Genomic DNA, 55,813 nt, shown 5'->3' on the forward strand with positions numbered 1-55,813 from the left:
TGGTGGTGCTGGCCCAAGCCAGATCCAGCAGGTACCAGTCGCCATCCAGTTTTACGGCGTTCCACTCGTGGTCAATGGGGCCTACCGGGACGCCGGCCTGCTCATCGTTGGAGCGGGCAAAGCCTTTGACGTTGACAACCTCCACGCCGGCTTTGCGGAGGAGTTGTTTGTACAGCAGCGCAAAGCCCGTGCAGACAGTCCGGCGGCTCTGGAGTACGCCTTTAGCGTACAACTCTTCTGAATGGTACCGGCGGCCGGAGTAGGTAGCGTCGTCGTACCGGACATGGCTGAGAACCCAGGCATACACCGAACGGGCCTTGGCCAGGTCACTGCGGGCCGGCGACGTCAGGTACACGCTGAGGGTATTCAGATCCTTCGTAAATTGTTCGGGCGTGTTCCGGGCGTAACTGTCAATCACACTATAATCACTCGCCGGGTCCAGCATCGCCAGGCCGGTACTGGCGGGCATACTCCAGACATCGGCAGGGGGTGGGGTTCCGGAAGGGGGCACAAACGCGGTGCCGCTTATCAATAAAAACAAGGCCAGCAGCGGCCGGATCATGTACTTTCGCATACGCAAATTCAAGCTCACAACCTGATAACATAAATGCGACAAATTTTATTGCTACTCATCTTTACCAATTTTTGGGGTATGATCCATGCACAACCACAGCCTGTTTCCTCCGGCCTGGAGGCTTATTCGTTCCGCCTGAAACCGGGGCAGGACCTGAAGCAGGAACTTGATAATCTGGTGGCTCGTCAGCGTATTGCGGCCGGGGCTATCCTGACCTGCGTCGGCAGCCTCACCGATGTGGTCCTCCGTCTGGCCAATCAGGAAGGGGAAACAACCTATAACGGTCATTTTGAAATTGTCTCGCTGGTGGGTACCCTTTCCACCAACGGCAGCCATATTCACCTTTCCGTATCCGACTCCACCGGCCGTACCGTCGGCGGGCATTTGCTGGAGGGCTGCAAAGTTTACACCACGGCAGAACTGGTCATCGGCGTCTTACCCGATGTGGTTTACAGCCGTGAGCCTGATCCAACCTATGGGTATAAAGAGCTGGTGGTGAAAAAGAAGCAGCGAAAATGAAAAGTTTAAGCCGGATTTTATTATTTTTTCTGATCCTAACAGCCTGGCGCTGCGGAGCCTCCCGTTCCGTGAATCTGCATGAGTTGCCGAATTACCAGACGCAGGCCCCGCAGATTGTTTTTCTGGATCTGAAGGTCAAAAAAGGTGCCGGTGATACAGAAACAGTGACGCTGGATAATGCTATCCTGGGAAAAGGGGAGATCCGGCGGCAACTGACCATGGCAACGTCGGCGGTGCAGATCAGGACGGTGGCGGTGGATAGCGCCGGGCGGACGGTAGAAACCTGGCATGTCGATCATCCGCTGCACCGGGAGGTAGAGGTGGCGTCACCGGGTGGTCAGATGGAGCGCCGGAAACTGGCGGTGGATGAGGGCGTTTTCTCCCTGCGGTTTCAGGCCGATCCTCGCATACAAAAACTGGTGTTCTACCGGGTCGAAGCCGGTAAGAAACCGAAAGTTCTTTATACCCTGCGTCTTAAACCATGAAGAAATATTTACTGCTGATCGGATTGTTTGCCGGACTGGTTCCTTCGCTGCTGGCGCAAAACTATTCATTTCCGGTGGACACTCTGTTAAAAACCGGTCCGCTGAACCGGCGGATCAATGTGGTTCTGCTGCCCGACGGTTATACCGCCGGAGAGTTGACAAAGTTCAGGAAAGATGCTGATGGATTTATTGGGTATCTGCTGGGGAATACGCCGTTTGCCCAATACCGCAATTATTTCAATTTTTTCCTGATACGCGTGCCGTCGGCAGAGAGCGGAGCTACCCACCCCGGAACCGCCAATGATGAAGACCGGACTCAGCCGGTAGAAACAAAAAATACATATTTCGGCACCAGCTTCGATTATGGAGGTATTCACCGGTTACTGGTCATGCGCAACATCCAGAACTTTACCAACGTAATGGCCACCAACTTTCCTGTGTATGACATTTCATTTCTGCTGGTCAACACTACCTACTACGGTGGATCAGGGGGAGTGCCGTCTACGTTCAGCATGCACCCCAGTTCGTCAGAAATCGGGATACACGAGGTTGGTCACACCTTCGGCGGTTTAAGTGATGAGTATTGGGCGGGGCCGCAATATGCCCGTGAGTTGCCCAATATGACCCGCACCAATGATCCCAACAGCATCCGCTGGAAAAACTGGCTCAATTTTCCTCGCATCGGCATATTCGAATATACTAACGGTGGGAATGGCTGGTACAAACCGACGCAGGCATCCTGCAAAATGGAATACCTGGGGCAACATTTTTGCGCTGTTTGCCGCGAAACACTGGTGGACCGGATGCTGTCGCTGGTGAACCCGATTGAGCAGGTACTGCCAGCCGCTAATACAACCATTAAGGTATCAGCGGAGCCGGTTACCTTCCGGGTGAATCTGCTGAAACCGATTCCTAATTCGCTGCAGGTCGATTGGTACCTGGATGATAAGCCCCTGAGTGCCGGAAGCGATTCGGTGCAGGTCGATGCGTCCAAACTGACCGGGACCACCGGCAAGTTAACGGCGGTGGTCTTTGATTCCACCGCCTTCTCACGCAGTGCGTTTCATCGGCAGCAGCATGTGTATTCGACATCGTGGAGTCTGCAGTCCGACGGTACGTCAATCCCGTTCACGATTTCAGCCGACAGAACTGCCCTGTGCCGGGGAGATTCCGTACAACTGCGCGCTACCGGTTGCACCGGCACGGTAACCTGGTCGAGCGGCCGGACCGGTGTATTTACGACCGTACAGCCGGCGTACACAACCAGCTATTCGGCTACCTGTGCTGATAACGGATCGGTTTCCAATGCAATCATCATTACCGTTGAGGTAGCTCCCCTGGCAGCGGCCAGAAACACCGGGCCCTATTACACCGGCCAGACAATTGAACTACAAGGCGGTGGAGGTGATTCTTACCTGTGGCGTGGACCAAACAGTTTTTCGGCAACGGTACAGAATCCGGTTATCCCGAATGCTACCCTGAGCCATGCCGGAACGTACACGGTGACCGTAACCCAGAACGGCTGCCAGGCAATGGCGGTAACTACGGTCGTGGTGAATCCCATTACGGGGCTGGAGCCCGTCCGCTGGCAGGAGAATCAACTCGTTGTATTCCCCAATCCCGGCGATAATCTGTTTACCCTGAAACTGTCGCTGATGCAAGCCGACGACACCCGCATCCAGGTTCTCGATCTGCTTGGACGCAGCTATTGGGAGAAACGCGTGCGGAAACCGGCCGGCGAATCGACCGAGCCCCTGCCACTGGGCAACCTACCCGGTGGGCGGTATTTCGTTCGGGTCGAAACAACCCGTTTTACGCTGGTTTACCCGCTACTGAAGCGTTAATCGGGACGGTATTGTATCCGGACTACGTCAAACGATTCTCCACCAATAACGGGGAGTATGAAGGGAACGGCGTTCATAAAAAATCGCCGGCTGTAGCTACAGCCGGCGATCCGTTAAAATCGAAAAACGGGTAGCTTAGCGCGCCAGACGCAGTACGGTATAACGCTGCTGAAGCAGGAAATAGCCGCCGAACAAAACGGCCGAGTAAAATAAATCGCCCAGCACCGTGTAGCGGAAAAATGGAACAGCCGACAGGTAGCAGGTCATCAGCCCCTGGCTAGTTTGGGGGTAAAACGCACTACCGTACCAGACCCCGAAGTTGGTAATCAGAAAAAACAGCACCGATGATACCAGGGCAGCCGAGCCGATTGTAAGGGCCGTCGGGTTTTTGCGCACCCACAGACCCAGCAGCCAGCTTAGGGCGAAGCTACCGTATACGTAGGGCATGGTGCCGTGGAAGCCGATCAGGGCGTCGCTCAGCAGCATGGCGGCCAGCGGAGCCAGCAGGCCAACGACTCTCCGCTCGAACATGGCCGAGCCAAACAAGGCCAGTGCGGCCACCGGCGTGAAGTTCGGCAGGTGAGGGAGCAGGCGGGTCAGCGCCGTCAGCAGCACAATCGCGGAAAGGGTAATCAGACGAATATGAATCGATTTCATAACAAGTAAGCTGCCGAAGCAAAAATTAGCGGTTGATGTACTGGATCGTATAGGTAGAACCGTTCGTGATTAATTTTGTTACGGAACCGTAATCGAGGTGAATCCGGTACGCGTTCCGCAAAGATAGCTCCAAAAATAAACACAGCAAAGCCCGGATCACACCCCCGTGCGTCACCACGTATACAGGGGCTGTTGAATCCGGCGCGCCGGTAGACAGGGGCAGTATGGTGTCGTGCCAGAATGCCGCCACCCGGTCGAACAATTCCTGAAAGGTTTCGCCATTGGGAACACGCTGGTTGACAAAGTCGGCCATCCAGGGGTCGAGGAATTCCGGCGGTATAGCCGACCACTCCAGCATCTCCCAGTCGCCGAAGTTAAATTCCTTCAGCCGGTTATCGAACTGCACCGTCGGGTGAATCGCTTCGGCCAACTGGCGGCACCGGCTCAGCGGACTGGCGAAAACGGCCGCTGGTTCGCCGGGCAGCAACGCACAGAGTCGTTCGCGTTGTTCGTGGTAGTTGCCGGCCAGTTCCACATCGGCCTGACCGTAGCACACGCGCCGGCCGACGCTTACTTCGGTATGCCGGATCAGATAGATATCCATACGAACGAAACAAAGGAAAGATATAAAACAACCTCCGAAAGCTGTTGAGTGGCCCCTAGGCAATCGCCCGTATAGCCTCCAATCCAGCGCCGGAAGAAGCGGATCAGCCACCAGCGGACCAGCCCCAGCGGCAGCAGAAACAGCAGGTACAGCCAGATACCGGTGTATGACGCCAACGCCAGTAGCGGTAACAGACCGAACAGAGCCGTCAGCAGCAATTGGCCACCGGTAATGCCTTTGGCCACGGGCTTTACTTTGCTGGTGGCGTCTTCGCGGGCGTATGGCAGACCGGCGATGACGGTCACCGCCCACAGCCGGCTCAGGCTGTGAGCTGCCAGTACCTTCAGTACAACCGGCCAGTCGAAGGGTTCGGTGGTGAAGATGGCTTTGAGGGCAAAGAACTTTACGGCCAGCAGCAGGCCCAGGCCTACCATGCCGTAGGTGCCCAGCCGGCTATCTTTCATAATGGTCAGGATCTGGGTTTGGGTCCAGCCCCCGCCGAAACCGTCGCACACATCGGCAAAACCATCTTCATGGAAGGCACCGGTGGTCCAGATCGTGGCCACCATACTGAGCAGTATAGCCAGTTCCGGCGGAAACAGTATCGATCCGACCCAGTAGGTTCCTAGCGCCACGGCACCCACGATCCACCCGATCAGCGGAAAGAAAACCGTTGCCCGGTTCAGCATATCCTCCGAATGGTCGATATTTTTCGGCACCGGAATCCGGGTGTAAAACATGAGGGCTGTATAGAATAGGTTGAGCATATCAATCGCGTTGACTGACGCCGGCCTGATCGAACGATGCCATTTCGCTAAGCATCCGAACGGCGGAACTGACAATAGGGAAAGCCAGCGCGCTACCAGACCCTTCGCCCAGACGCAAACCGAGGTCGAGCAGCGGTTGGGCATTCAGGTAGGTGAGCATATGCCGGTGCCCGGCTTCATCGGACTGGTGGCAGAAGATACAGTAGTCGAGGATCGCCGGCTTCATGGCGTGAGCCACCAGCAGGGCGGCCGTCGTGATGAAGCCATCAATGAGAATGACCATCCCGTTTTCGGCTGCCTGGAGCATACCGCCGGTGAGGGCGGCAATCTCAAATCCACCCATTGCCGACAACAGGTCCAGCGGATCGGTCAGATCCGCATGGCGGGTGGCCACCTCTTGTAACACCGCCAGCTTATGGGCGACGCCCGTCGCATCCAGACCGGCACCCCGGCCAACGCACTGCGCCAGGGGCAGGCCCGTCAGCCGGTGCATCAGCAGGGACGCCGACGACGTGTTGCCGATGCCCATTTCGCCGAAGCCGACCACGTTACAATCCCGGTAGGCAACGCCATTGACCAGCGTCCGGCCGGCATCCAGCGCGGCTTCGCACTCGTCGCGGGTCATGGCGGGTTCGTAGCGCATGTTGCGGGTGCCGGGGCGGATCTTAAATTTGACAAAGGTATCTGTGTTTTCGGCGAAGGTACCGTTGACGCCCACATCACACACCAGCAGTTGCAGGCCGTTTTGTTTACAGAACACGTTGATGGCGGCACCACCGGCAATAAAGTTTTGTACCATCTGGTAGGTAACCTTAGGCGGGTAGGCGCTGACCCCCTCGGCCGCGAGGCCGTGGTCACCGGCGAAAACCAGCATATGCGGGTTGCTGACGGATGGCGTAAGCGTTTGCTGAATTAAGGCAATTTGTAAAGCCAGGTCTTCCAGCCGGCCTAAGGAGCCGGTGGGCTTAGTCTTTTGATCCAATTTGTGCCGGACGGTTGCTTCTAACGAACGATTTACGGGGGGAATGGTCATGAAACAGGTAAAAATGGAGTCACAAAAGTCGGAATAAGTTTTCACATCCCGACACGGAGCCTGTCAGAGTAGATAGTTTCAAACTGCCAGACCGGCATACTGATTGGCGGAGTCGCAGGTGTTGCTATAGCCCGGTATTGCCTACAAAACGAACCTGCCGTCTGCTTTCTTGACTATTTTCCAGGTAGCGTACCTATAGAATGTGGTTATTCCTTTTTGGCTTCTTTAAAGCTGGTTACGTTGACCCGGATTTTTTTGTCCGGCATCTCGGCCAGTTCCATTAGTAGCGTGACCGTTCCCGCTTTACCTTCCGTGGTCAGCGTAGCGTGACGTTTTTCCCTGAAGGTTCATCAAATACGGCTTTGATAACCGTTTTTCCTTCCTGGTAGGCCGTACTCCAATTACAGGTAGTAGACTCAATGGTTCCGACCATTTTACGATCGGCATTCCCCGGCTTGATAATTACCTGTGATTTATTGATTTCAATAGTGCTTTGTTCGTCAACGACCCGCTGAACAACGCCGGCGCCATCCAGATATTCGGTTTTTGAGGAGGTGAGGAGAACATCCTTCTCACATTGCCCAAAGCTGAGAGCAGGACTAAAAACAACCAACAGGGGAAGAATTAAACGTTTCATGGGTGTGTATGTTTAGTAGTACAAACACCTAAATGTAAGTTCCTAAACATTCCTATGCAAAACAAGGTAGCTTGTATACCAATGTTTTTTACAGAAGGTTTTATTCATGGATGAGAGGAATGCAACTTTCTTTAAACATAAAATTCTGACGTATGCTGAAACGAGTCATTCCGTCGAGTGGGGAAATGCTCCCGGTTGTTAGATTGGGTACCTGGCAAACGTTTAATGTGGGGAGCGCTCACCATGGCGAACTGGCCCAGGTCCTGGCTAGTCTCTACCAGGCCGGAGGGCGGCTGATTGATAGTTCGCCCATGTACGGAAAAGCGGAGGAGGTCGTCGGCACGCTGACTGCTCAGTTACGCCGGGAGCCTGACTTTTTTTACGCCACCAAAGTATGGACTACCGGCTTACAGGCCGGCATCACCCAACTCGATGCTTCGTTCCGAAAGATGAAGCGCGACGTGATGGACCTGGTGCAGATTCATAATCTGCTGGACTGGCAAACGCATTTACCGCAGTTGCGGAAAGGGAAGGAGGCCGGAACCATCCGCTACATCGGTCTGACCCACTACCAGGATAGCAGCCACGATGCGTTACTCCGCATCATGGAACGGGAGCCGGTCGATTTTGTGCAGTTCAATTATTCGCTTTTCAACCGCCATGCCGAAGAACGCCTGCTGCCACGGGCTGCCGAACTGGGTGTCGCCACGCTGATCAACCGACCGTTTGGCGAGGGTAGCTTTTTTCGAAAGCTGGCCGGTAAGCCACTCCCGGCTTGGGCTACGGAGCAGGGCATAGCCAGTTGGGCGGAGTTCATCCTGACATACATCATTTCCCACCCGGCGGTAACCTGTGTGATTCCGGCCAATGGTAGTGCGGCTCATGCCGTAGCAAACGCCAAGGCCGGATCGGGCTTTCAGCCCGACGAACCCATCCGCCGGAAGATGGCCGATTTTATCCAAACGCTGTAGGCGGGAGTATATTGATCACTACGATAGGTAAAGACCGCAGCGGAGCCAATTATAAAGAACGGGGCTGCCGAAGATAAACCCGGAGCCGCCGGAGGTAAACCGGCACTTTCGCTGCCATCACTAATAGACTTGTTTTGACCTGTTCAAACACAAAAGCAAAACAAGTTCCATGAAGAAAAAACGTTTCCTCTGCACAGTCCTGTTTGGATTAATGGGTACTACCGCCCCGGCTCAGCCTGTTCAAACGGATTCACTGCATGTAAATTCCCCGTCCTTTTTCCGTCTTTATCCGCTGGAATTGCTGGTCGGTGAACTGCGGGTTGGAACCGAGATCGGCACCGCTCCCAGGCAGTCAGTGGTGATTGATGGTAGTTATTTCTGGAGACAGGCAGTTGAAAATGCTCCCGGTTGGTCCGTAAAAATTGACTACCGAGGCTACAATCGAACGTAAGACAGTAGGACGCGATTCTTTATAGGACCGAATGTGATGGTCAAACGAGCGCAATACACGAGCGGCTATAAAGATTGGGGATACGGGTACACCTATTCGCGAATCCCCATGAAAGATAGGCGAACCATTGTAGCCGTAAATGTGAAAGCTGGATTCGATGTCCGGCTTTCCCGGTCCGGCCGTTCCCGATTCGAAATGTTTACCGGTTTGGGGCTGCGTTACCAATCTGTGGGCATTAACTACAACGTATTCTCAAAAGGAACCTATACCGATAGCCAATTCTCACCCAGTATAGTGGGAGGAGCAGCTTTAAAATTTTGATAGCCTGAGACAAGTAGAGGCTGGATGTTGTGAACCCATGCGCACTATCCCGACCTGTTAACTCTGCATGTACAAGACATCTTTTTATTACCTTTGTTGCATTAAACGCTGCTAATATACCACCCCGCCCGTTCCGACCTTTTCCAACAGGTCTGGATGTCTATTATCCAAAACGTGAGCGGCTGCACTGAATTACCCTACGCAGGTAATCAGTCATAACTCTCTTTAATTTTTTATTCTTATTGCCACAAAAGGGGCCCACCAGTCTGCTTGTTCTGGTCTCTGTTGTGTGCAGTCTCTAAACCGACTGTGGGCGTATAGCCGTTATGGACAGTCAAAAACGTGTTAGCAGCATGATAATCAATACAGATTCAGTAATTGCCATTTTGGGTGGTTCGGGTAAAGCCGGGCGTCCCTTAGTTCAGCGAGCACTAGCAGCGGGTTACCGGGTGCGCCTGCTATTGCGCCATCCGCAGGCGTTCGAGGTAGCGCATGAGCGGCTGGATGTTTTTCAGGGCGATGCCCGCGATCCTGATTCAGTGCGCCGGTTACTTCAGGGAAGTACGGCGTTGATCAGTACACTTGGTCATACCAGGGGGGAGGCTAGCCCCATGATGGCTACTGCCACCAGAAACTATATAGCCGTGATGGAACAGCTTGGCATAAGCCGGTGTGTGGTGGTAACGAGTCTTTTTGAAACGGGTAATGAGCAACTGGATGAAAAGACGCAGCAGGCCGCTGATTACATGCAACAGCATTACCCGTTGTTCATGGACGACCGGCGGCTTGAGTTCAGGTTGCTTTCGGAAAGCAGTCTGGCCTGGACGTATGTCCGGGTGCCGCTCATTGTACAGCAACCGGCAACGGGCGATGTGGTGGTGAACCTGAATCACCTGCCGGAGCAACAGATTACGGCCATTGATCTGGCCCAGTTTCTGATCTGCCAGCTTACCGACCAGCGTTATCTCCGCCACGCTCCGTTTATAGCCAGTAAGCCGGAGTGAACAGGTAATTTCTAATGGAAAGGTGAAAGGCTGGCGCTATGCTGGCCTTTGCCTCTTTGAGGCAATATAGATTCGGTTAGTAGGTAAAACTATCATTTTAACTCAGAAACAGTTTTAGGGTTGAAAAGTAAAAACAGCTAAAGATGGAAGAGAACAACATCTTCAAAAATGTAAAAAGCGACCTGCCTGCCAGTATAGTGGTTTTCTTTGTCGCCGTTCCGTTATGCCTTGGTATTGCGCTTGCCTCCGGCGCACCTTTGTTTGCCGGTATTATTGCGGGTATTGTTGGCGGTATTGTCGTGGGTATAGCCAGTGGTTCACCCCTCGGCGTTAGCGGCCCTGCTGCCGGCCTGGCGGTTATTGTCTTAACGTCCATTGATTCACTGGGATCGTGGCCAACGTTCTTATTAGCTGTTGTTATTGCCGGCGTTTTTCAGCTTCTTATGGGGTTTGCCAGAGCCGGTTTTATTGCCTATTTCTTTCCATCTGCTGTTATCAAGGGCATGCTCACCGGCATCGGTTTGCTGATAATTATCAAGCAGATACCCCATGCCTTAGGCTATGACAAAGACCCGGAAGGCGATTTGGCTTTTGCACCTACCACAGGAGGAGAAAACTCATTTTCGGCCCTAACCAACGCATTTCAGTATGTTACGCCTGGCGCCGTGTTGATTTCGGTGATATCATTAGCGATACTCATTTTATGGGATACGGTGCTTAGCAAGAAGCACAAGATATTTCAACTGATACAAGGGCCTATCGTAGTGGTTATTTTAGGCATTGTGATGAATTACCTGTACCAGTCGGGAGTGCTTAATTTTTCCCTTGAAAAAGACCAACTGGTCCAGCTACCTGTAGCCAGTAATTTAGGCGAGTTTTTCAACCAGTTTACTTTTCCTGATTTTTCGCAGCTGGCAAATCTGGAAATTTACAAGGTGGCAGTTGTCATAGCTATTGTAGCCAGCCTGGAAACCCTGCTTTGCGTAGAGGCAACCGATAAACTCGACCCTTACAAAAGAGTTACGCCCACAAACAGGGAATTGATAGCCCAGGGGCTTGGGAATATGGTTTCTGGTTTGATTGGCGGTTTGCCGGTTACACAGGTGATCGTGCGCAGCTCAGCTAATATCAATTTTGGAGCAAGGACCAAAATGTCAGCCATACTGCACGGCGTATTTCTTCTTATCTCGGCGATAACAATTGCGGGCGTATTGAATATGGTACCCCTGGCCAGTTTAGCGGCTATTTTACTCATGGTAGGCTATAAACTGGCAAAACCCTCCCTCTTCACACAAATGTATAAATTGGGTTGGGAGCAGTTTGTCCCCTTTACGGCTACAGTGATCGGTATATTATTTACAGATTTACTGAGAGGTATCACCATAGGCTTGTTTTTTGGCCTGTTCTATACCCTTAGGCATAGCTATCGCAACTCTCACCATATGAAAGATGTAATAACCATGGAAGGTGGGCGTGAAGTTCATCACCTGGTTTTGGCTGAGGAGGTATCCTTTTTCAATAAAGCCAGTGTTTTTAATATACTAAATACCCTTCCTGAGAATTCTAAAGTGATTATTGATTTTGAAAAGTCAAAGTCGGTTGCCCATGATGTTCTTGAGCTGATAGAGGATTTCAGGGCTAATGCCAAACGGAAGAACATACTGGTTGAAGTAAGAAATTTCAATCAGTCCAACACGCTTCTTCTCCAAAGAAACTAAATGTTGCTGTATATTTATCTATGCGCACCACCTGGACCTTTTACCCACGCGGACAGGAGCCCATTACCCTGACTATCCTCTACATACCGGAACTCGACCAGCATCCGCTGCCGCAGGGTGGCTTCCTACATACCGATACCAATACGGCCTATGTGAACTGGCAAACCTACCGGCTGTTTGATACGCCGGACGTGGAGAGCCGCAGGCAGGCGTTTCAGCGCCTGACCCGGATTGACGACCCGGAGATGAATCTGGAGGCTATTTTGCAAAGGATACACGCCGACTAAACCGCCGGTATAACAGGGCTCCAATCGTTACTTCATTGAACAGATCGGAACAGGTTGATTGCAGGCCGGCAATGGTGGTCTGACTCTGGCAAAGCACAGAGCCCAGGCAAGTGTATAACGTAACCGTTGCGAAATCATGAGCTATATTGTTTTCCACCCGGTATATGGTTTGGTTCTTATACGTGGCTTCATAAACGATAATATTGAAACCGTTGATCCCTGTAGTGTCATCCACTATCATCTTTAACCAGGGAAGTTCTTTTAGCGGCTGAGTAGCGTTGCAGGCCGGTATAAGAATCAACTGGCTGAATGCCTGAAGAGACAGTGCCAGAAAACAGGCAAGTACAAGGGAGAAGCATAAAAGGTGCTTTTTCATAGTACAGCTATTTCTGGAAAGATGATTTTTTAACGGCAACGGTTGGAATCGTTAATCCGGAGTAAACGAGTTCCTCGCCTGGTACTCATCTATCCATAATCTTCGCACAGGTTATCATCTTTACTGACCTGCTCCCAAATACTGGACCAGTCTTAGATTGAGAAACGGACGTTCATTTGTCAATTTTAATCCTTAATAATTTTTTCCTCTGGCGTCAGCCCGCCTAGGGAACTGTGCGGTCGAAAACTATTGTACTCCTGTCGCCAATGCTCAATCTTTTCTTGGGCGTCCTGAAGCGATAAGAACCAATGGGTGTTTAAGCACTCATCTCGAAAACGGCCATTAAAGGATTCAACAAACGGATTATCCGTCGGTTTTCCTGGCCTGGAAAAGTCAAGTATTACTTGGTTATCGTAAGCCCATTTATCTAGTGCCTTCGAAATAAATTCGCTGCCATTGTCTACCTGAATCCGCTTAGGAACAGTCGAATATACCACTTTTAGCCGATCCATTTCTGCTACCACATCTTCCCCTTTCAAGGATTGACCTACGTGAATGGCCAGACAGTGACGGCTATAAATATCCACTACAGTTAAGGCCCGGATTTTCCGCCCATCAAAGAGCTGATCCGCCACAAAATCCATACTCCAGCACTGATGCATACTAGAGAGTTGAGGCCGATCCAGCCGGTGAGCAGCAGCCCGGCTACGTCGAGGCTGCTTACTACGCAAATTCAGCCCTTCTAAACAGTATAATCGATGAACTCGCTTATGGTTGTCCCGCCAGCCTTCGCGCCTTAGTAAGGTGAAGATGCGTCGACAGCCATAGCGTACTCGTGTTTCGGCGATCTCCCGGATACGCTTTCGTAACACTGAATCATCACGAGACCGCGCCTTATAGTGTCTTAGCCCCCTGAAGAGTTGGACAAAATTGTAAAACCAATTAAGTCCCTTTAACTTCAGGAATAATGAGCAAAACCAGACGAACTTTCACCCCCGAGGACCGCTATTCTATAGTTCAGGAGTCCCTGCGCGACGGTCACTCCGAGACTTGCCGCAAGTACAACTTATCGCCTTCCGTTTTGCGAAAATGGCGAAACCGCTATTTGAACAAGGGTAAGGAAGGCTTGCGGGATTCCTATCCCCGAGTCGATCCTCAGCTTCGAGCCTTGGAAGAGGAAAATGAACGTCTAAAACGGATCATCGCCAAACAAGCCCTGGAAATAGAGGTCAAAAGCGAACTGCTAAAAAAAACTCCTATCGGACTCAGGAAAAGCTGATGATGGTGAAACAGTTTGAACTACGGGTGCCTCGGACTCAGCTCTGCCAGTGGCTTGACTTGCCCCGAAGCGTGTCATACTACCAGCCGCGCCCTGGTAAGCCAGGGGCTAAACCTAGCCAAGTGACACTTAAACAGGATGGCACTTGGGTACCTAATGAGCAGGTCGTTACCCGGATTCGGCAATGGCTGGATGAGGAGTTCAATGCCTACGGCTACGAGTATGCTACGCACGAATTGAAGAGTGAGTACATCATTAATAAAAAGAAAGTATACCGCCTTATGAGTGAGGCTAATCTATTGATGGGCAAAGTAATCCGACCAACTGGTAAACGAGAATTTGTCCAATTTCGGCGCATCAAAGCCACCAGGCCGCTGGAATATTTATGTTGGGATATCAAGTACGTCTGGGTGGCTGGCGAACGGCGTAATTACTACTTACTGAGCGTATTAGACGTCTACACCCGTAAAATTCTAGACTGGATTTTTCAGCCTAATATTCGCCAGATGGATTTGATCCATTTACTGCGCCGGGTGAACGGGTCACATGAATTAAAAGGCATCGTCCTACGCAATGATAATGGCAGCCAGTTCATTGCCCATCGGGTCCGCCAGTTTTTGAAAAACTCGGAGGTCAAGCAAGAGTTTACGCATGTGGCAACCCCAGAGGAGAATTCCTACATTGAGGCATTTCACAGCATATTGGAGCAAGTTGTGATGCAACGGCATGAGTTTGACAGCTATTATGAGGCCAAGGAAACGCTGAGACTATTTTTTACCCATTATAATTATGCAAGACGTCACCGGTCCCGAGGTTTCATTACCCCACAGAAGAAGTGGGAACAGGCAATGGTATGCGACTCAACCGCCTTAGAAAATCTGTCCAACTAATCGGGGGCTAAGACAATAGAATAATTACCTTAAGGTCCGTTCGCCAAGTTAACGTTCTTATCTATACAGCACGCTCCACCTGTGGTGGTGTGGCCTTGGACAGTATCCAGCACAACCAAGGTAGCTAAATTGGGGCAGAGTCCCAATAGCAGATCCAGCACACCTATGGCCATGACTTGTCACAACTCATGGCGAGAGCTCGAGTGGATCCATCCTCCAAACACTATGAGAGGTCTCAGAAAGTCAAACAACTTCAGGCTGAAGGCCACGGCATACGGGCCATTGCCCGGCATCTGGGTGTCTCCCGAACCACGGTTAAACGCTATTGGAACCAGACTGAATTTGTCCCACGCTAGGTAGTCAAACGCTCAAACCTGTTTCTCTATGAAGGCTATCTGCGTAAGCGGTGGCTGGAGGGTCAAACTAATGTCAAAGAGCTGCTGGTGGAGATAAAGGACTTTGGCTATAATGGGAGCTATACGATTCTGGCTAACTTTCTGTCAGCCTATCCTCGGTTAGAGGTGGTACCCTCTTTACCACCCGCCCGCAAAACCAACAGCTATAGTAGCCGCCGAATCTGTCGGCTCTTGAATAAGCCGCCCTCTGATTGGTCAGCCGATGAAGAGGCATTTTTGACTCATCTGCTGAGCGAACACGAGTCGATTCGCCAGGCACATGAATTGAGTCAGCAATTTCGGCAATTGATAAAGGAAAAATCAGCAGATGGTCTGGGCAAGTGGTGCGAAGACGCCGAGAACGTGTCTGCCTATATGGGTTTTGTCCGTGGCTTGCGCCAAGACTATGCGGCAGTCGAACAGGCTTTCGTATCGGAATGGAGTAACGGGCAGACCGAGGGCCAGGTGAACCGCTTGAAAATGCTCAAACGTCAGGGGTACGGACGAGCAGGATTTGACCTGTTACGGCGATGGGTATTGTTCCGAAATTGCACTCCTCACCGAGAGTGAATCAGACCTTTACTCCGAAATTCTCACCGGTTGGCGAACCGGTTTATTGGCCACCCTCAGTTGGATGGCTTTGGGACTAGAGTTAATTCTTAATCCGCAGCCGAACAACATACGAGATTTGTACAGGATGCTTCCGTTCACCCTGTCTGCTGTACCTGCACCGCCTGCAACGTTCGTCTGGTTTGTTGACCGAACGAATCGCCTTCCACACGTTGATGTTTAGTATGACCCTGGTGTGGTTCGTGAATGTAGGCCTGCTTATCAACCAGCCGCTCCTGGCTACCTTCAGTTTTCCTGTCGGCCCCATGCTTTGGATAGCCGCATTGATAGCCTATGGTGTAGTAACCCTGAAAGGGCGAGTGCTGCCCAGGTATGTTGGCTGGACATTGATTTTACTGGAACCGGTATCGCTGCTCTGTGGTCTGGCCTTATCCACGGTAGCTCCACTGGCCGACCGGGGCGCTTATAGTGCCGGCGTAGAGAAGGGCCTGGCCTTGCTATTGATAGCCTGGGGGGTACGATCACTCCCCCGACGCATAAACTAGATCTTTTCTGTCCGGTGATGGTCAGCGAGTCGCTGTCATTACTGGGCATCTCAAATACAAAAGACTGGCAACGCCCGGTTTGCCAGATTAAAATATCTGTTCTGGCAATTAAACGGTAGCTTCGTTTTGATCTGACTTTTACAGGTTCAACAAAAATATCTTACCTCACTGTAACATTTTGTGAATAGCAACGACTAATCCGGAAAACCTGGCAAGAGTGACAGACCTGAACACCCAAAAAGAATTTGAACAGCAGATACACCAGTATGGAGCGCTGATCCACAACGTATGCAGGATCTATGCCGCGACTGAAGCTGATCGCCAGGACCTCTACCAGGAGATCGTCATTCAGCTCTGGCACTCATTCGGCAGATTCAAAGGGCAAGCCAAGTTCAGCACCTGGCTCTACCGGGTGGCCATTAACACCGCCATCACTGGTCTGCGCAGGCAAAAAAAAGGATTCATCCGCTCCTATGAACCGGAGGGTCTCCCTACTCAGGTAACTGAGGAGAAAAGCACCGACGAAGAGCAATGGCAACAACTCTATCAAGCCATTAGTCAGCTCAACGAAATTGAAAAAGCCATTGTGATGCTGTACCTGGAAGACCGCAGCTATGAAGAAATGGAAGACATCGTAGGCATTTCACAAGGGAATCTGCGCGTGAAGATGACTCGCATCAAAGACAAATTACGACAGTTGGTAAAACAGACATAACCATGGAGCTGGATGATTTAAAACAAGCGTGGAACCAGGCAAATCAACAACCCCTAAAAACACCCGACATTATGAACCTGATTCACCACAAGAGCAAAGGCCCAATTGCCTCGCTGAAAACCGCGTTCCGTAAACAGATGCTGGCTGTTGGGGCACTGATGGCCGCCGTCATAGCAACGCAAGCCCAAAACGTGAGCAGTGTTTCGTCTCACCTGCTGTTCTGGACTTACATGGGTTTCTGTCTTGGTCTGCTGATTATGCTGTATTTGAACTACAGGCTCACGCACCAGATGGAAAGCATGGATACCAGGGTAAAGGATAACCTGGAGCAACACGTAATCATGCTGGAGCAACGCCTAAAGTGGCAAAACATCGGAGCTAGGCTGGTTATTGTATTTTTTATCCTGCTGTTGGAGGTGATTCCTTACTACCAGTCTATGCGGATGCTGGATACCTGGCATGGCTTATCGCCTGTAGTGAGGTTCTCCTCCTATGCGGCTTACCTGGTGTTTCAATACTTTCTCAGCCGGACAGTAGCCAAGAACAAGTTTGGTAAACACCTTGATCGTTTAAAGCACCTGCTAAACGAATTAAGGTAAACTGAAAAGTTAATGTGTCTTTCCCATAACCAAAGCAGCATGAATTCAGAAACCCAACAAGCGCTTTTTCGAACAATACCCTTTTTCTTGTTGATCATGGGGGTAGCCTTAGGCGTCAGGCTGACTAAATTAAAACCAACTGACCTCTATATCCACCGCCCAACTTCGTTCAAATTACTGCTGGTTTGGTGTTTTGCGTTTCTGGTGTACATCTTCATCACCGAAGTTGTGCTATACAGGCTAGGCTTGTTGGGTAGTAACCCCTGGATGGACTCTTTTTGGCCTTCACTGATCAAACTTGTTGGCATGGTCGTTTTAGCGCCTATCGCAGAAGAACTGTTTTTCCGGGGAGTACTGCTGTCACGACTACGGCATTGGCAGGTAAATAAACACCTGGCTATTCTCATCCAGGCTTCCATTTTTGTGCTGTTTCACTCAGCTGCTTTTTCAATGTCCTGGCAAGCGAGTATAGGGAAAGTGCAAATCTTTACGGATGCCGTACTTTTTGGCTATGCGCTGTACGTCACCCAATCCATTTATACACCCATGGTGATGCATGCCACAGGCAACGCCATAGCAGCTCTTGAACAGTTCATATTGTAGAATGGAATAGCCAATCAACTGGCATATCGACCTAATCCATATAAAAAATAGTTGACTTCCGATAGCGAAAGGTAATCCTGACTTTTAACGCAACCTGAACGTGTTCTCACCAATAGCGCCTGAAGACGATTTGATCTTTTGTCTCAATTAATCGGGACGTTTTCAGTTCCTGAAAAAAGCGTTATTTTTGACCACGTGCCTCCCTACCCTGAAGCCATACCGGTTGATCGGCCAGTCCCCTCCGTGAGCTACAGCAAAGGGCAGTTTGTTATTGTCTTAGCCATACTCGAACCCTTCACCCAACCCTGGGCATGACTCCCGATAACCTGCGCCTGTTGTTCACGGGTTCCGTTTGGGCCTTATTTCTGCTTAATGCCGTGCAATGGGGGCTGTACCGGCAGCGTATCTACGGCCTGTTCACCTTGCACACATTCAGCTGGCTGAGCAACCTCTTCCTGTATGACAGCGTCATAACCTTGCCCGCATCGACGAGTACCTTGCTCATGAATCTGAGTATGGGCTTTTTCAAACTCAATTTCCTCGAATTAGTGCTAGTGTTGTTCACCCAGCCGGGCAGTACCTCCCGGCACTGGACCCGGGTCGCGCAGGCGCTGGTGGCAGCCTACGTGTTCGGGGGATGGATCGTGTGGCAACCCACCGACCCAAACACCGTGTATGAGGTGTTGACGCATCTTTTCCGCATAGTAGCGGTGCTCATCAACCTAGGTGCTATTTGGCTGGCTGCCCATCGCCGAGACCCGGTAGCCCGCCTATTTCTGGTCGGATCTGCCTTCATGACGCTCAGGGGCTTTTTGTCGCTGGCCCTTTTTTCAGGGCCAAAATGGCCCTGGGCCACCCAGGACGTGTACGCGTCGGCGAACCTGGTGATTCAGGGCATGCTGATGGCAGAATTGCTTTGCTTTTCGCTTTGCCTGACCTTCCTACGACGGCTTCAGGAGGTAGCCCAGGCCCGGCAGCAGGCCGTAACGGAGCAGGAACTGGTGGGCGAACGCGAGCAGCGCCGGCGGGAAAGCCTGGAAGCGGAACTGGCGGTACAGCGGCTGGAACAAGAGAAAATGGCCGTGCAACTCCGGGCCCTGCAGGGTCAGGTCAATCCGCACTTTCTGTTCAACTCGCTCAACACCCTGTCTGCCCTGATTGACGAAAGTCCCCGGCAGGCGGGCGAGTTCGTGGATGAACTCAGCAGCGTGTACCGCTATCTGCTGCGGGCCAACGATAACCCCCTGACCACGCTGCGCCATGAACTGGACTTCATTCGCTCCTACTATCACCTGCTACAGACTCGTCATGGCACGGGCATCGACTTGCGCATCGCGGTAGATGACCAGAACCTCGACACGCAATTACCTCCGCTTACCTTGCAGCTGTTAGTCGAGAATGCCGTCAAGCACAACGTGGTGCTGCCTGATCAGCCCCTGGTTATAACGATCACAACGAATCCGAACGGGCAGTTGGTGGTCCAGAATAATCTTCAGCGCAAAGCCTCGCGAGTTCTCAGTAACGGAGTCGGTTTGAGCAACATCCTGACCCAGTACCGAATGCTGGGACAGGGCCTGCCCACAGTACAAGATGGAAGCGGGCAGTTTGTGGTGATCCTGCCGCTGGTCCGTGAACCAGAATCCGCCGGGTAAACGAATTCAATATCGTTACCTATATATATCGAGGCTCACTGCCATGAGCGTAGGGAAAGTCCAGGCAAAGTGATGCGTCGGGTAAATGAGTGGGCGGCTTGCCTGGACATACGTTCCATATTCCTTATCCCGGTAAATACCCGACATGGCTTCCAGCAAATTCCCCGGCCAACTTTGGGCAGACCCTTTATTAGGATTAGGAAACCACTTCCATTCTGAGGGATGCAGGCTATAATAATGTAAATAATCCAACGCTGTTTTTATAGATCGGCCGTCCTGCGAGTAGGTAAAAAGATTTTCTCCTGTCGCATTAAAGATCACCCAGGAAGCGGCCGTTATTGGGGCCAGCGAAAAGTACGTATACCAGATTCCGTTTGCCTTTCGCTTTGTTTCTTCAGGCATGCTGCCATCCGGCGCAATTTTATGGAACAAGTCACTTTTTATCAAACGTGTGTTTTCTGCGATTTCTTGTTCATCATTCAAAAATTGGGCGCACAACGCCGAGCCGAACCGTCCCCAGTCGGCCCAGTTATTGGAACGGTTACGAATTTCGTTGCAGGCTTTGCGGTACACAGTTTCCACCCAGCGATCAAACTGCTTTTTATCGGCTTCTGTCCAGCCCTGGTAACCATACAGCAGCTCTGCGGCCATTAGCATACCAGAACCTGCATACGCCATGACTAGACTACCATCGGCATCCGAATAGAGTGTGTTGGTTGCACCCCAGGCGTTGAGAATTTCCAGCGATTTATCCGCATATTTCAGCTCTCCGCTCAACTGCCAGGCTAATGCGCAGGCATACGCATCAAAAGCGTTCGTATTAAGGCTCTTTGAATTTTTTCGATGCATAACCGCATCGACATAATAACCCGGCACACTGAAATCGGCAAGGGCCTCAATAGGGTGGTACCAGGCCGAGTCGGCATAGACTATTAATTGCCGGTAGGCGTCCCAGTACGGCTGTTTCTTTGCCTTGACCTGCTTTCTTACAAAATCCAGCTGCTGCTGAGGGTGCATACCGCCCGGATGGTCATAGGCGACGCAAGACCCTATTTTGAAAAGAAGTAAGGCTATCAGAACGTATTTTTTAAAAGCCATAGCACCAGGGTTTCGAAGTAAAGACAGAACGGCTAACCTGTACCATTCTTAAATCGTTGAAGAACTGTAAAGTATGCAGTTATAGAAGGGTGGAGAAAAAAAATCTACTTGTGCGGTGCGATTTAATACCTTTACTTATGAACACCAACCAGGGTTGATATGAATGTCAGACCAGTGCTTTACCAAATATGGGTAGTTTTGCAGTTTCGTACGGCGACGGCCGACCGTAAAATCCGTCACTTGAGACCATTTCCCTTGTTTCGTGGCCGAACCAGCGGAAAATTCAGCAACGCTTTCAGGTCAAACTGGACCGGTGGTATCGTTTCGTCCGAAAAGTCATACTCACCAACCAGATTGATGTGATGCCAGGTGTGCGTCGAAGATTTCAGAATCGTCCGCAACAATTCTTCGTGTGTTCCAAAGTCGTTTTACACTGTCGTAGCTTTTCCGACAGATACAGCAGGTTGTAGTAATTAATCACATTCATAATCAATGTCCGACAGCCAGCGGCAATTTGGTGTTCCTGATCGGTGGGCCAGTCAAACGAACTATCATTGCCCATTGTGACGGCACTCCCAAACTTGTTGCCGTGTTCATCCAGAGATGATAATAAAAAACAATCCTATTGTAGATTTTACTGCAAATGTTCTACTTGAAATTAAGAACGATTTTTTCGAGTTATTAATTATTGCTAAATCTCTCGAGAGGTACAATTTCTTACACTTTTTAAATATTGCAATCTTAAATTATAGAAAGTGTACTTTTAATTATTGGCTTTGTTGTGCTAAAGTAGTCTTAATATAAAAGAATTCGAATTTGCTCAAATTTCACACATGAGTATTAAATTATTGAGTATCTATACGGGTTATTGGAACAGCTTTATAACTTCCTTGGTCAAGAAAACTGCTTTAATGAAACTTTACCCAATTTAGGCGTTAGGTAAAGTTTCCATCCTATTTGCAGCCTAACCAGTAAAACAAACAAACCCGCTGAAATTTCAGCGGGTTTGAAACATTCATGCAGAGGGAGAGGGATTCGAACCCCCGGACCTGTTACAGTCAACAGTTTTCAAGACTGCCGCGATCGACCACTCCGCCATCCCTCTATGGTCATTAAATGTGATGCAAAGGTAGTATAGTTTTTGACATTTGTCAACTCACCTCTGCCAACTTTCCGGGCAAAAAACCGTACTTTTGGGGCAGAAACGCCGAAAATCCCTGATTTTCAATAGCGCAGGGGTTTGCCGGATTGCTTTATTTTTTAGCTACAATCCTCTATACATGTCCGTGGAAGTAACCGAACACGCGCCCACTGAGCCGATTCCAACCGTCGAAACCGCCCGCAAGCTTGGCCTGCTACCCGAAGAATACGAGCGCATCTGCGAAATCCTGGGCCGCAAACCCAATTTCACCGAACTGAGCATCTTTGCGGTGATGTGGTCGGAGCACTGCTCCTATAAAAACTCCATTATCTGGCTGAAAACCCTTCCCCGCGACTCCGATCGGATGCTTGCCAAAGCGGGGGAAGAAAACGCCGGTCTGGTCGATATTGGCGATGGTCTGGCGTGCAGCTTTAAAATTGAATCGCATAACCACCCCTCGGCCATTGAACCCTACCAGGGAGCCGCTACGGGGGTAGGCGGTATCAACCGCGATATATTTACGATGGGTGCCCGGCCCATTGCCCAGCTGAACTCGCTCCGCTTCGGCAACCTCGAACTGCCCAAGACGCGTCGCCTGCTGAAAGGCGTTGTCAAAGGCATCGGCGACTACGGCAATGCCTTCGGTATCCCGACTGTCGGCGGAGAGGTGTACTTCGACGACTGCTACAACATCAACCCGCTGGTCAACGCCTTTTCGGCCGGTATCGTCGAGGTGGGTAATGTCGCCAAAGCCATTTCGTACGGGGTGGGCAATCCGGTGTTTATCGTCGGCTCGGCCACGGGTAAAGACGGTATCCACGGCGCTACGTTTGCCTCGGAAGACATCAGCGACAAATCCGCCGAAAAGCTCCCGGCGGTGCAGGTGGGCGACCCCTTCATGGAAAAGCTCCTGCTCGAAGCCACGCTGGAGGTCATTGCCACCGGCTACGTAATCGGTATTCAGGATATGGGCGCGGCTGGTATCATCTGTTCGACCTCCGAGATGAGCGCCAAAGGCGAACACGGCATGGACATCGACCTCGACCGCGTACCCACGCGCCAGCCGAACATGGAGCCGTTTGAGATTCTCTTGTCGGAGTCGCAGGAGCGGATGCTGATCGTGGTCGAGAAAGGCAACGAAGCCGCCGTCAAAGCCATTTTCGATAAATGGGATCTGAACTGCGAGCAGATCGGCACCGTCACGGATACCGGTCGCCTGCATTTCCACCGTTACGGCCAACGGGTCGCCGACGTACCCGCAGATGACCTGGTGCTGGGCGGGGGCGCTCCGCAGTACAAGCGAGAGTACCGCGAACCCGCCTACTATCAGGAGCACCAGAAGTTTCAGGTTTCACAGGTTTCGGACGTTAGTGGGGAGGAGGTCAGCAAGGTAGCGCGTCATCTGCTGACGCACCCGAACATCTGCTCGCGCAAGTGGGTGTATGAGCAGTATGACTCGATGGTCGGTACCGCCAACCGCTCCACCAACGCACCCTCGGATGCCGCCGTGGTGCAGGTAAAGGGTACGGACAAGTCTATTGTAATTACGGTTGACTGCAACAGCCGCTACGTCAACGCCGACCCCGAACAGGGCTGCGCCATTGCCGTGGCCGAAGCCGCCCGCAACATTGTCTGCTCGGGTGGGGAGCCGCTGGCCATTACCAACTGCCTGAACTTTGGTAACCCATATGTGCCGGAAGTCTACTGGCAGTTTGTGGGGGCCATCAAGGGCATGAAGAAATCCTGCGAGAAGTTCAAGACGCCCGTCACCGGCGGTAATGTCAGCTTCTACAACCAGAGCTCCGACGAAGGCCCGGTTTTCCCCACGCCGACCATCGGTATGCTGGGGCTGATGGAATCATCAGACAACCGCATGACGCTGGGCTTCCGGCAGGCGGGTGATGCAATTTACCTGGTGGGCCAGTCGAAAGACGATCTGGCGTCGTCGGAATACCTGTATTCTTACCGCGGCATCAAAGGCTCACCGGCACCGGCGTTCGATCTGGACGAAGAGTACACACTCCAGACAGCGTTGAAGCAACTGATTATTGACAAGCACATAGCCTCAGCCCACGACGTTTCCGATGGTGGTCTGTTTATCGCCCTGGCCGAATCGGCTATGACCGGAAACCTCGGCTTTGACATTACGACTGATGAGGCTCTCCGCACCGATGCCTTCCTGTTTGGCGAGAGCCAGAGCCGGGTAGTGGTCTCGGTATCGGCCGATAAGCAGGCTGGTTTTGAAGCCACCCTGCAGCAGTCGGGTGTCGCCTTCAGCCGCTTAGGTGAGGTAACGGAGCGCGATTTTGTCATCGACGGGCAAACTCTGCTCACCGTCAGCGAAGCGAAGGATTTGTACGATAACGCGCTGGGCAACCTGCTGGAAAAATAACAGCGATTTGGGATTTATGATTTCGGATTGGGGATTTGCTGACGCCGGAGGTAAATCCCCAATCCGAAATCATAAATCCCAAATCATTTACCCCAAGCCGGCACGGGCGTATTTTCGTTGAAGAGTTCATCGAGGTAATACGTCCGGCGGCCTGTGAGGTTGCAGGGTGTATTGCCGATGGGGTAGATGCACGGCGAGTAGACACCTAAATCCTCGCCGTTCATCAGGCTGGCGAAATCGCCATTGGGCAGGAGAGTTTTTTTATGCCCTCGTCCCAGCACGCTATGAGCAAGGTGGTGAAACACCAGACCTTCCTGGGTTTCTTTATAGGCCCTGGTCCAGCAGGGCCACTCCCTGACCAGCGTGATCCGGGGTGTTTTGTTCGATTCTACCTGGGAAACGCCACAAATATCCTGTCCCGAGGTTTCGCCGAACTCCACAATCAGGTCGTCAATCTTGAGCGTCTTGCCCCGCTTAGCGGCTTCGTCCCGGAACGCCTGCACAAACGGTTCAATCTCGGCCGGAACCTCGTATACGGGTGTATGAGGTGGGTCGTCGGGCCGGCAGTCGAGTAGGAGCAGCCCTAACAGACAGAGTGATGTCAGACGCATGGTGTAAGAAGGATTAGGAAACGAAAGCTACAATACGAACGAGATTAATCAAAGGGCTGCGGGTTCACAAGTCAGGTTATGCGCTACTTCATCCAACTATCCTATAAAGGCACGGAATTTAAAGGCTGGCAAAATCAGCCCAACGGCATCAGCATTCAGGAGTCGCTCGAGAAAGCCCTAAGTTCGATTTTACGGAGACCCACTACAATCGTCGGCAGCGGCCGGACCGATTCGGGCGTGCATGCCGAACAGCAGTTTGCCCATTTTGAGGTGGAGGAGCCGCTGACCGTCACCGCCCAGCTCGTGTATGCCCTCAATTGTATCCTGCCCGCCGGCATTGCCGTGCAGGCTATGTTCCCGGTTGAGGCCGATATGCACGCCCGCTATTCGGCCGAGTACCGGTATTACCAGTACCGCATCAGCCGCCACAAAAATCCCTTTTTGCAGAAGCAGATTTACGTATTCCGGCCGGAGCTGGAGGTGTCCCTGATGAACGAAGCCGCGGGGCTGCTGCTGCAATACACCGATTTTCAGAGTTTCAGCAAGGTGCGTACCAGCGTCAACCATTTCCACTGCACCATTACCCGCGCTGAATGGCTCCGGGAAGGCGACCAACTGATATTTCACGTCAAGGCTAACCGGTTTCTGTACGGTATGGTGCGGACGCTGGTCGGAACGTTGCTGGAAGTAGGGCAGGGGCGGATGACAGTTGCCGACTTTGAGCAGATTATTCTGGCCAGAGACCGGACGGTGGCTGGGCGCTCGGTGCCGCCCGATGGGTTATTTCTGGTGGAAGTGGGCTACCCATCCGAAGTCCTGCAGAATCGGTTTATCTTTGATTAAAGCTGGTCCCCTAATCAACTAATTAACCAATGAACCACTCAACCCCACAAATAGGCATCGTCATTTTAGCCGCCGGGGCATCTACCCGCATGGGGTCGCCCAAGCAACTCATCGAGTGGCAGGGGCAGACGCTCGTCCGGCGCATCACCGAAGTTGCCCTGGCGACTGAGTACCGGCCCATTGTGGTCGTGCTAGGTGCCAACAAGACCTCTATCACCGCCGAACTGGAAGGACTGCCGGTTACTCTGATTGAGAACCCTCATTGGGAGCAGGGGTTGTCATCGTCCGTCAAGATGGGGCTGGCCGGCGTGTATATGACTAAAAAAGAGTTTGATGCGGTGCTGTTCCTGCTGGTCGACCAGCCCAAAGTGGATCAGGCGCTGGTGGAGCATATCATTGCCACCTACCAGGAAAACGACAAAGGAATCATCGCTTGCCGATACGGCGGAAAGCCGGGCGTGCCCGCTCTGTTCGACCGCAAGTACGTGGAAGAACTGCTCAGCCTCGACGGCGATAATGGAGCCAAGTGGGTCATGATGCAGCACCGCGACGACTGCCTCGAAATACCCTTTGAAGACGGCGCCATCGACCTCGACACCCGCCAGGATGTCGATAAATTTCTGTCGTAAACGTCCTGTTATTACACCGCCACCGGTGCTTTGATGGCCGGCCAGGGGTTGTAATTTTCCAGCGTGAAGTCTTCGTACACGAAATCAAATACGGATTTTACATCCGGGTTGAGCCGCATAGCCGGCAGGGGGCGGGGCTCGCGGGAAAGCTGTAGTTCGACCTGCTCCAGGTGATTCAGGTACAGGTGCGTATCGCCCCCGGTCCAGATAAATTCGTGGGCTTCATAGCCGCATTCCTGCGCCACCATCATCGTCAGCAAGGCATACGACGCAATATTGAACGGTACCCCCAAGAACACATCGGCGCTCCGCTGGTACAACTGGCACGACAGCTTACCGTCGGCTACGTAGAACTGAAAGAGTGCATGACAGGGGGGGAGCGCCATATTCGGCACATCGGCGGGGTTCCAGGCCGAAACCATCATCCGGCGTGAATCCGGCCGGTTCTTCAATTGATTCAGCACATCCTGCAACTGGTCGATGGTGCGGCCGTCGGGAGCCTGCCAGCTTCGCCACTGTCGGCCGTATACGGGTCCGAGGTCACCGTTGGCGTCGGCCCACTCATCCCAGATACTCACGCCATTGTCCTTCAGGTATTTAATATTGGTATCTCCTTTGATAAACCACAGCAGCTCGTGAATAATCGACTTGGTATGGACCTTTTTGGTGGTTACCAGCGGAAAACCGTCCTGTAGGTTAAAGCGCATCTGGTAGCCGAACACGCTGATGGTGCCGGTGCCGGTGCGGTCGGTTTTGCGGGTGCCGGTATTCAGGATATGGCGGAGCAGGTCGTGGTATTGCTGCATGAATCGAAAGTCAGTAGTCGTTGGTCGATAGGGTGGCCTTCGCAAAAGGCATGGGTAAAAATAAGAAAAGCCCATCTGGCTTTTGCCGATGGGCTGGATAAAATTTCAAGTTGCGTGACTACTCAATTGTAAACGAGTAGTCAATATGCGCGGTGGGGCGAAGCTGGGCGGTGGCGGAGCAGTATTTGTCCATCGACAGGTCGATGGCCCGGCGTACCTTTTCCGGATCGAGGTTGCCCTTCAGAAAATAATGCAGGTGGATCTTACGAAAAGGCGAAGGCGTAGCGTTCTTTTCACGGAGTCCCTCCACCGTAATCCGAAAATCTTCAATGACCTGCCGCTGTTTTTGCAGCACCAGCACCACATCAATGGCGCTGCAGCCGGCCAGGCCCATCAGCAGCATTTCCATGGGACGGGCTCCGGCGTTGTGGCCGCCAATATCGGTAGAGCCGTCAATGTCAAGTTTTACCCCGGCTACTCCGGTGGCTTCAAAGTGGAAGGCATTATCGACGCGAACCAGTTCCACTTTCATGGTGTTCATTAGCGGAGCCGACTCAACTGTTTGGGAATCAAGCATAGTCTGTGTTGTAATTGTAGTTAAATAAAGTTACTTTCACCGTTTCTAACCGGATCTGTATGTCTGAAAAGTTTTCTGACAGCCTGTTCGATATCAAAAATGACCGACGGCTGAGCGTTTATCTGTACCGGACCGGGTTCGGTTTCTGGCTGTTATACATTGTATCCGGTGCCCGGTTTATGCATTCCTTCACGGCCTACCGTACCGATTTTGGTGTCTTCTCCTTTTTCCTGATGGTTATGGGAATGTCGGCATCTATGGTGTACGACTACTATCACCACCCGGCCGAGTTTGAACAGAAAAAGAAGTGGTTAATTGTCAGCTATATGGTGCTGGCCGGGCTGATCTACTTCTTCATCGTCCGTACCCAACCGTTTTCTGTTGAACAACTTTTCGGGGCGAATCCGTTCTGACGAAGCTGGATTTACTTCAGCACCTTTGTAATCTCATTCAGCCGCTCCAGTTTCTCCTGAAAATCGCCTTTGAGCTTGTTGCGGATGGCAGTCAGGTTATCCAGTGTCTCCTGCAGGCTATCGGGCAGAATCTCCTCCAGCACTTCGCGGAAGCGCTTGGCAAAGGTCGGCGACTTACCGTTGGTCGAGATGGCTACTTTCAGGTCGCCTTTCTTAACGACCGAGCTTAAATAGAAGTCGCACAGGTCCGGGGTGTCGGCAACGTTTACCAGTATCCGTCGGGTCTTACAGTCCGCCTGCACCTGCCGGTTCACGGCTTTGTCGTTGGTACCCACAATCACCAGATCTTTTCCGGTCAGGTACTCGGCTTTGTATCGATCCGTAATCAGGGTAACGCCGGGATGTTGTTCCGCCAGTTCGGTTATTTCGATACGAATGTCGGGCGCTACCAGTGTTACGCTGGCCGCTGGTGCATTGCTAAGCAGGGCTGTCAGTTTCTCCAGACCGACGTAGCCGCCACCGACTACGAGCGTTTGGAGGTTCTCTATCTTGACGAAAATCGGAAAAAGTGTATTCATGCCGGGCTAATCTGGATGACAATATTAGGTAAATTGCGAATAAAGACGAAAGGCTGCCCCAGTAGAGGCAGCCTTCGCTGTGTTGATGAAGATTGGTTGTTGTTACGCAGCGCGATTAGAACCGCAGACCTACGTTAAAACCAAACATACGACGCTTGAAGTCGGCACCCCGGTCGAAGATACGAGCCAGACCGTGGTTGTAGAAAGCATCCAGCGTAATGGGACCCAGGTTAACACCAGCACCCAGCAGACCGTTCAGTTGTGTACGGTTTACATCATCAAGTCCCAGATCTACGTTACCTTTGCCACGGCCAATCAGCGCCGACAGCTCGGCACCGGCCTGCAGCCGCAGACCTGCTACACTACCTACCCGAATACCAATCCAGGCCGGAATCGCCAGGAACTGCTGATCCAGATTAGCGCGTACATCACTGGATGAAACCGTACCGGCCCGGAATACCTGAGACGTAGTAGTACGGAATTCAGCACCTAACTGACCAAATACGGTACCACCCGTACGACCGTACACACCAATCTGATAGCCATAGCGGGCTTCGTAAGTCAGGTTGTTGGCCTCACCAATGAAGTTCGAGCGGTTTATACCGGCGTAGATACCAAACCGGCCTGGCTTATCCATAACGCCGTCCTGATAGGTGTCTCGGGTAGCGTACGGATCAGTCGACGACGTCGTTGTTGTAGTCGTCGTGCTGTAGGTACTGTTGTTGGTCGACGGTGTAGTCGAGTTGTTGATCGTGCCAGTACCTGTGGTGTTGTTATACGTACCCGTGTTGGTATTTGTCGGCGTAGTTGAATATGTACCAGTATTAGTATTGGTGTTGGTATTCATATTCGGGTCCGTCGTACCGGTAGTTGTACCCGTGTTGTTATTCATGTTGGTACCAGACTGGTTCGAGTACGTCCCCGTGTTGGCAGGCGTAGTCGGCGAAGTAGAATACGTACCGGTATTGGTGTTTGAATTCGTACCTGTCTGGTTCTGATAGGTACCGGTTGTCGTGTTCGTATTCGTCGTAGTTGTTGAACTGTTTGTTGTCTGCGCATTCGCGAAGCCCGTACCCACCAGGCACAAGGCTAACAATGTACTTTGAACTTTCATTTTCATAACGTTTTGAGTTGGACAATAAATAGTGCGTAATCGAGTTACACTGCAATAACTAGGCTTTTTTTCATTTTGTTTGCGCTTCTTTCATTTGTTTGTAAAAATTGATGAGTCCATTGGTAGAGCTATCGTGACTATTAACTGGCTCACTGGCTTGTAGTTCAGGTAAGATCTGATTGGCTAATTGCTTGCCTAATTCAACGCCCCACTGGTCGAAACTAAATATATTCCAGATGACACCCTGCGTAAAAATCTTGTGTTCGTAGAGGGCGATCAGGCTGCCCAGGGTCCGGGGTGTTACCCGTTTTACCAGGATGGAATTGGTGGGCCGGTTACCCGAAAAAACCTTAAAAGGCGTCAGAAAACGGATTTCTTCGTCGCTTTTACCCACTTTACGCAACTCAGCTTCGGCCTCCCCGTAGGATTTGCCGTTCATGAGCGCTTCGGTTTGGGCAAAAAAGTTCGACATCAGCAACTGGTGGTGATTACCCATGGGGCGCTGGCTGTTGGCGGGGGCAATAAAGTCGCAGGGGATAAGCTTGGTACCCTGGTGAATAAGCTGGTAAAAGGCGTGCTGGCCGTTGGTACCCGGCTCTCCCCAGATGATCGGTCCCGTTTGATAAGTTACCGGTTCGCCGTTACGGTCTACCGACTTGCCGTTGCTTTCCATATCGCCCTGCTGGAAGTAGGCCGCAAACCGGTGTAGGTACTGGTCGTAGGGTAAAATGGCGTGCGATTCGGCCCCGAAGAAGTTGTTGTACCAGATGCCGAGCACGGCCAGAATCACCGGCAGGTTCTGCTCCAGGGGGGTATCCCTGAAATGCTGATCCATGGCGTGACCACCGTCCAGCAGCTCGGTGAAGTTTTCAAATCCAATATAGCAGGCGATCGACAACCCAATGGCCGACCAGAGCGAATAGCGGCCACCCACCCAATCCCAGAAGCCAAACATATTGGCCGGGTCAATACCGAATTTCTCCACCGCCCCCCGGTTTGTCGAGATCGCTACAAAATGCTTCGCTACGGCTGCTTCGTCTCCGGCCTGATCCAGAAACCACTGCCGGGCGGTGTGGGCGTTGGCCATCGTCTCCTGGGTGGTAAAGGTCTTGGAGGCAATCATAAACAGCGTGGTCTCCGGGTTTACCCGCTGCAGTGCTTCGTAGATATGTACCCCGTCGACGTTGGAGACGTAATGGACCCTCAGGTTCGGATTTCCGTAGGGCTTCAGCGCTTCGGTGACCATGACCGGCCCCAGGTCCGACCCGCCGATCCCGATGTTGACCAGATCGGTGATGGGTTTGCCGGTGTAGCCTTGCCAGTCGCCGGAGCCGATGCGGTCGCAGAAGCTCTTCATCTGGTCGAGCACGGCGTTTACCTCCGGCATTACATCTTTACCGTCGACTATCACCGGGGTATTTGACCGGTTGCGGAGGGCTACGTGCAGTACCGCCCGGTCTTCGGTAGCGTTGATACGGCCGCCAGCAAACATGCTGTCGATGGCTTCGCGGAGTTGCGCCTGTTCGGCCAGGCGGCAGAGAAGCGATAGCGTTTCGGCGGTGATGCGGTTCTTGGAGAAGTCGACGAGCAGGTCCTCAAACTGGATGGAGAACCGGTTGAACCGCTCGGAGTCTTCGGTAAAGAGGTCGCGCAGGTGCCGGCCTTTTATGGTTTCGAAATGCTGCCGGAGCTGTTCGTAGGCAGGCAGGTCGGTAAATCGGTGGTTCGGGAACATGATTGGCAGGTGGTTGGTTATAAACAGATTTTCTTCAGTTCGTCGGGATCCGGTACAAACACGTTGAAATCGACAAAGCCCTGGATGCCGTTGACGTAGCCATTTTTGTTATGCTGCCAGAGAACAAGCTTGTCGGTGTCGTAACGCGTCAGTTGGGTGTTGGAGTAATCAGCAATCCAAAGCGGGTAATCGTCGAAATTACCGGCAATATAGCGTTTGTAGAAGTTCGCATTCACGTAAATAATCGGGCGGATATCATAATGGGCTTCTACCTGGGTGAGCCAGATGCGTAGTCCGTCGATGAGTTCTTCGGCGGGAATACCGCGGTCAATTTCAAAATCCAGCACCGGTGCCAGATCGCCCCGCTGGAGTTTTACCTGCCGGATAAAGTTATCGGCCTGCCGTTTGGGGTCGCGACGGGGGTGGTAAAAGTGGTAAGCTCCCCGCAGCAGGCCGGCGGCTTTGGCCTCGCGCCAGTTGCGGGCAAACTGCCGGTCGATGTGGGTAGCGCCTTCCGTAGCCTTGATAAAGGCAAACTGTAGCCGAATGCCCCCCGCCTGCATCTGACTGACCCGTTTCCAGTCGATCCGGCGGTTGTGGTGCGATACATCGATGCCGTGAACATCGTATTTCAGCGGCATCCGGATGCCAAAGGGTTTAATGTGCTGCCATTGCTTATCTGCCCGGCACCCGCGCCAGACCAGACCAACCAGAAGCAGACCGAGCCCCAGCCAGACCCACAGTTTATAACGTATATAGAGCGTGCGAAGTGATACGGATTGACTCATGCAGACAGTCCGGTTGAATTCGGGTGCGGAATTCGGCGTACCGGCGGCTCAAAAATAGTAAAGCAAAAGAAAACCCTCGTTTGGGGCGAGGGTTTTCCGGGTAATTAATACGAAAACGGAATACGGCCTAGTCGCTGCCTTCCAGTTTCACCAGTTTGTTATACAGACCCAGGATCAGCAGGGGAGCGGCCCATTGGCCAACCAGCAGACCCTCGGTGCGCTTGCCCTGGGTAAACAGGGTAGCGGCTGTTGCCAGTGTACCCAGTGCTGACCACAGGAAAATGTCAGACGGAAATTTCGCGGTGATATGCTCAATTGCTTCCGCAACTTTACCCTCGTCATGCGTAGGGTTCATGTTTTTAACTGCCATAACGTCGATGTTTTGGTTTTGCATGACTTAACCAGCAAAGCGTAAAACTTGTTTCAGGTTCCACATTGCAAGTTTCAAGTTCCAGGTTTCACGTTCCATGTTTCAGGTTGTTAACAGATTGGTCAACTGCCTTGAGTTGCTGTTTAAACTTGAAACTTGCAATCTGGAACTTGAAACAAGTAAACCTACTTATTCGGCTGCGGGGTGGTGCGCAGGTACGGTTTGATCACGTTGACACCTTTCGGGAACTTCTGCATGGCGTCTTCGGTGCTCACGGCCGGTACCACAATGCAGTCTTCACCTTCCTGCCAGTCGGCGGGGGTGGCTACCTGGTAGTTGGCAGTTAGTTGCAGTGAGTCGATCACGCGCAGAATCTCGTAGAAATTGCGGCCCGTCGAGGCCGGGTAGGTAAGCGTCAGCTTGATCTTTTTGTCCGGCCCGATGATAAATACTGAGCGAACGGTCGCTTTTTCGCTGGCGTTCGGGTGAATCATATCGTATAACTGCGCTACTTTCCGGTCCTCGTCGGCAATGAGCGGGAAGTTAACCGTCGTTTTCTGCGTCTCGTTAATGTCTTTAATCCACTCGGTATGTGAATCGAGCGGGTCAACACTCACGGCAATGACCTTAACGCCCCGCTTTTCAAATTCATCCTTCAGTTGCGCGGTGCGGCCCAGTTCGGTCGTACAAACCGGAGTGAAATCGGCCGGGTGCGAGAAGATCATTCCCCAGGAGTTGCCCAGCCACTCGTGAAAATTAATGGTGCCCTCAGTGGTTTCGGCCGTAAAATCCGGCGCAATATCGCCTAATCGTAATGACATGGCTTTCTTTGTTTAAATGGTTAAATCAATTTTTCTTCGACGGCCATGCGCACGAGTTCGGCCGCGTTGCGCACCTGAAGCCGGCGCATCATATTGGCCCGGTGGTTATCAACCGTCCGGACGCTGAGTTGCAGACGCTCCGCAATTTCGCGGCTGCTCATGCCATCCACCAGGTATTGCAGAATCTCTTTTTCTTTCTTCGAGAGCTTCGACCGGCGGTTGCGGTCGGTGCGGTCGCCTTTTTTCAACTGCTGCATATAGCCGTTGAGGATGATATTGGCTACCGGTGAACTGAAGTACTTTTCGCCGGAGGCTATAGTCCGGATCGCCTTCACCATCTCATCGCTCGACGAGTCCTTCAGGATATAGCCGAAGGCACCGGCCTCTACCGACCGCAGGATATAGTCCTCGTTGTTGTGCATGGACAGAATCAGTACCCGGCTATTTTTGTGCAGACGGGAGATGACCTGCGTGGTCTGAATGCCCGACATACCGGGCAGCGATATATCCATCAGCACCAGGTCTGGCTTAATGGTTTTAAGCTTTTCGAGGGCTTCTTCGCCGTCGTTGGCTTCGTCGATTATTTCCAGACCTTCTATTTGTCCCAATAACAGGCGGATACCATCCCGGACAATGGAGTGGTCATCCACGAGCATCAATTTGATCGTATTCATGGTGTGCTTGGAGTGATTGATAGGGGAGACTTACCTGAACTCTAGTGCCTTTGCCCGGAACGGATGTGATTTTAAATTTGCCATCCAGCAATTTAACCCGCTCATTCATATTATGAATGCCCTGGCCCATTGGCTGACGGAGCCGCTGGGGTTTAAAGCCTTTCCCGTTGTCGCTGACAACCAGGTGCAGGTAATTGTCTTTTTCAAATAATTCAATGGTAATTCGTTTAGCCTGTGCGTGCCGAACGGCATTACTGATGGCCTCCTGCGTGACGCGGTACAGCATGATTTCCACGCTTTTATCGAGTCGCGTCGTGGGTAAATTGGTACAGAACGCCACTTCAATAGCAGGATTAGTGTCGTTCGTTTCGGCCAGCATTTTAAGGGCGGGTATAATGCCGAAATCACTAAGGACACTGGGCATCAGGTTATTTGAGATGAGCCGGGCTTCCTGGATTGTCTGCGTAATCAGGTTTTTCAGGGTACTGATATTATTAATCTGAACGGCCTGCCCCTGAAGACTGGTTTCAAGGCCTTCTACCTGAAGTTTAATGGCGGTCAGCATTTGCCCGAGGCCATCGTGCAGGTCGCGCGACAATCGTTTCCGCTCTTCTTCCTGGCCGGCAATTAGGTACGAGGTCCGGCTTTTCTGCTCATCAATCTGCTGCTGGTATTGTTGCTTGGTGGCTTCAAACAGCCGCTGGCGTGTGTCTTTGAGGGACTTATTCAGCGTCAGCAGTTTTTTATTGGCCGCTGCCGTGTGTTTCTCTACTTCTATAAGTTGCTGCAGGGTTTGGTACAGCTGATGAACCGCCGGTCGGAAGATAAATACGCCGATACCCGCCAGCACCATCAGCGTAAACATAAAGATGTAGAATTCGAAATGCTGCAGGGTTTCGAGCTTATTTCGAAGCTCCAGCGTGTACTGGCGAACAATAGCGTCCATTTGTTTCAGGAACGGCTTCTCATTGTTCAGCAGGGTTTCTACATATTGCTGGGCTATGGGTGATAACGCCAGGCCGGCATCATTCTGCTTCAGCAGCTCGCGGGTACTGGTCTGGAACGCTTCAAAATTAGGGCGAATCAATTCGTACAGCCGCTGAACGCTGTCGCTGTTGGGTACGTAAATATTGCGGTCCTGAATACGACCTTCCCGGCCTTCCTGGTGAACACGCTCAAATTCAACGAATATGCTGCGTAACTCAGAAAGATTATTTTTGTATTCGTCTTTTTTTGCGGGGTCGGTGAGCTGGAGGGCTTTGTTGACAATTTGTTGACTCTGGTGGCGCTGGAGGGAAGAGTACCGGATAATCCATAACTCATCCTGGGCGGCCGTGATCCGCCATTGCGTCAAAACCTGACCGATCGTCAGCAGAATAGCCAGCATCACCAACGTAGAAATATACAGGCGTTGGAAACGAAATGGAATGTCCTGACTATTTTTTTTGTTGTCGTTTAGGTTGTCTGTCACGATGTTTGGACACAGCTAAGAACGTTACCGTTCAGTAAAATTAACAAATTTTGTAGATTTACGTACTTTTTACCCAAAGCGAACGAAACAACCATGAAGCGCTTACTCATTATAGCCGTTTTGTCAGGATTCATTACAACGGGCTTCCGCCCGGTCACTCCGGCCTCTGTTGTGGCCGCCGACCCGGTAAAGTTATCGTGGGAGATGCTGCGCGACGTTACCTTCAAAAAAAAGTGGTATCCGGAGGAGTCTGTGTATATGCTGTACCCGACGTTTGGTCCGGGTGTGCAGAAACTGAACGGCAAGCCGGTTGAACTGACGGGGTATGTGCTGCCGGTTGATCTGGAGTCTAATCTGTATGTGTTGTCGGCGTTTCCCTACAGCGCCTGTTTCTTCTGCGGAGGGGCTGGTCCCGAATCGGTGGTAGCGCTGAAGTTTAAGAAGAGCGGCCGGAAGTTTAAGACCGACGAGCGGCATACGTTCCGGGGAACCCTGAAATTGAACGCCGATAATATCTACGAACTGAATTATATCCTGGCTGACGCTGAGGTTGTTGAGTAAGGGGACACCTGATATTTAAAAGTTTTTTGGGCCTCAGCTTGTCAGAAATCAACATTTTTACAATCTTTGCACCCGGTTTTGGTTCATTCGTTAAATGGTTAACCGGTTCGCTAATTAACTAGTCAACCAATTAACTGATCAACCAATCAAGGGGGTATAGCTCAGTTGGCTAGAGCGCTACAATGGCATTGTAGAGGCCGTCGGTTCGAATCCGACTATCTCCACTCCGAAATTAAAAGCCGCCACCAGGCGGCTTTTTTTTATGCCTGTTGTCCATATTTTCTACAATATTTCGGCCAATCGGTACTATATTGGTCAACTCTTAGACATTTAGTTAGTACCCCGAATGCATACCGTTTATATCATTTATAGCCCGTCTACCGACCAGTACTATATTGGTCAGGCTCGTGACATGAAAATTGCCATCTGGCAACATAACGCCAAAGCCAATAAAGTAACTGCCGAGGGAAAGCCCTGGGAGGTCCGGTTCACCAAATCCTTTGATACCCGCAACGAAGCACTGAGTCTGGAAATGCGGTTGAAAGCCAAAAAACGGGAGCAACTGGAAGAAATAATCAACGCTGGCTAAGCCAAACGATAGCCGCCTATAGGGCGGCTTTTTTGTTTATACGCTATGATGGAACAACCACTGGAGGTGTTTGATGCCAAGAATCAGCCGCTGGGATATACCAAGCCCAAAGCACAAATCGAGCAGGAGGGCGACTGGCACCGGACGGCCCAGGTTTTTGTATTTAACCAGCGCAACGAGTTACTACTGAGCCTGCGTCACCCGGCCAAGAAGGTGCTGCCCAACTGCTGGGATGTCTGCGTAGGTGGCCACACCGACCCCGGCGAATCCTACGAAGACGCAGCCCTGCGCGAAACAGAAGAGGAACTGGGTATCCGGCCCGGTGCCGGCGAACTCCGTTTTGTAGGACATTTTCGGGTAGAGGTAATTGATGCCCAAATGCCCCTCCGCGACCTCGAACATGCTGCCGTCTATATTTGGAAAACGCATCTGGGCCTGAATGACTTCACCATGCAGGCCGACGAACTGGCCGAACTCCGGTATATGCCGCTGGATACGGTGAAACGGGACCTGTTGCGGGAAGAGCCTACGCTGGCGTATACACCACCCCGGCAAACCTATTACCAGATGCTTTGTGAGGCAGAACTTGTCTTGGCCAGCATCTCTGCTGGTTAAACGCAGGTAAGCTGAGCAAAGCCCGCACCCCTGCTGGCTGGAACATCAGAATGGCCGAACTGCTTTAACGAACCGACCTTTAAAGTAATTGGTAAACAAATTGTCTTCGCGGACACCCCGTGAGGAAGAGGCATGGATAAAGCGGATATCCTGTCTCCCTTTTATCTCTGTAACAATACCCGCATGGGACACATAGCCGGATTTGCTGTGCTCGGGAACAAAGAAGAGCAGATCACCCGGCCGGATCTGATTCACTTCCACCTCATAGCCCACCTCCGACTGTTGCCACGAGATTCGGGGCATTTCCAATCCTATCGAATTAAATACGCTGCAAAGTAAGCCGGAGCAGTCTATTCCGTCTTTGGTATTACCCCCGCTGCGGTAGGGGGTGCCGGTATAGGTACGGGCCAGTCTGATAACCTCACTGGCATACTGCCGCTGGTAGGTTTGGGTGTCTACCGTTTTGTATTTGGAGCGGGCAACGGTGGCCGGCCGCCGGGCGGGTGCAGAGGTAGTTGTAGCGGGGCGGAAGATTTCGCAGGAGGTAAGGGTAAAGCTGAGCAGGATAGCCAGCAGGGTAACCCGTCGATGGCATTTTGCAACAAACGGTACGGTCATACGGTGTTGAGTTTTTGTTACGGTTTGGCAACCTATCAAATTTTCATGGTTAAGGCAATGCGTTTACGCTGCAAATCGACCTCTACCACCTTTACTTTTACTTTCTGGTGTACGCTGACCACCTGACGCGGGTCCGATACATACTGGTGCGACAATTGCGACACATGCACCAGCCCATCCTGTTTCACGCCAATGTCCACAAACGCACCAAAGGCGGTAATATTGGTTACTACGCCCGGCAGCAGCATACCCTCCCGCAGGTCTTCGATGGACCGGACGCGCTCGTCGTACTCGAACACTGATAGCTGCTCACGCGGGTCACGACCCGGTTTTTCCAGTTCGGCCAGGATATCGCGCAGCGTCGGTAACCCTACCGTATCAGAAACGTACGTTTCGGGCTTGATCTGCTTGCGGAGGTCTGGTTTTTTTATCAAATCAACGACGGTACTGCCGGCGTCTTTCGCCATTTTCTCGACAATACCATAGCTTTCGGGATGAACGGCGCTGTTGTCGAGCGGATTTTTGGCTCCGTCGATGCGCAGGAACCCGGCTGATTGTTCAAAGGCTTTCGGGCCCAGCCGAGGCACTTTTTTCAATTGATCCCTCGACGCAAACGCGCCATTGGCCGCCCGGTACTCCACAATATTTTTGGCCAGTTGAGGGCCCAGGCCCGATACATATTGCAGCAGGTGGGCGCTGGCCGTGTTGAGCGATACGCCGACCTGGTTTACGCAGCTTTCCACCACCCCATCCAGGCTATTTTTCAGGGCAGTCTGGTCCACATCATGCTGGTATTGCCCCACCCCAATGGATTTTGGATCAATCTTGACCAGTTCGGCGAGCGGGTCCATCAGCCGGCGACCAATGGAAACGGCACCCCGCACGGTTACGTCATGCTTCGGAAATTCCTGCCGGGCCACTTCGGATGCCGAGTAGACGGAGGCCCCCTGCTCACTGACCATGAATACCGGAATGCTACTGCCCAGATTAAGGCCCTTGATAAAGTCTTCGGTCTCCCGCCCGGCCGTACCGTTGCCAATAGCAATGGCTTCAATCCGGTGCTGCTGGACCAGTTTCTTCACCGTCTCAACCGCCTGCTGTTTCTGGCCTTCGGACATAAAGAGTTGAATGACCGTATCGGTCAACAGATTTCCCTGGGCATCCAGACAAACCACTTTGCAGCCGGTGCGGTAGCCGGGATCGATGGCGAGTACGCGCTTTTGTCCCATGGGGGGCGACAGCAGCAACTGCCGTAGGTTATCGGCAAAAATTCTGATCGCTTCCTGATCCGCTTTCTCCTTCGACAGATTTTCGAACTCCGTCTCAAGAGAAGGTTTCATCAGCCGCTTGTAGCTGTCACGAATCGCCAGCGCCATCTGTTCTTTACTGCCGGGGGCGCCCCGCAGGAATTGCCGTTCCAGTCGCTCAACAGCGGCCTCTTCATCCGGGCTGATGCTGACCGACAGAAAGCCTTCGGCCTCACCGCGCCGGATCGCCAGCAGCCGGTGGGAGGGTACCCGGCGCAGCGGCTCGGCAAAGTCGTAGTAGTCTTTGAATTTGATACCATCGGTTTCCTTACCCTTCTTCACCACCGACCGGATGATGGCCTCCCGCTCGAACAGCAGCCGGATCCGCTGGCGTGCATCGACGTCTTCGTTGATGCGTTCGGCAATGATGTCGCGGGCACCCTGCAGGGCATCGGCTACTGTCGGCACCTGGTCGGTCAGGTAGCGTTTCGCGACTTGTTCGGGATTGGCTTCCCGCTGCATGAAAATGAGATTGGCCAGTGGCTCCAGCCCGCGTTCGATGGCGATGGTCGCGCGGGTTTTGCGTTTGGGTTTATAAGGCAGGTACAGGTCTTCAAGTTCGGTCATTGACCCGGCCGTTTCTACTTTCTGCCGCAGTTCCGGACTCAGTTTGCCCTGCTCGGCGATTGATTTAAGAATAGCCTCCCGACGCTTATCAAGTTCCTGAAGTTTCTGGTAGGTCTCTTTAATGGCGGCAATCTGAACTTCGTCTAATGGGCCGCGGTCCGCCGATGCGGTTGCCTCTTTACGATAGCGGGCGATAAAAGGGACGGTAGCCCCGCCGTCGAGCAGGGTAATGGTGTTGGCGACCTGCCGGCTGTTGAGGCCGAGCGCAGCCGATATGCGTTGGTCAAGCGGTTGAATCATGTACCCGGATTACGAATTGATACCGCAAAAGAACGCAGGTAAGGTGTACGGGGCAAGTTTACCCGAGATTAAGGCGTAAATAATAGAGGCAGATCCGGAGACGCGGGCTACGTTAGGGGGTGATAGTGAGTTCGTCCGGAGCGGTAGGTTGATCGGCTGTTTGGTAAAGAAAATTGATTAAGTCGATAGCGGGTCCGGTCATAATCGTAGTGGCCAGCGCCATAATGACCATCATGGTAAATAAAGCGGGTGAAATGATGCCCAGATCATACCCGATATTGAGAACGACCAGTTCCATCAGTCCACGGGTATTCATGAGTACACCTAACTTGAGTGAATCGGCCCACCCGCTTCCGGTTAAACGGGCTGCTATGGCACAGCCACCTAGTTTGCCGAGTACCGCCAGCAGAATGATCAATCCGGTGTCGAGCCACAAAGCCGGACTGTCGAGCAAACCTATTTTGGTGCGAAGTCCGGTCAGTACAAAGAACAGGGGGAGCAGCAGGAAGAGGCTGACGTCTTCTATTTTATTTTTCAGGATGCGTCGAATGGCCGGGTTGCGGGGCATGGTAACCCCGGTCAGAAAGGCACCAAACAAAGCGTGGACGCCGATGGCTTCGGTGACATAGCACGACAGCAGCAGAATGATAAACGTTGATGCCAGCGTAGGGCGGGTAAAACTGGCTTCGCAGGTATGATTCCTGTAAATCCATCGCAGCAGAGGGCGAGTCAGGTACCGCATGGCAAGCAGGTACCCGGCCAACAGCAGCAGCGAGAAAACAAGGCTGGTAATAGCCGTCGATTTGGCAATGGTCACCACGGCGGCCAGGATACACCAGGCCGTCACATCATCGACGGCCGCGCAGGTGATGGCCATATTGCCCAGCGGGGTAGTGGTGAGATTCCGTTCCTGGAGAATTTTGGCAAGCACCGGAAAAGCCGTTATGCTCATGGCGATGCCCATAAATAAGGCAAAGGACAGGAATGAATGACCGGCAGGTGCGTACGTATTATAAAAATAATAGGCCAGCGCCATGCCCAGCAGGAAGGGAAAGACAATGCTGGTGTGGCTGATCATAACCGCAGAATAGGCTCGCTGCCTAATCTTTTTTACATCCAGGTCCATGCCGACAACAAACATAAACAGGATGAGGCCTATCTGGCTGAGGAACTGGAGCGGGGGAAGCGATGAAGCCGGAAACAGCCATTCTTTGGCTGAAGGCAGCAGATACCCCAAAAGCGACGGTCCCAGAAAGATGCCTGCTAAAACTTCACCGATAACGTACGGTTGGCGGATTTTTCGGAGTACAAAGCCAAATAGCTGCGATAATACGATGATAACGGCTATTTGCAGAAAAAGTCGGGCTATTGGCTGGCTAAGATGAGACAGGAAATCCCGGAGCGCCATCTCAAGATAAACCGGAGCCGTAAATGCGAATACCATTTCAGATGCCTGGCGAATACAAATAGTAGTCGTCAAGTTCGGTCCGTTATCACTAAAGCGCAAATTAAATGTAGTCCGGTGTGTAATCGGCAGCGTGTTTAGCCTACAATTGCGCTAAACACGTTGCCGATGTCGGCCAGGATTGCCTTAGTGCCAGGTTCCAAACTTGCCCATCTGATAATCGCGGTACGCTTCCCGGATTTCGGCTTCGGTATTCATCACAAACGGCCCCTGCGCCACCACCGGTTCGTTGAACGGCCGGGCGTGACCCAGCAGCAACACACTATCAGTTGGCGATTCGATGAACAGCGCTTCGCCGTCGTTGTTAAACTCGACCAGTTGCCGGGCTTTGGCCGACTCGCCATTGACGGTCAGTTCGCCCCGGATGACGTAAAAGAAAACATTATGGTCCTCCGGCGGCTGTACCGTCAGCGTACTTTCCGGGGTGAAGTCGATTGTGCTGAGAAATACCTCCGTTTGGGTGTCAAACGCGCCTTTCCGGCTATTCCACTCGCCGGAGACGAGGTTAATGGTTACCCGGCCTTCATCTTCGGGGATGCTGGGTATCTCTTCCCTCTGTAAACCCAGATAATAGGGATCGGTCATTTTGAGACGGGCGGGCAGGTTCAGCCAAAGCTGAAGGATTTCCAGCGGTCCGCCGTTCTTCTTAAATTTCGAGGAAGATACTTCCGCGTGAATGAGGCCCCGGCCGGCGGTCATATACTGAGCGCCCCCGGCGTTGATCACGCTCTCGTGGCCACCGGAGTCTTTGTGCATGATGTCGCCTTCCAGAATAAAGGTCATCGTCTCCATGCCCCGGTGCGGGTGCGGACCAAACGGCAGACCATTGTTGTTGGGCTTATAGGTTTGTGGTCCGTGGTGGTTCAGAAACAGGAACGGGTCGATCTGGCGCAGTGAACGGGAGGGCAGGGGAGAATAGGTAATCAGGTCGGCAATGGGGGCATATTCCGCATCATGAATGCGTTTGATGGTTCTCATGCGTGTAGTTCTGTTAGGTGTTTCTATCCACCCAACTGAGTACTGCCGTTCATTGTTGCAACTCAACCACAAACCGCCCAAAAATCGTTTTCCCAGACTTCGATTTTGGACTCATCAGGTTCACACAGAGAAATCCCCCAGTTTTTTGAAGAAAGCTTCCGCATAGGTATCACTGATGGGAATACGCTGATCTCCAATCATGATCCTGTTTTTTTCGATGTGATCAATTTTGTCCAAGGCCACCACAAAAGAGCGGTGAACCCGTGAAAACTTTTGCTCGGGAAGTAATTCCGCCAGTTTAGCAAAGCTTAACAAAGTCATAATTTTTTCTTTGGTCGTCTGGATTCGAATGTAATCTTTCATCCCTTCCACAAACAGAATTTCCTGGATCAGAACCTTCTGTATCTTAAAACCCACTTTCACAAAAATATAGTCGGGATCATTTTTCGGCGGAGGTTGCACTTCCTTTTGCTCCGGTTGAGGTTGTGGTTTTGATTCCTGGTATAGCCGCCAAACGGCTTTGTAGAATCGTTCGAACGAGATGGGCTTCAGCAGGTAGTCTCTCACTTCCAGATCGAAGGCTTTCAGTGCATATTTATCATAGGCCGTAGTGAGCACGATCATGGGTTTTGGATTAAGCATGGGGATGAAACTGAGTCCATTGAGGTCTGGCATATTAATGTCAAGAAAGAGCAGATCCGGTTTGTGCGTGTCCATATGGGCAGCGGCTTCCAGGGCGCTGGAGAAACTCCCTCTCAGTTCGAGAAACGAAATTTTTTCTATGTACTTTTCCAGGATTTGCTGAGCCAGGTGCTCATCATCAATGATATAACAGCTGAGCTTTTGAGTCATGCTCTTTTTGTTCAGGATTGATCGTTAATTGTACCTTATAAACAGCATCGGTCAGGCTGATGTCCAGGTGGTGTTTGTCCGGGTAAAGCAACTGTAACCGTTTCTGAACATTAGCCAATCCAATACCGCCGGGTTCTTCCAAACCGGGTTCATCCAAACCGGGTTTGTCTGGTGCATGGTCTTTTTTAAAGGCCACCGGATTCCAGGCACTGAATACCACTTCTTTTTCTCTGACCGCAACCCTGACCTTTATAGTACAGGTTTCCAGTTTTGCCGGACTGTGTTTATACGTATTTTCCAACAGGTGAATAAACAACAAGGGCGCAATCTTGCAGTTTTCAATGTCTCCTTCTACCTGGAAATCCACAACATCCGGCGCTGCATACCTGAGCTGCTGCAGGCCAATAAAGTCCTGAAGGTATTCGATTTCGATGGAGAGGGGTACCGTAGCCGCGTTGGATTCATAGATCATATACCGCATGAGTGACGACAGTCGCATGACGGCATCCGGAGCGGAGGGGGCCTGCGTATAAACCAGGGTATGGATGTTATTGAGGGTGTTGAACAAAAAATGAGGATTGATCTGGGATTTCAGGTAAATGAGCTCAGAACTGATTGCCTGCTTTTTAAACTGCTCCTGCTGTAAGGTATTGATGATGAGATTCTGAGCCATTCTGACCAGAAAGCTGAGTATCAGAAATCCGGCCATGGTCCCAAGCACCATGCTAATCCACTCCCGCTGGTAGAGTGGATCGTCCCTGTCGATGAATAGCAGGAAAGGAATGGGAGCGGTCAACAGGATGGAGATCAGCCTTACAAAGTAGCCCTTATATTTTCTTTTGTTCAGGTAGTTGGTGAGGATAAAAAAGTGGGCATAAAATACGAACAGGCCTGTCAGCAGAACGGCTACGTAGATATTGGGCACAACCGTGTTACCACAATATAAAATATCCCAGAGAATAGCGCCGGCGTAGACTGTCCATGGGAAGACGTGAACAACCGTGAATAGTCTGTTGATTTTTTTCATAAGACGAAGATATGAATTCCTGCATTTGGCATTTCGGCCAATCTACCAGAGACGCCATCCAATCTACCAGTCGACCCATCCAATCTGCCAGAGGCTTGGCGGATTGGAAAGGCAATTTAGTCGATTGGTCTTCCGCGATTGTATATCACTTTTTTCTTTCTAAAAAGCTACCTGTTCCTTTGATTTAACCCAAACAGTTAGGTAGCTCAATTGAAGTTGCCGCACAGAAGGCGGGTAAGTTGATCGAACGTGTGAACTTGACATCCTAACATGCAGCCCTAACCAGTTACAGCCTGTACCATGCAAGACGAAACTATTCTATACATTCAAAATGTCTCAAAATCCTACCCAAACGGAGTAAAGGCACTGCAAAACATTTCCCTGACGATTCCTGCGGGCATGTATGGGCTCCTCGGGCCTAATGGTGCCGGCAAATCCTCTCTGATGCGCACCCTGGCTACCTTGCAGGACCCGGATGAAGGGTCCATATTTTTCGGTAAAATCGATGTCCTGAAAGATAAGGAAGAGGTGCAGAAAACACTTGGCTACCTGCCCCAGGATTTTGGTCTGCATCCGAATGCCCGGGCCGAAGAACTGCTGAATTATTTTGCCGTCATGAAGGGTATTCGGGAAAAACAGGCAAGGCGGGAAGTGGTAGAAGCACTTTTAAAGCAAACCAATTTGTGGGATGTACGCAAACAAAAACTGGGTGGTTTTTCCGGAGGGATGCGGCAACGGTTTGGCGTAGCCATTGCCATGCTGGGAAATCCGAAGCTGATCATTGTGGATGAACCAACTGCGGGCCTCGATCCGGCGGAACGAGTCAGATTTCTGAACCTGCTCAGTGAAATGGGAGAGAACAGCGTGGTCATTCTCTCCACTCACATTGTGGAGGATGTTTCGGAGTTGTGTACCCGGATGGCCGTCATCAACAAAGGGCAGATCCTGATGGAGACGGAGCCGCTGAAAGCCATTAAGAACCTGAAAGGCAGAATATGGCGTAAGGTGGTTGAGAAAAACCAATTACCTCAGTTGGAGCAGGAGCATATCGTTCTTTCCACCAAACTTTTGGGTGGCCGCACGGTGGCACACATATACAGCGAAGGGTTTCCTGGAAATGATTTTGAGGAGGTGGTACCTGACCTGGAAGATGTGTATTTCAACGTGATTGCCCAGCACAGCCGGAACAATGTATCACCATCAATGCAGGAGGTAGCGAAATGAAACTCTGGGAAACTTTCCGGTACGAACTGGCATATCAGTCACGCAATGTATCGACGTGGTTTTATTCTTTACTGCTCATGGTGCTCAGCTACTTCATGGCGGCTGCCATTTTCATCGACGAGCCTTTGGCGGGCGGTTATTTTCTGAATGCCCCCTTTGTTGTAGCTAAGGTATGCCTGATTACCTTCTTTTTCATGGGGCTGCTTGTCCTGGCTCAGTTTGCCGGTAATGCCGCTACCAGAGACTTTGAAACCAGGATGCATCCCTTACTTTATACCACTGCCTTACCCAAATCTGTTTACCTGGGAGGCCGGTTTATGGCAGCCTTCGCGCTCGGTTCGATGGTTATGCTGGCCATTCCGGTCGGCGTGTTTGCGGCTACCCTGTTTCCGCTGGAACATCCGGAACTGGTAGGGCCGCTTCGTGTAGCTGCCTATCTAAGTGCCTATTTTCTGCTGATTTTGCCCAATGTATTTTTTGCGCTCACGTTCATGTTTGCCATGGCGGTTCTGAGCAAAAAAGGAATTCTGACCTATCTCATTGCCATTATTTTTTGGGTGATCGCGATTTCAAGCTGGCAGGTTATTGGCGTTCAGGAGGGCAATTGGACACTGGCCAATCTGACCGATCCAATAGGGATAAGCAAAATAACGGAACTCAAAAAGGTCTGGACCGCCAATGAAAAGAATACGGTATTGCCTGGAACCCAAACCGCTGTATTTGATAACAGGCTCATCTGGTTGGCGCTTTCAATGGGAATCCTGCTGGTCACCTATGTACGCTTTACGACGGGCACAATTTCAGAAAGAAAATCAAAGAAAAAGCATTTATCAATACCTGCTAATCCGATCAGTTTTCAGCTGACAGAAACCGTCCCCATTCCACAAGTACAACAGCGTTTTGATTTTTCCACCCGGCTGTTACAACTACTAACGGTGGGGTGGGAGTCATTCAGAATCATTGCATTGGGCTGGGGATGGATGGCCATGGCCTGCCTGTTTGCTTTTGTTTTATTTACCGGCCCCATGTGGTTTTCCGATTATCATAATATCCCAGAGTTGCCGGTGACAGGAAATCTGCTTGGTACTTTAGAAAACAGTAAGGACCACGGTATATGGTTAGTGATTCCCTTGCTGATCATTTTTTATGCCGGAGAGTTTGTCTGGCGGGACAGAGATTCAAGGCAGCATGAGATAATGGGGGTTGCACCGGTGCCTGTGTGGGTTTCTTTTCTAGGGAAATTCGGAGGAATGGTCCTTGCGTTAGTGATCATGCAATTGCTTCTGATGGTTGCCGGGATGCTGGTTCAGGTCAGCTTAGGATATTATGATTTCCAAATACCTGTCTATCTTAAAGTTCTCCTGGGGATTCGGCTGGCTGATTATGTTTTGTGGGCAGTACTGGCTTTTGCGGTGCATGTGGTACTAAACCAGAAGTACCTGGCTCATCTGGTCGCTGTCATGATCTACCTGTTTGCACTTTTTGGTCCTGAGTTTGGGATTGAAACCAGATTGCTGCTTTATGGATCAGATCCGGGATGGTCCTACTCAGATCTGAGAGGCCTGGATCCTTTTATGGAACCGTGGTTGTATTTTAAATTTTACTGGGGAGCATGGGCCTTATTTCTGGCGATCCTGACGGTGCTGCTATGGCCACGGGGTACAGAATACAGCCTGCAAAATAGATTTCAGCAGGGAATACGGAAAAATGGATACCTGATCAAAGCAATGGCAGGAATTTCCGTGCTGCTCATCGTAATTTCAGGAGGAATTATTTTTTACAACACGCATATCCTCTATCCTAAAACAGGCGTTTTCGAAACCCTGGAATGGAAAGCGGAGTACGAAACGAACTATGGAAAATACCGGGATACCCAGCAACCCTCCGTCCTCAAAACAAAACTCTTGGTTGAGATTTATCCGGATCAAAAAGCCGTGGATTTCGAGGGGACATACACCTTAGTAAACAAAACGGGTTCTAAAATCGACACGATCTTTTTGTCGACTGCCCCGGGTGTTAGCAATCATCTGCTACGTTTCAATAAGCCTGTAAAGGCCCAAATGGTGGACGAAGCCTTAGCGTTTCGGATGTATATTCTGCAAAAGCCTCTTTTCCCTGGCGATTCCCTGAAAATGGAGTTTCGTGTAAGCTATGAGCCGCAAGGCTTCCCCAACAGTGGAATCAATACGTATGTGGTAAAAAATGGCACGTATTTCGGAGATGGCTGGCTCCCAACCATCGGATATAAAAAAGCGAGGGAGATCTATATGCCTCAGGAAAGGAAGGATCTGGGCCTGGAACCGAAACCAATACTGGATCCCGACATGGAAACCTTTGAACAGGAATGGATCCATTTTGAAGCAGTGATGGGCACCGACAAAGGGCAGACTGCGGTGGCTCCGGGCAAACTGATCACCAGCTGGACAGAAAACGGCAGAAACTATTTTCGCTATGCGGCTGAGCAACCGATCAAAAATAAACTGGGTTTCTTTTCATCCAGGTATCAGGTTCACCAGGCACAATGGAAACCTGATTCTGCCCCGGTGGTTGACATCAAAATCCTTCACCATCCAACGCATACGTTGAACAATCAGCGGATGGCGAAAAGTGTACAGGCTTCATTAGCCTTTATGACACAGGCATTTGGAAAATACCCACACCCTGAACTCCGATTGACAGAGGTACCTGGGTATAACAAAGGTTTGTATGCCTATCCGACAACCATCTTTTTCCGGGAAGGATTTGCCCAGTTGAAGCCTGATGAGAATCCCGGAGGTGTAGACATAGTCTTTGCCACTGTTGCCCACGAAGTTTGTCATCAATGGTGGGGGGCTCAGGTCTCTCCCGCCCCTGTCAAGGGGGCTGCCTTGATCACCGAATCGCTGGCCTGGTTTTCAGCTATGGAGATTATTGAAGAAGCCAGAGGCCAAAAAGAATTTTACGGCTTCATTGAAATGGCCCGCGACGATTATTTCAGTCCCCAGGAAAGAGAGGCTGATCCATTGCTGGAAGCCAGTCAGCACAGTATTATCTACCGAAAAGGCCCATTAGCTTTGTATGCCTTGCGGGAATATATCGGAAAAGAACGGTTGAGACTTGGGTTGCAGAATTTTTTCAATAGATACAGCAACGGAACTTCGTTGCCCTTTCCCAAAGATCTTTACAGGGAATTACAAACGGTAACTCCCGACTCTATGCATTATCTGCTGCATGATCTATTAGCGAGCAATACCTTTTGGGAATTGAAAACGGAAAATGCCGTTGCCTCCCAAACTCCATCAGGAAAATGGAAGGTAACGATGGATGTCCATGCCAGAAAATATACGGTTGATAAAACAGGAACGCAAACCGATGTAGCCATGAATGACTGGATCCCGATCGGGGTTTATGGCCTGCCTGGGAAACCGAAAGCGGATGAGCCTCTATACATGCAGCAACACAGAATCCGCTCCGGGGGGCAGCGTATAGAAGTTGAAGTAACCGGTAAACCAGGTTTAGCCGGTATTGATCCTACTCGTTTGCTGATGGATGTAGAACGATACGATAATGTAACAAAGGTGCAGGGGCGGCAGAAAAGATGACCAATATTGCCTTTAAAAATCTAATTCTGAATTGAAAAGTCTGGGAGACCTTTGAAGGTAATTACCCATCTTATTGGCTTTTCATTATATTTTTTCACGTATGAGAGGGTATAAGATTCAGCGGTAAAGGTAATTAAAACGTGAATAGGCGGGCCCAGCGTCAAATTGATGCTGGGCCTACTGATTTTTAGCAATTTCCATCAGGGCCGCAGAAGGCACCGTCAGCAGCAGCATCGGCAGACGCCAGCACCGTTGGCTTCTCCCGCTTCCACTCACTCCAGGATTGTTGTAGCGCCCCCAGGAAGACGTCACTGGGCTGGGCACCCGAAACGGCATAGCGGTCGTTGAAGACAAAGAACGGTACACCCCGGACACCAACCTGCCGGGCCTGGTACTGGTCGTGCTTCACCTCCTCAGCATATGCATCGCTTTGTAGCATCTGGCGCACTTCATCGGCATCGAGTCCAATCTCGGTGCCCAGCTGGGCCAACACCTCGTGATCGTTGATGTCTTTGGCCTCGGTGAAGTAGGCGGTAAACAGGCGCTCCTCGGCTTTATCCTGCAGGCCGTGTTTAGCGGCCAGGTGCGTTAGCCGGTGGGCGTTGAGCGTATTGGCAACCACGGCTTTGTCTAAGTGGTACGTTAAGCCCACTTCGGCAGCCACGGTTGTGACATGATCGCTCATCTGTTTGGCCTGCTGTTGGCTGATACCTTTGGTTTCGGCCAGCATGGCGTACGTATTTTGGCCGGGCTTCGGCTGAATGTCGGGCATCAACTGGAAGCTGCGCCAGACAATGTCGATGTCTTCTTTATCCCCAAACTGCTGCAGGGCCTGCTCAAATTTCCGTTTGCCGATGTAGCAGAACGGACAAACTATATCGGACCAGATTTCTACTTTCATTGTATCTACACGTTTTTTATAATAACCGTATTTTGAGCGAAGGAGTTGCATTTGCGGCAACACCGCCGTTTGGAGACTCTTGCATTTTATGCTAACTTTCTCCCTTCGAGTAGCCGAATTCACAACCTGTCTGATGAGATTACTTCTTTTTTTGCTTGGTCTCTCCTGCGCTCTTACTGCTGCCGCACAACCCTTTCGTGGGGATGAAATAGCCCGCTGGCGGGAGCAGGTAAGCCGCATTACCATTACCCGCGACACCTGGGGAGTGCCGCACATTTACGGTAAAACCGATGCGGACGCCGTTTTCGGGGTGCTTTACACCCAGTGCGAAGATGACTTCGACCGGGTCGAGATGAACTACATCGACGCCATTGGTCGCCTGGCGGAGGTAGAGGGCGAAGCGGCTCTGTACCATGATTTGCGGGCCCGGATGTTTCTCGATAGCGCCCAGGCCGTTGCGCTGTATCAGAAGAGTCCGTCCTGGATGAGGAAACTGCTGGATGCCTTCGCCGACGGTGCCAACTACTACCTGTATACCCATCCGGTTGTAAAACCCAAACTGATCAAACGATTCAAGCCGTGGATGCCGCTGATGTTCAGCGAAGGTAGTATTGGGGGCAACATCAGTTCGGTGTCGGTGGAGCGGATTAAAGCATTTTATACGAATCAGAAATTTACGTCACAGGTCGAAGAACGTAATAAATGGGAGCGGGAGCCGATGGGGTCTAATGGCTTTGCCATCGCGCCGGCCAAAAGTGCAACCAAAAATGCCTTGCTGCTGATCAATCCGCATACGTCGTTCTATTTCCGCTCCGAGGTGCAGATGGTGAGCAAAGCTGGGCTGAATGCCTACGGAGCCGTCACGTGGGGCCAGTTTTTTATCTACCAGGGCTTCAACGAAAACTGCGGCTGGATGCATACCTCCAGTTACGCCGATGTGATGGACGAGTACCTGGAGACCATTGAGAAGAAAGATAACGCCCTCTATTATCAGCACGGCGGTACGCTTCGTCCGGTGCAGGTATCCACTGTCTCACTGCCGTACCGGCAGGGTAATAAAATGCTGCGTAAGAGCTTTACTATTTACAAGACGCATCACGGTCCCATTGTTGGCGAACAGGACGGAAAATGGATTGCGCTCAGCATGATGAATGACCCCATCAACGCCCTGGCGCAGTCGTACCTGCGTACCAAGGCCAAAGGGTATGCCAGCTATAAAAAGGTGATGAAGCTCAACGGAAACGCATCAAACAACACCGTCTTTGCCGACCGGAAAGGAAACATTGCCTACTGGCACGGCAACTTCATGCCCCGGCGGAACACCGCCTTCGACTGGAGTAAGCCCGTGGACGGTAGTAACCCCGAAACCGACTGGAAGGGGCTGCACGGCATCGACGACATTGTGCAGGTGCTGAATCCGGCAACCGGCTGGATTCAGAATTGTAATGCAACGCCCTTTACGGTGGCCGGAAAAAACAGTCCGGCGAAAAGCGCCTATCCCGTCTATATGGCACCCGATGCCGAAAACTACCGGGGCATCAATGCCGTTCGGGTACTGAGCCGGCGGTCTGTCTTTACGCTGGATACCCTGATTGCCGCTGCCTTTGATCCGTACCTGGCGGGTTTTGAAGAACTGATACCGGCATTGCTGAAGGCCTCGGAAACAGCAGTTGACAACCCCGAAGATCAGCCACGCGAGTTGCCGGAAGCCATTGAAACGCTACGGGCCTGGAATAAGGCTTACGGCAGGAATTCAGTGGCCACTACCCTGGCCGTATTATGGGGTGAAAAAATACAACGGCTGGCCCGGACGCGGGTGCCCGCCAATGAACGACCGGACCCATTCCTGGGTTTTACCGCGTTTACCATCAGTAACACCAGTCCGCAGGAAAAGGTAAATGCCCTGGCCGAAGTGCTGGGTGAACTGACCCGTGATTTTGGCACCTGGAAAGTAGCCTGGGGGGAAATGAACCGGTTTCAGCGGCTGACCGGCAGGATTCAGGAGACCTACGACGACAGCAAACCCAGCATCCCGGTTGGATTTACCTCCTCGGCCTGGGGTTCGCTGGCTGCTTTTGGCGCCCGTACCTATCCTGGCACCGTGAAGCGCTACGGAAGTGTGGGCAATAGTTTTGTCGCTGTAGTAGAATTTGGAGACCGGGTGAAAGCCCGTTCTGTGGTCACTGGTGGTTCCAGCAGCAACCCTAAATCTTCGCACTTCAACGACCAGTCGCCTTTATATTGTAACGGGCAGTTTAAAGATGTCTGGTTTTATCCCGAAGACGTCCGGAAGCACGTTGAGCGTACGTACCGGCCAGGACAGAAGTAGTTGATTGGTTCATTGGTTGAGTGGCTAACTGATGAACCGGTTAACCACTCAACTAATGAACTAATTAACAAAACTCAACTCATCTGCACTTGGGCCGTAGCTGCCGGGGATTGGTATATTGAGCAGGCGCAGGTACACGCCGAGCTGGGCCCGGTGGTGAACAATCTGGCTGTAGGTCATGCGCAACATGTCGCCTTTGGTGGTGGTCATGTACACCTCTTCGCCGTTGCGCATGGTCCAGGGCTTTGTTAGTTGCTCATCGACGGCCTGAGTCAGGTGCGCCTTGCCATTATCAAGTGCCCGTTCAAAGTAGTTGAGCAGTTCGGTAGTATTGTTTACTGTCTCCGGTTTGTATTCGTTTTTGGCGAAGTCGAGTTCGTCGGTAGTCAGGGCAATAGTAATCCACTCGGGCAACTCAGCCACGTGGGTGGCGAGCCGTTGCAGCGTCATGCTTTTCTCATGGGGCTGCCAGCTATACTTGTCATCCGGAATGCGGGACAGCATTTTGCGGGTAGTCTGTGCTTCCTGTTCCAGTTCTTTCATTAGCATTTGAATCATTGACATGGCGATGTGTTTTTGGTTGCTCTCACAAAGAAACAAGCCACCTGTGACAACCCTATGTCAGTAAGGTTTGGGAAAAGTGATACCTGATGGCTGGACCCCGGCCATCCGGCAAATCCCGATAGGGATGATTGATGTTGTAGCGGTAACGATGTGCTTCAGCCTCGGAGGAGACTATCAGATGTAGTAATCCTACAAGCCTTTATAAAAAAAAGCCGGTACGCCTTTCACCCCTGGTTTTACTGCAAAAAGTCCCCCGCTGAACGGAAACTCGGCCAGCTGGTCAGCGCTAAGTCCTTCGCGGGCAGTGGTGATGTATAGCGTGTCGAGGGCTGCACCGCCGAATGCACAGGAGGTGGTATTGGGGGCCGGAACATCTATTTTTTGCAGCAGGTTGCCGGTAGCCGGGTCCCAGCGGGTGACGCAGCCGCCACTGTGGAAAGCGATCCAGAGCTTATCGTCAGCATCAATGGTCATGCCGTCGGGGAATCCGTCCACGCCGGATGTGTCAATAGCCGTTCTGCCGTGGCTGATAGCTCCGGTTTGGTTATCGTAATCAAATGCCTGTACGGTTGAGGTAGGGGTATCAATGTAATACATCGTTTTTCGATCCGAGGTCCAGACGATGCCGTTGGAAATGGTAACGCCGGTGAGCATGACCTGGACGCTTTTGTCGGTATCCATCCGGTACAGGGAGGCTGCGCCATCTTTCTGCTCCAGGTGCATAGAGCCGACCCAGAACCGGCCAGCCGGGTCACATTTGCCGTCGTTGAAGCGGATTTCCGAATCGGTCAGGGGCTGGATAATTTGGTTCAGTTCGCCGGTATCGGTGTTCAGGTGGTGAATGCCCGATTGCAGGGCTACCAGGGCTCCGCCGGTCTGTACGGGTACCACCGTACCGATCCGCTCGCCGACCAGAAACGCAATGTCTTTTTCGGTAGCGGGGTCGAAGATGTGCAGTGCCTTGCCTTCGATATCGACCCAATACAGTTTGTGTTCCAGCGGATGCCACAGGCTGCCTTCACCCAGCGTCGCTTTGGCGTCGAGAAGTAATTCCGGTTGTACGGACATGGAGATGTGAATGATGTTGTAGGGTTAACAGATAAGCTGGCGAAAGGTTACGGCACAAAATGAGTCCATTGGTTGTTGTGCTGACATGAACGCAACAGATACCCGTGAAGTGTGGCTGCGCGGACCGTTGCCCGATATGCCGGTCCTGCTACAGCCCGTAGCCCATGCCCTGTTACAGGCCCGCGAAGAGATCAACGCCCTGATGGCCGATTTTCCAGGCGAGTTGTTGTGGGAAAAACCCGCCGGCCTGGCCTCGCCCGGCTTTCACCTGCAACACCTGACCGGCGTCCTCGACCGGCTATTCACCTACGCCCGTGGCGAAATGCTCACCGACGACCAACTAAAGGCCTTGAAAGCCGAAGGACAACCGGCCGAAACCAGCTTGGGCGTTCAGGAACTGGTCGGCCTGTTTAATGAGCAAGTAGATAAAGCACTTACCCAACTGCGAACTACCGACGAGCAGACGCTGACGGAGGTGCGGGGCGTCGGACGCGCCCAAATTCCGTCAACGGTGCTGGGGCTGCTGTTCCATTCAGCCGAGCATACCATGCGGCATTTGGGGCAGTTGCTGGTGACGGTGCGGGTGCTGACGGGGAATATGCAATAGCCCTTTAGTTCAGCCGCTATTGGATGTACTCCCACTCCCATACATCGCCGTCTTCATTGTCCCATACGGTTCCCAGAAAATGAAAACCATTTTTCCGGAGAATTTTAGTGGAGTAGTTCTCTTCCGGTAAGGTTCGGGCGGTAATGCGGATCGATGGGTCTGTTATCAGGGCAAGTTCCACCAGTTGCCGGCAGATTTTTGCGCCCATACCTTGTTGCTGGCTGGCCGGAAAGGTGCCATAGGCAATCTCCACCTGCCCGTCTCTGGGAGCCCCCTTAAACGCGCCTACGCCAACCAGTTGATCCTGCTCACGGGCCACATACCCGATCCAGGGCGGGCTATAGCCTACCTTGTCGAAGAACTCAATGGTCATCGGCAGGCTCTCCTGACAGTCGGGATGGTTAACGAATTCGCTGTTGTCGGCCAGCGTGCGCTGGATGGGGAGCAGTTCCATTGGCGGTGGTTGTGGATTTTTTGTTAATTACCCGTTGTTTCCTGCGCCAGTTGAATATCCCGCACGACCTGTGGCCGCATAAGCTCCCACGAGAAGTGCGTATATTCTTTTCCGTAGTTCTGGGTGGTGACGTGGGGCGTCGGTACATACCGGTCTTTGGTCAGGGCAATAACCTGATCCCAATGCCCTAGCGCTGCCTCCAGTCGCTGAATGGCTTCTGCCTTCAGGGTCGTATTTCCGGTTGTGCGGTATAGCTCCAGTGCCACCCCTGCCCGCAACTTATCGGCTAGGTACAGGCCCAGGTAACTCCAGACGGCGGCATCGTCCAGCTCAGAAACAAAGGCTCCGGAACCGGTGTTCACCCGATGGCGCAAAGAGGCAATCAGCTTCAGCGCCTGCTGACTATCCTTTTCCGACGCATCAGCCAGATCTAACGGTGTTAACCGGCCTGCAGGTGCCGTCTTTTTCTGGTTGACCAGCCCGACATAGGCCGGAATGGAAAGCAGTTGCGGGTCAAGCGTCTCGTGGTGGATAAACTCGTGGATTGACATAAAGGGCGACGACCGGTCGAACACGCCTTTGGCATCTGAGGGCTCGGCTTCAATAAACCCTTCTGAATACAGGGTGTAATCCCAGGTAGAGCGGTGAA

At 51.7% G+C, this 55,813-nt stretch carries 59 protein-coding genes, 2 tRNA genes and 1 pseudogene (2 of these 62 only partly in view); 29 read left to right on the top strand and 33 right to left on the bottom strand.

Annotation, left to right across the window (positions count from 1 at the left end):
• Positions 1-574: the 5' portion of a transglutaminase domain-containing protein gene (locus ABD949_RS25295; RefSeq protein ID WP_345248293.1), read on the bottom strand. 458 nt of this gene lie to the left of the window's left edge; the window shows 574 of its 1,032 coding nt (coding positions 1-574); the start codon lies at positions 572-574; the stop codon falls past the left edge of the window.
• A gap of 33 nt (positions 575-607) precedes the next feature.
• Here ABD949_RS25295 and ABD949_RS25300 point away from each other — a divergent pair, with 33 nt between their 5' ends.
• The 3 genes from ABD949_RS25300 to ABD949_RS25310 are packed head-to-tail and all read left to right on the top strand — an operon-like array spanning position 608 to position 3,422.
• Positions 608-1,093, top strand: a complete 486-nt coding sequence (locus ABD949_RS25300) for a PPC domain-containing DNA-binding protein (RefSeq protein WP_345248295.1) — start codon at positions 608-610, stop codon at positions 1,091-1,093.
• Complete coding sequence (locus ABD949_RS25305) at positions 1,090-1,578, top strand: hypothetical protein (RefSeq protein WP_345248297.1); 489 nt, start codon at positions 1,090-1,092, stop codon at positions 1,576-1,578. Before ABD949_RS25300 ends, ABD949_RS25305 begins: the two co-directional genes overlap by 4 nt.
• A complete protein-coding gene (locus ABD949_RS25310; RefSeq protein ID WP_345248299.1) occupies positions 1,575-3,422 on the top strand; it encodes a M64 family metallopeptidase in 1,848 nt (615 codons plus the stop codon). The genes ABD949_RS25305 and ABD949_RS25310 overlap by 4 nt, the downstream gene beginning before the upstream one ends.
• Before the next feature lie 135 nt (positions 3,423-3,557).
• On the opposite strand, the gene ABD949_RS25315 is transcribed toward ABD949_RS25310, so the two are convergent.
• The 5 genes from ABD949_RS25315 to ABD949_RS25335 all read right to left on the bottom strand — a co-directional run bounded on the left by ABD949_RS25315 (position 3,558) and on the right by ABD949_RS25335 (position 7,120).
• Positions 3,558-4,079: a DUF6580 family putative transport protein gene (locus tag ABD949_RS25315; RefSeq protein WP_345248301.1), complete on the bottom strand. Its 522-nt coding sequence runs from the start codon at positions 4,077-4,079 to the stop codon at positions 3,558-3,560.
• A gap of 25 nt (positions 4,080-4,104) precedes the next feature.
• Positions 4,105-4,683 carry an alpha-ribazole phosphatase family protein gene (cobC, locus tag ABD949_RS25320; RefSeq protein ID WP_345248303.1) on the bottom strand — a complete coding sequence of 193 codons (579 nt, stop codon included), beginning with the start codon at positions 4,681-4,683 and terminating at the stop codon, positions 4,105-4,107.
• Positions 4,668-5,450, bottom strand: coding sequence for an adenosylcobinamide-GDP ribazoletransferase (locus ABD949_RS25325; protein WP_345248305.1), 783 nt, complete (start codon positions 5,448-5,450; stop codon positions 4,668-4,670). Before ABD949_RS25325 ends, cobC begins: the two co-directional genes overlap by 16 nt.
• A 1-nt stretch (position 5,451) precedes the next feature.
• Positions 5,452-6,483, bottom strand: a complete 1,032-nt coding sequence (cobT, locus tag ABD949_RS25330; RefSeq protein WP_345248307.1) for a nicotinate-nucleotide--dimethylbenzimidazole phosphoribosyltransferase — start codon at positions 6,481-6,483, stop codon at positions 5,452-5,454.
• 316 nt (positions 6,484-6,799) lie between these two features.
• Complete coding sequence (locus tag ABD949_RS25335; RefSeq protein ID WP_345248309.1) at positions 6,800-7,120, bottom strand: hypothetical protein; 321 nt, start codon at positions 7,118-7,120, stop codon at positions 6,800-6,802.
• 152 nt (positions 7,121-7,272) lie between these two features.
• Here ABD949_RS25335 and ABD949_RS25340 point away from each other — a divergent pair, with 152 nt between their 5' ends.
• From ABD949_RS25340 to ABD949_RS25360, 5 genes are all read left to right on the top strand, one after another.
• Positions 7,273-8,091 carry an aldo/keto reductase gene (locus tag ABD949_RS25340; RefSeq protein WP_345248311.1) on the top strand — a complete coding sequence of 273 codons (819 nt, stop codon included), beginning with the start codon at positions 7,273-7,275 and terminating at the stop codon, positions 8,089-8,091.
• Positions 8,092-8,260: 169 nt separating this feature from the next.
• On the top strand, positions 8,261-8,542 hold the full coding sequence (locus ABD949_RS25345) for a hypothetical protein (RefSeq protein ID WP_345248313.1): 282 nt from the start codon (positions 8,261-8,263) through the stop codon (positions 8,540-8,542).
• 674 nt (positions 8,543-9,216) lie between these two features.
• Positions 9,217-9,867 (top strand): NAD(P)-dependent oxidoreductase, encoded by a 651-nt coding sequence (locus ABD949_RS25350; protein WP_345248315.1) that lies wholly within the window; start codon positions 9,217-9,219, stop codon positions 9,865-9,867.
• A 143-nt stretch (positions 9,868-10,010) separates the two neighbouring features.
• Complete coding sequence (locus ABD949_RS25355) at positions 10,011-11,585, top strand: SulP family inorganic anion transporter (RefSeq protein ID WP_345248317.1); 1,575 nt, start codon at positions 10,011-10,013, stop codon at positions 11,583-11,585.
• A 20-nt stretch (positions 11,586-11,605) separates the two neighbouring features.
• Positions 11,606-11,872 carry a hypothetical protein gene (locus ABD949_RS25360; protein WP_345248319.1) on the top strand — a complete coding sequence of 89 codons (267 nt, stop codon included), beginning with the start codon at positions 11,606-11,608 and terminating at the stop codon, positions 11,870-11,872.
• Positions 11,873-12,433: 561 nt separating this feature from the next.
• Here ABD949_RS25360 and ABD949_RS25365 read toward each other — a convergent pair.
• Positions 12,434-13,147, bottom strand: a pseudogene (locus ABD949_RS25365) (IS3 family transposase); the annotation flags it as partial.
• 68 nt (positions 13,148-13,215) lie between these two features.
• On the opposite strand from ABD949_RS25365, the gene ABD949_RS25370 reads away from it, so the two are divergent.
• From ABD949_RS25370 to ABD949_RS25410, 9 genes are all read left to right on the top strand, one after another.
• Positions 13,216-13,527: a transposase gene (locus ABD949_RS25370; RefSeq protein ID WP_345248321.1), complete on the top strand. Its 312-nt coding sequence runs from the start codon at positions 13,216-13,218 to the stop codon at positions 13,525-13,527.
• 2 nt (positions 13,528-13,529) lie between these two features.
• The gene (locus ABD949_RS25375) at positions 13,530-14,417 is read left to right on the top strand and encodes an IS3 family transposase (protein ID WP_345248634.1); all 888 of its coding nucleotides are present in this window, start codon (positions 13,530-13,532) and stop codon (positions 14,415-14,417) included.
• Positions 14,418-14,605: 188 nt separating this feature from the next.
• Positions 14,606-14,773: a helix-turn-helix domain-containing protein gene (locus tag ABD949_RS25380; protein ID WP_345248323.1), complete on the top strand. Its 168-nt coding sequence runs from the start codon at positions 14,606-14,608 to the stop codon at positions 14,771-14,773.
• A gap of 165 nt (positions 14,774-14,938) precedes the next feature.
• On the top strand, positions 14,939-15,382 hold the full coding sequence (locus ABD949_RS25385) for a transposase (protein ID WP_345248636.1): 444 nt from the start codon (positions 14,939-14,941) through the stop codon (positions 15,380-15,382).
• 182 nt (positions 15,383-15,564) lie between these two features.
• Entirely contained in the window at positions 15,565-15,927 is a 363-nt protein-coding gene (locus ABD949_RS25390; RefSeq protein ID WP_345248325.1) for a hypothetical protein, read from the top strand.
• Between the two features lie 217 nt (positions 15,928-16,144).
• Positions 16,145-16,642 carry an RNA polymerase sigma factor gene (locus ABD949_RS25395; protein WP_345248327.1) on the top strand — a complete coding sequence of 166 codons (498 nt, stop codon included), beginning with the start codon at positions 16,145-16,147 and terminating at the stop codon, positions 16,640-16,642.
• A gap of 2 nt (positions 16,643-16,644) precedes the next feature.
• Positions 16,645-17,241 carry a hypothetical protein gene (locus ABD949_RS25400; protein WP_345248329.1) on the top strand — a complete coding sequence of 199 codons (597 nt, stop codon included), beginning with the start codon at positions 16,645-16,647 and terminating at the stop codon, positions 17,239-17,241.
• Between the two features lie 39 nt (positions 17,242-17,280).
• The gene (locus ABD949_RS25405) at positions 17,281-17,844 is read left to right on the top strand and encodes a CPBP family intramembrane glutamic endopeptidase (RefSeq protein WP_345248331.1); all 564 of its coding nucleotides are present in this window, start codon (positions 17,281-17,283) and stop codon (positions 17,842-17,844) included.
• Positions 17,845-18,155: 311 nt separating this feature from the next.
• A complete protein-coding gene (locus tag ABD949_RS25410; RefSeq protein ID WP_345248333.1) occupies positions 18,156-19,496 on the top strand; it encodes a histidine kinase in 1,341 nt (446 codons plus the stop codon).
• A 15-nt stretch (positions 19,497-19,511) separates the two neighbouring features.
• On the opposite strand, the gene ABD949_RS25415 is transcribed toward ABD949_RS25410, so the two are convergent.
• From ABD949_RS25415 to ABD949_RS25430, 4 genes are all read right to left on the bottom strand, one after another.
• Positions 19,512-20,594 carry an alginate lyase family protein gene (locus tag ABD949_RS25415; RefSeq protein ID WP_345248335.1) on the bottom strand — a complete coding sequence of 361 codons (1,083 nt, stop codon included), beginning with the start codon at positions 20,592-20,594 and terminating at the stop codon, positions 19,512-19,514.
• 236 nt (positions 20,595-20,830) lie between these two features.
• On the bottom strand, positions 20,831-20,995 hold the full coding sequence (locus ABD949_RS25420; RefSeq protein ID WP_345248337.1) for a hypothetical protein: 165 nt from the start codon (positions 20,993-20,995) through the stop codon (positions 20,831-20,833).
• The gene (locus ABD949_RS25425) at positions 20,980-21,156 is read right to left on the bottom strand and encodes a hypothetical protein (protein ID WP_345248339.1); all 177 of its coding nucleotides are present in this window, start codon (positions 21,154-21,156) and stop codon (positions 20,980-20,982) included. Before ABD949_RS25425 ends, ABD949_RS25420 begins: the two co-directional genes overlap by 16 nt.
• Before the next feature lie 458 nt (positions 21,157-21,614).
• Positions 21,615-21,699: transfer RNA gene (locus tag ABD949_RS25430), tRNA-Ser, on the bottom strand.
• A 175-nt stretch (positions 21,700-21,874) separates the two neighbouring features.
• Here ABD949_RS25430 and purL point away from each other — a divergent pair.
• Positions 21,875-24,127, top strand: a complete 2,253-nt coding sequence (purL, locus tag ABD949_RS25435) for a phosphoribosylformylglycinamidine synthase subunit PurL (RefSeq protein ID WP_345248341.1) — start codon at positions 21,875-21,877, stop codon at positions 24,125-24,127.
• An 83-nt stretch (positions 24,128-24,210) separates the two neighbouring features.
• Here the strand turns inward: purL and ABD949_RS25440 are convergent, their stop codons facing one another.
• Positions 24,211-24,738, bottom strand: a complete 528-nt coding sequence (locus ABD949_RS25440; RefSeq protein WP_345248343.1) for a hypothetical protein — start codon at positions 24,736-24,738, stop codon at positions 24,211-24,213.
• A 78-nt stretch (positions 24,739-24,816) separates the two neighbouring features.
• Between ABD949_RS25440 and truA the strand changes: the two genes are divergently transcribed.
• Together truA and ABD949_RS25450 are read left to right on the top strand one after the other, a co-directional pair.
• Positions 24,817-25,581, top strand: coding sequence for a tRNA pseudouridine(38-40) synthase TruA (truA, locus tag ABD949_RS25445; RefSeq protein WP_345248345.1), 765 nt, complete (start codon positions 24,817-24,819; stop codon positions 25,579-25,581).
• A gap of 29 nt (positions 25,582-25,610) precedes the next feature.
• Positions 25,611-26,210 (top strand): nucleotidyltransferase family protein, encoded by a 600-nt coding sequence (locus ABD949_RS25450; protein WP_345248347.1) that lies wholly within the window; start codon positions 25,611-25,613, stop codon positions 26,208-26,210.
• Positions 26,211-26,221: 11 nt separating this feature from the next.
• On the opposite strand, the gene ABD949_RS25455 is transcribed toward ABD949_RS25450, so the two are convergent.
• On the bottom strand, positions 26,222-27,016 hold the full coding sequence (locus ABD949_RS25455; RefSeq protein WP_345248349.1) for a thymidylate synthase: 795 nt from the start codon (positions 27,014-27,016) through the stop codon (positions 26,222-26,224).
• Positions 27,017-27,134: 118 nt separating this feature from the next.
• Positions 27,135-27,593 (bottom strand): OsmC family protein, encoded by a 459-nt coding sequence (locus ABD949_RS25460; protein WP_345248351.1) that lies wholly within the window; start codon positions 27,591-27,593, stop codon positions 27,135-27,137.
• Between the two features lie 59 nt (positions 27,594-27,652).
• On the opposite strand from ABD949_RS25460, the gene ABD949_RS25465 reads away from it, so the two are divergent.
• Positions 27,653-28,006: a hypothetical protein gene (locus ABD949_RS25465; RefSeq protein ID WP_345248353.1), complete on the top strand. Its 354-nt coding sequence runs from the start codon at positions 27,653-27,655 to the stop codon at positions 28,004-28,006.
• Positions 28,007-28,017: 11 nt separating this feature from the next.
• Here the strand turns inward: ABD949_RS25465 and ABD949_RS25470 are convergent, their stop codons facing one another.
• The 8 genes from ABD949_RS25470 to ABD949_RS25505 all read right to left on the bottom strand — a co-directional run bounded on the left by ABD949_RS25470 (position 28,018) and on the right by ABD949_RS25505 (position 35,557).
• Complete coding sequence (locus ABD949_RS25470) at positions 28,018-28,584, bottom strand: precorrin-2 dehydrogenase/sirohydrochlorin ferrochelatase family protein (RefSeq protein WP_345248355.1); 567 nt, start codon at positions 28,582-28,584, stop codon at positions 28,018-28,020.
• Positions 28,585-28,699: 115 nt separating this feature from the next.
• The gene (locus ABD949_RS25475) at positions 28,700-29,698 is read right to left on the bottom strand and encodes a porin family protein (protein ID WP_345248357.1); all 999 of its coding nucleotides are present in this window, start codon (positions 29,696-29,698) and stop codon (positions 28,700-28,702) included.
• Between the two features lie 70 nt (positions 29,699-29,768).
• The gene (gene pgi, locus ABD949_RS25480) at positions 29,769-31,433 is read right to left on the bottom strand and encodes a glucose-6-phosphate isomerase (RefSeq protein ID WP_345248359.1); all 1,665 of its coding nucleotides are present in this window, start codon (positions 31,431-31,433) and stop codon (positions 29,769-29,771) included.
• A gap of 17 nt (positions 31,434-31,450) precedes the next feature.
• The gene (locus ABD949_RS25485; protein ID WP_345248361.1) at positions 31,451-32,221 is read right to left on the bottom strand and encodes a glycoside hydrolase family 25 protein; all 771 of its coding nucleotides are present in this window, start codon (positions 32,219-32,221) and stop codon (positions 31,451-31,453) included.
• 127 nt (positions 32,222-32,348) lie between these two features.
• Positions 32,349-32,576, bottom strand: a complete 228-nt coding sequence (locus ABD949_RS25490) for a hypothetical protein (protein ID WP_345248363.1) — start codon at positions 32,574-32,576, stop codon at positions 32,349-32,351.
• Positions 32,577-32,776: 200 nt separating this feature from the next.
• On the bottom strand, positions 32,777-33,412 hold the full coding sequence (locus ABD949_RS25495; protein ID WP_345248365.1) for a peroxiredoxin: 636 nt from the start codon (positions 33,410-33,412) through the stop codon (positions 32,777-32,779).
• 20 nt (positions 33,413-33,432) lie between these two features.
• Positions 33,433-34,086 carry a response regulator transcription factor gene (locus ABD949_RS25500; protein ID WP_486348251.1) on the bottom strand — a complete coding sequence of 218 codons (654 nt, stop codon included), beginning with the start codon at positions 34,084-34,086 and terminating at the stop codon, positions 33,433-33,435.
• Positions 34,055-35,557 (bottom strand): sensor histidine kinase, encoded by a 1,503-nt coding sequence (locus tag ABD949_RS25505; RefSeq protein ID WP_345248367.1) that lies wholly within the window; start codon positions 35,555-35,557, stop codon positions 34,055-34,057. The genes ABD949_RS25500 and ABD949_RS25505 overlap by 32 nt, the downstream gene beginning before the upstream one ends.
• 93 nt (positions 35,558-35,650) lie before the next feature.
• Here ABD949_RS25505 and ABD949_RS25510 point away from each other — a divergent pair, with 93 nt between their 5' ends.
• The 4 genes from ABD949_RS25510 (at position 35,651) to ABD949_RS25525 (ending at position 37,322) form a co-directional block, all read left to right on the top strand.
• On the top strand, positions 35,651-36,118 hold the full coding sequence (locus ABD949_RS25510; protein WP_345248369.1) for a DUF3299 domain-containing protein: 468 nt from the start codon (positions 35,651-35,653) through the stop codon (positions 36,116-36,118).
• A 150-nt stretch (positions 36,119-36,268) separates the two neighbouring features.
• Positions 36,269-36,342: transfer RNA gene (locus tag ABD949_RS25515), tRNA-Ala, on the top strand.
• Between the two features lie 122 nt (positions 36,343-36,464).
• Positions 36,465-36,707, top strand: a complete 243-nt coding sequence (locus ABD949_RS25520; RefSeq protein ID WP_345248371.1) for a GIY-YIG nuclease family protein — start codon at positions 36,465-36,467, stop codon at positions 36,705-36,707.
• A 45-nt stretch (positions 36,708-36,752) separates the two neighbouring features.
• Positions 36,753-37,322, top strand: a complete 570-nt coding sequence (locus tag ABD949_RS25525; protein ID WP_345248373.1) for an NUDIX hydrolase — start codon at positions 36,753-36,755, stop codon at positions 37,320-37,322.
• A gap of 45 nt (positions 37,323-37,367) precedes the next feature.
• On the opposite strand, the gene ABD949_RS25530 is transcribed toward ABD949_RS25525, so the two are convergent.
• From ABD949_RS25530 to ABD949_RS25555, 6 genes are all read right to left on the bottom strand, one after another.
• Positions 37,368-37,940 carry a C40 family peptidase gene (locus tag ABD949_RS25530; RefSeq protein WP_345248376.1) on the bottom strand — a complete coding sequence of 191 codons (573 nt, stop codon included), beginning with the start codon at positions 37,938-37,940 and terminating at the stop codon, positions 37,368-37,370.
• 35 nt (positions 37,941-37,975) lie between these two features.
• Positions 37,976-40,114: a Tex family protein gene (locus tag ABD949_RS25535; protein WP_345248377.1), complete on the bottom strand. Its 2,139-nt coding sequence runs from the start codon at positions 40,112-40,114 to the stop codon at positions 37,976-37,978.
• A gap of 112 nt (positions 40,115-40,226) precedes the next feature.
• Positions 40,227-41,594: a cation:proton antiporter domain-containing protein gene (locus ABD949_RS25540; protein ID WP_345248379.1), complete on the bottom strand. Its 1,368-nt coding sequence runs from the start codon at positions 41,592-41,594 to the stop codon at positions 40,227-40,229.
• Positions 41,595-41,705: 111 nt separating this feature from the next.
• On the bottom strand, positions 41,706-42,557 hold the full coding sequence (locus ABD949_RS25545) for a pirin family protein (protein ID WP_345248381.1): 852 nt from the start codon (positions 42,555-42,557) through the stop codon (positions 41,706-41,708).
• A 120-nt stretch (positions 42,558-42,677) separates the two neighbouring features.
• Entirely contained in the window at positions 42,678-43,409 is a 732-nt protein-coding gene (locus ABD949_RS25550) for a LytR/AlgR family response regulator transcription factor (protein ID WP_345248383.1), read from the bottom strand.
• The gene (locus ABD949_RS25555) at positions 43,378-44,436 is read right to left on the bottom strand and encodes a sensor histidine kinase (RefSeq protein ID WP_345248385.1); all 1,059 of its coding nucleotides are present in this window, start codon (positions 44,434-44,436) and stop codon (positions 43,378-43,380) included. Before ABD949_RS25555 ends, ABD949_RS25550 begins: the two co-directional genes overlap by 32 nt.
• Positions 44,437-44,736: 300 nt before the next feature.
• On the opposite strand from ABD949_RS25555, the gene ABD949_RS25560 reads away from it, so the two are divergent.
• Together ABD949_RS25560 and ABD949_RS25565 are read left to right on the top strand one after the other, a co-directional pair.
• Positions 44,737-45,660, top strand: coding sequence for an ABC transporter ATP-binding protein (locus ABD949_RS25560; protein ID WP_345248387.1), 924 nt, complete (start codon positions 44,737-44,739; stop codon positions 45,658-45,660).
• On the top strand, positions 45,657-49,241 hold the full coding sequence (locus ABD949_RS25565) for an ABC transporter permease/M1 family aminopeptidase (RefSeq protein ID WP_345248388.1): 3,585 nt from the start codon (positions 45,657-45,659) through the stop codon (positions 49,239-49,241). Before ABD949_RS25560 ends, ABD949_RS25565 begins: the two co-directional genes overlap by 4 nt.
• 187 nt (positions 49,242-49,428) lie before the next feature.
• Here the strand turns inward: ABD949_RS25565 and ABD949_RS25570 are convergent, their stop codons facing one another.
• Positions 49,429-50,142 (bottom strand): DsbA family oxidoreductase, encoded by a 714-nt coding sequence (locus ABD949_RS25570; RefSeq protein ID WP_345248389.1) that lies wholly within the window; start codon positions 50,140-50,142, stop codon positions 49,429-49,431.
• 133 nt (positions 50,143-50,275) lie between these two features.
• Here ABD949_RS25570 and ABD949_RS25575 point away from each other — a divergent pair, with 133 nt between their 5' ends.
• Positions 50,276-52,471, top strand: coding sequence for a penicillin acylase family protein (locus ABD949_RS25575; protein WP_345248390.1), 2,196 nt, complete (start codon positions 50,276-50,278; stop codon positions 52,469-52,471).
• Positions 52,472-52,531: 60 nt separating this feature from the next.
• On the opposite strand, the gene ABD949_RS25580 is transcribed toward ABD949_RS25575, so the two are convergent.
• Both ABD949_RS25580 and ABD949_RS25585 read right to left on the bottom strand, forming a co-directional pair.
• Entirely contained in the window at positions 52,532-53,029 is a 498-nt protein-coding gene (locus tag ABD949_RS25580) for a DinB family protein (RefSeq protein ID WP_345248392.1), read from the bottom strand.
• Between the two features lie 195 nt (positions 53,030-53,224).
• A complete protein-coding gene (locus ABD949_RS25585; RefSeq protein WP_345248394.1) occupies positions 53,225-54,103 on the bottom strand; it encodes an SMP-30/gluconolactonase/LRE family protein in 879 nt (292 codons plus the stop codon).
• Between the two features lie 85 nt (positions 54,104-54,188).
• Between ABD949_RS25585 and ABD949_RS25590 the strand changes: the two genes are divergently transcribed.
• Positions 54,189-54,710 carry a DinB family protein gene (locus tag ABD949_RS25590; protein WP_345248396.1) on the top strand — a complete coding sequence of 174 codons (522 nt, stop codon included), beginning with the start codon at positions 54,189-54,191 and terminating at the stop codon, positions 54,708-54,710.
• 16 nt (positions 54,711-54,726) lie between these two features.
• On the opposite strand, the gene ABD949_RS25595 is transcribed toward ABD949_RS25590, so the two are convergent.
• Both ABD949_RS25595 and ABD949_RS25600 read right to left on the bottom strand, forming a co-directional pair.
• A complete protein-coding gene (locus tag ABD949_RS25595; RefSeq protein ID WP_345248398.1) occupies positions 54,727-55,164 on the bottom strand; it encodes a GNAT family N-acetyltransferase in 438 nt (145 codons plus the stop codon).
• Positions 55,165-55,187: 23 nt separating this feature from the next.
• Positions 55,188-55,813: the final stretch of a hypothetical protein gene (locus tag ABD949_RS25600; RefSeq protein WP_345248400.1), read on the bottom strand. Its footprint extends 1,543 nt past the window's final position; the window shows 626 of its 2,169 coding nt (coding positions 1,544-2,169); its start codon lies off the right edge, out of view; its stop codon occupies positions 55,188-55,190.

The organism is Nibrella saemangeumensis, assembly GCF_039541915.1.
In the GTDB taxonomy this organism is placed as follows: Bacteria; Bacteroidota; Bacteroidia; order Cytophagales; family Spirosomataceae; genus Nibrella; species Nibrella saemangeumensis.

Coding starts and splice junctions, on each gene's coding strand:
- ABD949_RS25460 (WP_345248351.1), bottom strand. CDS start 27,593: ATGCTTGATTCCCAAACAGTTGAGTCGGCTCCGCTAATGAACACCATG.
- ABD949_RS25425 (WP_345248339.1), bottom strand. CDS start 21,156: ATGGGCAATGATAGTTCGTTTGACTGGCCCACCGATCAGGAACACCAA.
- ABD949_RS25565 (WP_345248388.1), top strand. CDS start 45,657: ATGAAACTCTGGGAAACTTTCCGGTACGAACTGGCATATCAGTCACGC.
- ABD949_RS25530 (WP_345248376.1), bottom strand. CDS start 37,940: ATGACCGTACCGTTTGTTGCAAAATGCCATCGACGGGTTACCCTGCTG.
- ABD949_RS25520 (WP_345248371.1), top strand. CDS start 36,465: ATGCATACCGTTTATATCATTTATAGCCCGTCTACCGACCAGTACTAT.
- ABD949_RS25450 (WP_345248347.1), top strand. CDS start 25,611: ATGAACCACTCAACCCCACAAATAGGCATCGTCATTTTAGCCGCCGGG.
- ABD949_RS25335 (WP_345248309.1), bottom strand. CDS start 7,120: ATGAAACGTTTAATTCTTCCCCTGTTGGTTGTTTTTAGTCCTGCTCTC.
- ABD949_RS25580 (WP_345248392.1), bottom strand. CDS start 53,029: ATGATTCAAATGCTAATGAAAGAACTGGAACAGGAAGCACAGACTACC.
- purL (WP_345248341.1), top strand. CDS start 21,875: ATGTCCGTGGAAGTAACCGAACACGCGCCCACTGAGCCGATTCCAACC.
- ABD949_RS25470 (WP_345248355.1), bottom strand. CDS start 28,584: ATGAATACACTTTTTCCGATTTTCGTCAAGATAGAGAACCTCCAAACG.
- ABD949_RS25510 (WP_345248369.1), top strand. CDS start 35,651: ATGAAGCGCTTACTCATTATAGCCGTTTTGTCAGGATTCATTACAACG.
- cobC (WP_345248303.1), bottom strand. CDS start 4,683: ATGGATATCTATCTGATCCGGCATACCGAAGTAAGCGTCGGCCGGCGC.
- cobT (WP_345248307.1), bottom strand. CDS start 6,483: ATGACCATTCCCCCCGTAAATCGTTCGTTAGAAGCAACCGTCCGGCAC.
- ABD949_RS25525 (WP_345248373.1), top strand. CDS start 36,753: ATGATGGAACAACCACTGGAGGTGTTTGATGCCAAGAATCAGCCGCTG.
- ABD949_RS25350 (WP_345248315.1), top strand. CDS start 9,217: ATGATAATCAATACAGATTCAGTAATTGCCATTTTGGGTGGTTCGGGT.
- ABD949_RS25380 (WP_345248323.1), top strand. CDS start 14,606: ATGGCGAGAGCTCGAGTGGATCCATCCTCCAAACACTATGAGAGGTCT.
- ABD949_RS25325 (WP_345248305.1), bottom strand. CDS start 5,450: ATGCTCAACCTATTCTATACAGCCCTCATGTTTTACACCCGGATTCCG.
- ABD949_RS25410 (WP_345248333.1), top strand. CDS start 18,156: ATGACTCCCGATAACCTGCGCCTGTTGTTCACGGGTTCCGTTTGGGCC.
- ABD949_RS25310 (WP_345248299.1), top strand. CDS start 1,575: ATGAAGAAATATTTACTGCTGATCGGATTGTTTGCCGGACTGGTTCCT.
- ABD949_RS25485 (WP_345248361.1), bottom strand. CDS start 32,221: ATGAGTCAATCCGTATCACTTCGCACGCTCTATATACGTTATAAACTG.
- ABD949_RS25355 (WP_345248317.1), top strand. CDS start 10,011: ATGGAAGAGAACAACATCTTCAAAAATGTAAAAAGCGACCTGCCTGCC.
- pgi (WP_345248359.1), bottom strand. CDS start 31,433: ATGTTCCCGAACCACCGATTTACCGACCTGCCTGCCTACGAACAGCTC.
- ABD949_RS25375 (WP_345248634.1), top strand. CDS start 13,530: ATGGTGAAACAGTTTGAACTACGGGTGCCTCGGACTCAGCTCTGCCAG.
- ABD949_RS25345 (WP_345248313.1), top strand. CDS start 8,261: ATGAAGAAAAAACGTTTCCTCTGCACAGTCCTGTTTGGATTAATGGGT.
- ABD949_RS25545 (WP_345248381.1), bottom strand. CDS start 42,557: ATGAGAACCATCAAACGCATTCATGATGCGGAATATGCCCCCATTGCC.
- ABD949_RS25575 (WP_345248390.1), top strand. CDS start 50,276: ATGAGATTACTTCTTTTTTTGCTTGGTCTCTCCTGCGCTCTTACTGCT.
- ABD949_RS25590 (WP_345248396.1), top strand. CDS start 54,189: ATGAACGCAACAGATACCCGTGAAGTGTGGCTGCGCGGACCGTTGCCC.
- ABD949_RS25560 (WP_345248387.1), top strand. CDS start 44,737: ATGCAAGACGAAACTATTCTATACATTCAAAATGTCTCAAAATCCTAC.
- ABD949_RS25440 (WP_345248343.1), bottom strand. CDS start 24,738: ATGCGTCTGACATCACTCTGTCTGTTAGGGCTGCTCCTACTCGACTGC.
- ABD949_RS25535 (WP_345248377.1), bottom strand. CDS start 40,114: ATGATTCAACCGCTTGACCAACGCATATCGGCTGCGCTCGGCCTCAAC.
- ABD949_RS25405 (WP_345248331.1), top strand. CDS start 17,281: ATGAATTCAGAAACCCAACAAGCGCTTTTTCGAACAATACCCTTTTTC.
- truA (WP_345248345.1), top strand. CDS start 24,817: ATGCGCTACTTCATCCAACTATCCTATAAAGGCACGGAATTTAAAGGC.
- ABD949_RS25490 (WP_345248363.1), bottom strand. CDS start 32,576: ATGAACCCTACGCATGACGAGGGTAAAGTTGCGGAAGCAATTGAGCAT.
- ABD949_RS25300 (WP_345248295.1), top strand. CDS start 608: ATGCGACAAATTTTATTGCTACTCATCTTTACCAATTTTTGGGGTATG.
- ABD949_RS25305 (WP_345248297.1), top strand. CDS start 1,090: ATGAAAAGTTTAAGCCGGATTTTATTATTTTTTCTGATCCTAACAGCC.
- ABD949_RS25465 (WP_345248353.1), top strand. CDS start 27,653: ATGTCTGAAAAGTTTTCTGACAGCCTGTTCGATATCAAAAATGACCGA.
- ABD949_RS25495 (WP_345248365.1), bottom strand. CDS start 33,412: ATGTCATTACGATTAGGCGATATTGCGCCGGATTTTACGGCCGAAACC.
- ABD949_RS25455 (WP_345248349.1), bottom strand. CDS start 27,016: ATGCAGCAATACCACGACCTGCTCCGCCATATCCTGAATACCGGCACC.
- ABD949_RS25370 (WP_345248321.1), top strand. CDS start 13,216: ATGAGCAAAACCAGACGAACTTTCACCCCCGAGGACCGCTATTCTATA.
- ABD949_RS25550 (WP_345248383.1), bottom strand. CDS start 43,409: ATGACTCAAAAGCTCAGCTGTTATATCATTGATGATGAGCACCTGGCT.
- ABD949_RS25360 (WP_345248319.1), top strand. CDS start 11,606: ATGCGCACCACCTGGACCTTTTACCCACGCGGACAGGAGCCCATTACC.
- ABD949_RS25315 (WP_345248301.1), bottom strand. CDS start 4,079: ATGAAATCGATTCATATTCGTCTGATTACCCTTTCCGCGATTGTGCTG.
- ABD949_RS25500 (WP_486348251.1), bottom strand. CDS start 34,086: ATGAATACGATCAAATTGATGCTCGTGGATGACCACTCCATTGTCCGG.
- ABD949_RS25585 (WP_345248394.1), bottom strand. CDS start 54,103: ATGTCCGTACAACCGGAATTACTTCTCGACGCCAAAGCGACGCTGGGT.
- ABD949_RS25340 (WP_345248311.1), top strand. CDS start 7,273: ATGCTGAAACGAGTCATTCCGTCGAGTGGGGAAATGCTCCCGGTTGTT.
- ABD949_RS25570 (WP_345248389.1), bottom strand. CDS start 50,142: ATGAAAGTAGAAATCTGGTCCGATATAGTTTGTCCGTTCTGCTACATC.
- ABD949_RS25555 (WP_345248385.1), bottom strand. CDS start 44,436: ATGAAAAAAATCAACAGACTATTCACGGTTGTTCACGTCTTCCCATGG.
- ABD949_RS25475 (WP_345248357.1), bottom strand. CDS start 29,698: ATGAAAGTTCAAAGTACATTGTTAGCCTTGTGCCTGGTGGGTACGGGC.
- ABD949_RS25400 (WP_345248329.1), top strand. CDS start 16,645: ATGGAGCTGGATGATTTAAAACAAGCGTGGAACCAGGCAAATCAACAA.
- ABD949_RS25415 (WP_345248335.1), bottom strand. CDS start 20,594: ATGGCTTTTAAAAAATACGTTCTGATAGCCTTACTTCTTTTCAAAATA.
- ABD949_RS25595 (WP_345248398.1), bottom strand. CDS start 55,164: ATGGAACTGCTCCCCATCCAGCGCACGCTGGCCGACAACAGCGAATTC.